Genomic DNA, 55560 nt, shown 5'->3' with positions numbered 1-55560 from the left:
CTCCACAACCCGGACGAGCCCGTTGTCCGATGCCGCCACTGCCACCGAAACCCCTGGAGAACCCATGCTCAACCTCGCCGCCATGCTCGAGGACAGTGCCCGTGCCGTGCCCGACCGCACCGCGGTCCTCCTGGGCGTCCAGCGGCTGACGTACGCGGAGCTGGACACCGCCGCCCGCCGGGTGGCCAACCTGCTGCGCTCGCGCGGAATCGAGCCGGGCGACAAGGTCGCCCTGTCCTGTCCCAACCTGCCGTGGTTCCCGATCGTCTACTACGGAATCCTCAAGGCCGGCGCGGTGGTCGTCCCGCTCAATGTCCTGCTCAAGGGCCGGGAGATCGCTTACCACCTGGCCGACTCGGAGGCCAAGGCGTACTTCTGCTTCGAAGGCAGCGCGGAGCTCCCGCTCGGCCAGGAGGGCTGGTCCGGCTTCGGCGAGACGCCGGGCTGCGAGAACTTCTTCCTGATGACCGCCGCCCCCACCGAGGACTCCCCGATTCCGGGCGCCACGACTCTGACGGCGGCTCTGGCCGGGCAGAGCGCGGACTTCGAGACGGTGACCACGGAGCCCGGTGACACGGCGGTGATCCTGTACACATCCGGCACCACCGGCCGGCCCAAGGGCGCTGAACTCACCCACTCCAATGTGATGCTCAACGTGCTGACCTGCCACAAGCTGTTCGGCGAGGTCGAGCACGACGTGCATCTGATCACCCTGCCCTTGTTCCACTCCTTCGGCCAGGTCGTTCAGATGAACGCCGGCATCGCCTCCCGGGCCACACTGGTGCTGCTGCCGCGCTTCGACGCCCGATCCGCCCTGGCCCTGATGCAGCGCCATGCCGTCACGTTCTTCGCGGGCGTGCCCACGATGTACTGGGCCCTGCTCGAAGAGGAAGCATCCGATGTCGACCTGACTCAGATCGCCAAGAACCTGCGGATGGCCGGCTCGGGAGGCTCGGCGCTCCCGGTCGAGATCCACCGCCGGTTCGAGGAGCGGTTCGGCGTCACGATTCTGGAGGGCTACGGACTCTCCGAGACCAGCCCGGCGGCCACCTTCTCGCCGCGAGGCGAGACGGTACGGCCGGGCTCCATCGGACGCCCGGTCTGGGGCGTGGAGGTGGCCCTCGTCGCCGAGGACTGGACCCCGGTCGAGGGCCCCGACGCCATAGGCGAGATCGTCATCCGCGGGCACAACATCATGAAGGGCTACTACAACCGGCCGGAAGCGACCGCCGAGGTCATGCGTGACGGTTGGTTCCGCACCGGGGATCTCGCCCGCCGGGATGCCGACGGATGGTTCTACATCGTCGACCGCGCAAAGGACCTGATCATTCGCGGCGGCTTCAACGTCTACCCGCGGGAGATCGAGGAGGTGCTGCTCACCCACCCCGCCGTGAGCATGGCCGCCGTCATCGGCATCCCGCACGAGCGCCACGGCGAGGAGATCAAGGCCTGTGTCGTCCTCGCCCCGGGAGCGACACTCTCCGAGGAGGAGCTCATCGACTGGTGCAAGGAGGAGATGGCGGGCTACAAGTACCCCCGCCAGGTGGAATTCCGCACTGTCCTGCCCACCAACGCCACCGGCAAGATCCTCAAGCGCGAGCTCCGGGACGCGGGACCTGCTGACGCCCACGCGATCGAAGCTGCCCGATGAGCCTGCCTGACATCGCCGACTACGTCGTCGTCGGAGCCGGCTCGGCCGGAGCGGCACTCGCGGGCCGGCTCACCGAGAAGAGCACGGCCTCGGTCGCGCTCCTGGAGGCGGGCGGCCCGGACAAGAAGGCGGCCGTCCACATCCCCGCCGCCTTCTCACAGCTGTTCAAGACCGAACTCGACTGGGACTACACCACGGTCCCCCAGGCCGAACTCTCCGGGCGTCCCGTCTACTGGCCCAGGGGCCGGATGCTCGGCGGCTGCTCCTCGATCAACGCCATGATGTGGGTGCGTGGATTCGCCGCCGACTACGACGAGTGGGGAGACCTCTGCGGCCCGGACTGGTCGTGGCAGAGCCTTCTCCCCTACTTCCGCCGCCTGGAAAGAATCACCGGGGCCACCGACCCGGGCCACGGACGCTCCGGCCCCATGCACATCGAGCCGCAGCGCAACCCGAACCCGCACACGGCCGCCTTCCTCGACGCCGTCAAGGAGCTCGGCCAAGCCGTCGAGGCTGCCAACACAGAGGCGCCCAAAGGGTTTTCCCAGACCATGGTGAGCCAACGGCGCGGGGCGCGGTTCAGCACAGCGGACGGCTACCTCAAGCCGGCCCGCAGCCGCTCGAACCTGCACGTCATCACGAACGCGCAGGCCACCCGCGTCCTCTTCGATGGCCGCCGGGCAGTGGGCGTCGAATACGTCATGGGCGGTGTGACACGCAAGGTGATGGCGCGCCGCGAGATCGTGCTCAGCGGAGGCGCGGTCAATACTCCGCAACTGCTGATGCTTTCGGGCATCGGCGAGGCCGGCCACCTCCGTGAGCGGGGGATCGACGTTCTCGTGGACGCTCCCGAGGTCGGCGCCAACCTCACGGACCACCTCATCAGCGGCCTCGCCGTCGATGTGCCGGACAGGACACTCTTCGCCGCCGAGCGACCCGGCGAGCTCCTGAACTACCTCGTTCGCCGCCGAGGGATGCTCACCTCGAATGTCGGTGAGGCGTACGGATTCGTCCGCAGCAGGCCTGATCTCGAACTCCCCGACATCGAAATCATCTTCGCCCCGGTGCCGTTCATCGGTGAAGGTCTCGTCAAGCCACAGGGACACGGCGTGACAGTGGGCGCGATCCTTCTCCGGCCCCGGAGCACCGGATCGATCACCCTTGCCTCGCCGGACCCGCTCGACAAGCCGGTCATCGACCCCCGCTACCTCACGGACGCGGGCGGCACCGACCGTGCGGCACTGCTGGCCGGACTCGACGTCTGCGAGCAGATCATCGACCGCCTCACTGCCCGCGGCTTGTCCTCGGGCCGATTCCTCATGCCCTCCGGGGCCGAGCACCTGCCCCGTGACCGGCGTGACGCGCTCGCGCTGGCCGATCATGCCCACACCCTCTATCACCCTGTGGGGACGGCGCGAATGGGCCAGGACGATGCCGCCGTCGTGGACCCGCAACTTCGGGTCCGGGGTGTGGAGGGACTGCGGGTGGCGGACGCGTCGATCATGCCGACGATCATCCGTGGCCATACCAACGCGCCGGCCATCGTCATCGGTGAAAGGGCCGCGGATCTGCTCGGAGCGAGCTGAAGCGGTAGACGGTCACCATCGCGGTGACTCCCCGAGCGTCGCGGCGGCTACGGCATGAGCCCCGCGGCGCCGCCATGCGCACAGCGGCAAGGGCGACGACAACTACCTGTCCCCGGCGCCGTGTTCACCGTGTGAGTCGCCTGACGAGCCAGGCTCCAGCGCACAACACTCCGATTCCAGCAGCGCCCCAACGGCAGACGGCGCCCGCCAATGAACCTGCGGAGAGGGCGACCTCCGCGACCACCTGACCGATGGCGACGAACACTGTGAGAATCGCAAGGAACCCGACCGCTGCGATCGTCAGGTCCACCTCGTCATATTGCCGGGATGTCCGTCGCTCCATGGGAGCCATCGTTCCTCGCAGGTCAGCGAAACGCCAAGGGTCCAATCGGCCGTACTGGCGCGAAATGGCTGACCACCGCGCACAGCTGTGAGCACGGCGGTGTCAGATGCTCACTCCACCGACCAGGTCCTGCCCAGCGAGCACGGCCCTCGAACTTCCGTGACGATCTCATCGGCCGCAGCGCCGACGCCGTGCTCGCCGGGACCGACCGGCGGACCGCCGTCCTTGCGGCATGCCCGATCGCAGCCGAGCCATCGGACGCACTGTCTCCACCGACTGATGGGTGACGAAACCGGTTTCCCCAACCCACAGACCCGCGGGAATACTCCCTTCATGGCCGTGACACAACAACTTGCCCGGGTGAGCGGGGAGTACATCGCTCGATGCAGCGCATTGGCGGCAGTCAATCCCGACGCTGATCCGGAGTGGGACCCAGCTGCCAACGACTGGATCGATCTCGACTGGGCCCCGCGTTTCCTCACCGACGCCTGTGAACTCGCCGGTGTGGACTCGTGCACGCTCGAAGCACTCAACCGTTCGCTGGAGGGTGCCCCGGATGTCGACGTCTCGGTGCGGCACCACCCAGAAGCGGTCGGTCTTTTCGGGCCCCCTCCCACAGCTCTGGCGCCGATCTCAGTAGCCCACGTCGCAGCGAGCCTCGCTGAGCTGGACTGGAACAACGTGCTGACCGCGATCCCCGCAGACCGCCTCGAAACCATCGCCGGTGACGGCTTCACGGGCGACCCACTGGCCTACCTGACGACCCACTTCACCGCCCTGAGGAACTTCTACGCGGAAGCGGCACAGCGAGGGCTGTTCGTCGTGATGTGGTGGGACTGAGCGGTACCGCCCAGCGGCCGCGACCGGTGGAGATCCGCGACCGCGTACAGGGTCCGCGTCCTGCCGTCTCAACGCAGTGGCCAGCTTGCTGAAGTGATGTCGGCTCAGTCAAGTGAGCGGGGCCGGCCGGCACGGCTCCGAAGCCGTGAGCCGCGGCCATCACCGTGCCCGGTCCGCCCAGGCGCGGGCGAAGCGCTCGTGTGCGGGGAGCGGGACCGCCGTGGGGGCGTCCGACGGGGCGGACGCGGACGCGGGGCGGGGGGCTTTGGCCGCGGTGAGTTCCTTGCGGACCGCGCGGTGGTGGTCGAGGGTCCAGGTGTTCCAGCGGCGGACGGTGCGGTCTGCCGGGCGGTCGAGGGCGTGCAGTTGGAGGTGGAGGGCGGCAGCGTCGCGGCCGACTCCGAGGGTCTCCGCGGCCTCGTCCACCAGGGCCGGGACGCTGAACAGCGGATTGGTCTCGTACTGGCCGGGCGGGACCGGGGTGGCGATGGACCGGTCGGCCAGTCGGCGTAGGCCGGCCAGCAGAGTCGCGGGGGCGTCGGTGAGCCGGCCGATGAGTGCCCGGGCGCCGGCAGTTGCCGGGTCGCCGACCGGGCGCTCGGTGAGCGCCCAGGCAGCGGCGGTTGCGGCGGCCCGGACCCCGTCGACGTCCAGGGGCTCCGAGAGCCGGCCGGTGAGCAGGGCCGTGGCCCAGGTCTCCGGCAGCCCGCGATCCGCAGCCAGCGCCGCGGCGTGGCTGCCGTCGTCGGTGTACGGCCCGGTGCCGAGGAGCCCGGCCCAGGCAGCGGCCATCCGGTCCGCGGCGGCGGTCAGGCCGCCGGGCGCCCAGAGTCCGGCCGGATCCGCAGGCACGGCGGCCGCGAGGACGGTGCGCCGGCCGGCCGGGCCGAGGCGCCGCCGGAACTCGTCGTACGCCTGGGCAGTGGCCCGGTCCGCCTTGTAGGGCTTGGCGCGGAGCAGCTTGCGGTGCGCGTCGTAGTCGGCGCTGCCGGCGAAACCGTCGAGGACCAGGGCCGCGATCGGACGCGGCACCCCGGTCCGCCAACGGAACAGGTCCACGGCCTCGTCGGGAACCGGCAACGGGCCGTGCTCGGCGAGCAGTGCCAGCAGGAGGGGCAGCCGGGTGGTGTCGTCGAAGGCGATGGTGTGCGTTTCGCATTCCTCGGCGTCGGCGGGCGACGGGTCAGCGGCGCGCTGGAGGAAGGGGGCGAGCCCGCTGCGGACATTCCCGGAGGCCACAGTGACGGCTGCACGGAGTTCGGCGATCGGCTGTTCGGGAGCGCGGCCGGTCCGCCAGGCGCTGCCGGCTTGGGCGAACGGCTGCCGGCTCCACACGTCGAGCAGGGCGGTCAGGGCCTGCCGTTGCCCGTCGGGGGTGGCGCCGACGGCTGCCCGCCAGGCCACGGCATCGATCCGGCCGACCAGCACCGCCCACTCGGGCGGGGTGGCGGGCAGCGCGAGCACCCGGACCTCGTCGTCGATCTCGCCGCGCAGGTACCGGCCGTCGGCGGCGACCGCCGTGAGCAGGGCGGGCTGCGGCTGCGAGGGCTGCTGCTCGTAGGCGCGCAGCTGGGGCAGCAGATCGTGCAGTGCGGGGGCGAGTCGGGTGTCGGGCACCGGGTCGGGGAGGTCGACCACCGGGCCCGACCGCATCACGGCGACCCGGTGGGACAGCTCCCGTCGGCGGCGCAGCACGTCTGCGGCGAGCCGGACGGCGCGGGCGACGCCGGCCCGGATCCGCGGGTCGGTCACGCCGGGCAGGGGATGGGACTCGTCGTCACAGCTGCTGGCGACCGGGTCCAGCAGTCGGCGCACCGCGGGGTCGGTGACGGCCCGCAGGGCTTCGGAGGAGGCCTCGTCGCGGGCGGTGAGGAAGTGCCAGTAGGCGGGCGGCGGCACGGGCCCGGCCTGCTCGCCGAGGGTTGCACGGACCGGGGAACGGTCCCGGCTGCCGGGGAAGCCACGCACCTGCCAGAGCAGCGAGTTGTCTTCGGCGGCGTGGCAGCGGACGATTGTCTCGCCGGCCAGGACGGCATCCTCCCCGCCGAGTGGCAGGGCGAGGATGCCCCAGGGGCGGCGGCCCCAACGGCCGCTGCGGTAGGAGGCGGTACGGCCGTCGATGGATTCCAGCACGAATTCGCGGGGCGACGGCCCGGCATACGGGGTGCGATGGTGGACCCGGCAGCCGGTGAGCCGCCCGTCCTGGCCGAGCGGGGAGTTCGTGACGTCTTGCGGCAGCCACGCGAGGATCCGGTGGTCGGCGAAGGGCTCGGTGCCGGGCGGTACTTCGGCGGGCGTGTGGAAAACGGGCAGGGTGCGTTCATCGGTGGGGGTGCCCGTGTCCGGGTCGAGACGGGCCCAGCCGTTGCGGCGTCCGCCGAACACCTCGGAGCTCCAGACGGCGCAGCCGTCGCTCATCTGGTAGTCACGGTGGCCGATTCCCTCGCGGCCGCCTGCCCGCAGCACGCGTTCGCCGTCGTACCGGCCCTCGCCGTCGGAGGTGGCGAACTGGTAGCCGAGGCCGCCCTGGATGCTGCCGCCGTAGGGACGCAGTCCGTACGCCTCGGCAGGTTCGAAGGTCTCGCCGGGCCGTTCGGACCAGTAGGCGGCTCGGGGCCAGTTGTCCTCGTGTTCCTTGTTCCAGGCGACGAGGAACTGGCCACCGACCCAGTACACGGTGTGGCCGCGGGCCGTATCGGGCAGCGCCAGGGTGTGGTCACCGCGGCGACCGGCGTGGTCGACGGCGATGGCACGCGCGTCCCCGTAGACGGTGAGCACCGGCCAGGTGCAGGTGACATGCACGGTCTCGTCGGGCCGGAACTCGGCAAGAGCCTCCTCCAGAGCGGGCCAGGCCAGTTCCTCGGGCAGTCCGGCGCGCAGGACGCGGGCAAGCGGCCCTGTGAGGTCAAGGGCGTCGAGGGCCTCGTCGATGCCGTCCAGGGCGATGGCAGTGGGGCGGTCGAGGAGGTCACGCAGTTCGTCGACGGCTTCGTCGGCCGCGGCGAGCCCGCCGCCGCGCAGGGCCCCGATCAGCTTCTCGATCCGGGCGTGCACCTCGGCGGCGATGCCCGGGTTGCGCGGGAGCCGGCTGATGGCCGTGCCGCCGCCGGGACGGAGCCCGGCGTGCACGGTGCCCTCCAGCCGGGGCCCGAACACCGGGTCGGCGGCGAGCGCCTTCAGGTCGCGTTGCGAGTGCTCGCCCCAGAACTCGAGGCCGATGGCCGGGCCGGGGTCCTCGACCGGTATTCCCTCGGCAAGGCAGATGTCGAGCAGGTCGGCGTCCAGGTGCGGCCACCGGTAGCGGTCCTCGTGCAGCCGGACCGGCGTGCCGGCCGCCCGCAGCAGCGGGGCGAACCGGCCCACCAGGTCGAAGAGTTCGGCCGGCATGGGCTGGCGGGTCACGCCGCCGCCGGCGACGGTGCGGTGCGAGTAGCCGGCCGAGTAGCGGCGCAGCCAGTCGCCGAGGCCTCCCTCTGGGGCGATCCGGCCGACTGCGGCGGCGTCGGCGGCGCCGCAGCCGATGAGCAGCCGCAGCCACGCGGCCGCGTCGTTCTTCGACTCGGGGAACAGGTCGAGGAGGGCGGTGGCCTGGCCGTCGGTCGGCGGGTGCGCGGAAAGCGGGCCGGCGGCCGCGTCGAGCAGCCGGTCGGGTACGGCCTTCCCGCCGGCTGCGGCCAGCAGCTCGCCCAGCACCCGGGCCTCCTCCTCGGTGCCGAGGCCGGCTCGGCGGGCCGAGTCACGGACCCGGCGGGCCAGGTCGGCGGGCAGAGCGCCAGGGGACGCCGCCCAGAGCGTCAGCATGCTGACGAACTCGCGGTGTGCGTCGCCCGGTTCGAGTACACCGGCCAACCACGCGGGGTGGCCGCTGAGTTCGGTGGCCGGCAAAGCGCCGAATCGGGCGAACAGCAACACGTTCGCCTGCCGCCAACCGGGGTCGACGTGCAGCTGGTGGGTGCGTTCGGCGGCGCGTGCCTGGCTGTACGCGCGGGCGGCGGAGCGGCCGTGCGTTTCCAGCAGCCAGTGGCCGATGGTGTCCCAGAACCAGGGCAGATGGGCAGCCGGCAGTCCACGGGCCACGCGCTCCATGCCGTCCACGAACCGACCGGGCTTCTCCCAGGCCCGGCCCCGGTGCCGGTCTGCCTCTTCGAGCACGGCACGGGCGGCGGTCTCCACGTGCGGATCCCGTACGCGCGCCCAGTCGGCGTAGGTCTCGGAAATCCGGTGGTTGGCCGGGAGCGGGACAGGAGTACCGGTGCTGGTCATGTCCCCGATCTTGCCAGGGGGCACCGACAGCGCGCTGCGCCCGCCCGCGCCGTCGGCTGGGGCACGGGAACGCGTCGCCATGGATGGTGGATTGAGCGTGGGTGCCCCGGACACCCGGCGGTGCACACGCACTTGGTCACGTGACGGCGGGGCACGGTGAAGAGGCATGGGCCCGAGAGGATCGCCGGGGCCCTGGTCACGTCCCGGCGATCTTTTGAGGATCAGCCCGCGGCGTCAGATGCATGGGGGCCTCCTCCGCCCCACCGGGGCCGAGGGACATCGCAAAGCGGTGGGGGCACCATCCGGCCGTCACGCTGGGGGAGATCGCCCGAGGGTCTGCCACCGAAGGCTCGAGTCCGGCCGGCCAGGCGGCGTTCGGCGCTCGCGGCGGAGCGGCGGGGATGCGCCCGGGACCGATCGCGCCGGACCTGCGCGAGGTGGAGTCCGACGGCCACGGCCGCCTGACGGCGAAACGGCTCGGGCCCGGCTCCCCATTCAGGGAGCCGGGCCCGAGCCGCGTACCGCGGAGGGGCGCTGCCGCACAGGGCGCACGCCGACCGTGGAGGTCGTCAGCGGCGACGGAACGGCTGTGCCACTGCCCGCGGTGTGAGCCTGCTCGGAGGTCCGAACCGACTCCGCGGGGAGACAACGCCTCCGCTGCCGGTCACGGTTCGGGGTCCAGCACGACCGGCAGTTCCGCGAGGCCGCGGAAGGCCGGGAAGGGGACCTCCATCCACTTCGGCTGAGCCGCGGGGTCGGCCGGAGCGAGTTTCGGGAACCGGCTGAACAGGCTGGTGAGGGCCAGCTGCATCTCCAGCCGCGCCAGCGGCGCGCCCAGGCAGTAGTGGCTGCCGTGGCCGAACCCCAGGTGGCCGCTCTGCGTGTTTCCCTGCCGGGTGACGTCGAACTCGTCCGGAGAGTCGAACTTCCGCGGATCGCGATTCGCGGAAAGGAGCGAGATCTGGACAAGGGCGCCCTTCGGGATCCGCGTACCGCCGATCTCCACGTCCTCGGTCGCGAACCGGAACGTCGCGCTCTCCACCGAGCCGTCGTAGCGCACCAGTTCTTCCACCGCGGTGCCGACCAGCTCAGGGTTTTCCTGCACGGCGCGCAGCTGTGCGGGGTTGGCCAGGAAGTGGTGCACGGCATTGCCGATGAGGTACGCGGTCGTCTTGTGACCCGCGAACATCAACAGGAACGCCGTCGAGACCAGCTCGTTCCCCGTGAGGCCGCCGTCCTTGTCCTGGACCTCGGTGAGCGCGCTGAGCAGGTCGTCGCCGGGGTGCTCGCGCTTTCGCGCGATGAGCTGCGTGAAGTAGGCGTGCAGGTCCTCCTCCGCCTTCTGCTGAGCCCGCTTGGACTCCTTGCTGAAGCCCGTCTGCGCCACCGTGGTGGACAGCCGCTGCATGTGGGACCGCTCCTCGGGCGGCACACCGAGCAGTTCGCAGATCACGGTGATCGGCAGCGGGAAGGCGAACGCGGGCAGCAGATCCACCGGCTCCCGGGTGGGGCACGCGTCGAGCAGCTCGTCGACGACATCCTGGATCTTCGACCGCAGCGCCTCCACCCGGCGGGGCGTGAACTCGGAGTTGACGAGCTTGCGCAGCCGGGTGTGCTTGGGGGCGTCGGCGTTGAGCATGTTGTCGTCGAGCGAGACCGAGGAGTCACCGAAGATCCTTCGGTAGGAGTCCATGGCGCCGTACATGTCCTTGCTCAGCCGAGGGTCGGACAGGGCGGCCCGGGCGTCCTCGTACCGCGTGATCAGGTACGTTTCGAGGCCGTGCGGCGGCGTCATCGGGCAGACGGGCGCCGTGTCCCGGAGCGCGGCGTAGACCGGGTGCGGATTTCTCCGGAATTCTGCGGTGCATTTCTCGGCTGCGGTGGCGGGGTCCTGCGTGGTGGTCACGGACGGCTCCTGAGGTCGAAGAGGGCCTCGGCGTTGCCGCCGAGGATGAGCTGCTGGGACGCCTTGTCCACGGGCAGCTTCTCGATCATGCGGATGAGGTCCTCCAGCGGCGCGGCCATCGGCGGCGAGTCGCTGCCGAACAGCATCCGTTCGGGTCCGAGGACCTCCGCGTTGAGGCCGAGGTGTGCCGGGCTGAACGGGCTGGTGTCGACGTACATGCGCCGCAGGGCCGCGGCCGGGTCGGCCGACGGTGCGACGGTGGGCGGCGCGCCGCCTGCCTCCTGCCGCCCCGGCGCCTGCCCGCCGGACACCGGCGCGGCGGAGGACGGTGCTGCGGAGGGCGGCGCTCCCCCGCCCCAGTGCCGGGGAGCTGCCGCCGTCTGCAGCCGCTCCGGCAGCAGCGCCATCGCGCCGCCGCCGGTCGCGCCGATCAGCCGAAGATCCGGGTACTTGTCCAGCCATCCCGCGAACGCGATCATGGCCATGCCCAGAGTGACGTCCCCGAACCGGCCGATCTGCTCGACGAAGCCGACGCTGTCCACGTGCTCCGTGCCGATCGGTTCGGCCGGTGCGTGCACCAGGACCGGGACTCCTGCCTCCGCGGCAAGCGCGAAGAAGGAGTCCGCCCGCGGCGAGCCGAGCAGCTCGCCGCGGACGCTGGAAGTGGTGATCAGGCCGACGAAGGCGGGGTCCGCCAGGGTCTCCCGCACCCCTTCCAGGTGATCGTCGTCGCCGAACGGGTTGGCGTAGACGTACCCGCGCAACTGGTCCGGGAACGAAGCGATCAGACCCGACATCCACGCGTGGAATCCACGCAGCCGGTCGCGTGGCTGCTTGTAGTTGTCGACGCCCGGAACCCGTGCCATCGCACCGGCCCCCACCGGGCTCCCGATGATGGTGAGGTCGATCCCGGCCTGATCGCGGGCCGCCAGCATTCCGTCGACGTCGGTCAGGCTCGGGGGCATGGGGAAGCGTCTGGCAGCTTCCGGCGGGGACAGATGCCCGTGGATGTCGATGATCATGTGTGGGTTCCTGATTCTGGTGCGACTGCTCGTGTGACCGCGGCACAGTCCTCGTCTCCGAGCCCTTGCTCGGTGGCGCGGGCGTGGGTCTCCGCGGCTGCGGCGGTGAGCGGAAGGCGCAGGCCTGCCGCAGTCGCCTGCTCCGTAGCGAGCATGAGGTCCTTGGCCATCAGGCGCAGCCGGAAGTCCGGCTCGTCGAATCGCCCGGTGGCCAGACGCCGCGACTTGAACGACATGACCGGCGAGGCGAAGCCGCTGCCCGCAATCGCCCGGAGGACGAGCTGCTTGTCGAGACCGGAGGCGGCCGCCAGTTCGGCGGCTTCGGCCATGGCCTGCACCTCTATCCCCATGAGGAGATTGAGCAGCAGCTTCATCCGCATGCCGGAACCGAGCGCGCCCAGATGGACGACCTCCTTGCCCAGCTTTTCCAGCAGCGGCCGGCCGGCGGTGAACACTCGCTCCTCACCGCCGACGAACAGCCGCAGTTCGCCGTCGCGGGCGTGGTCGCGGTTGCCGAGCATTCCGACGTCCAGGACGGACGGCACGTCCCCGGCGAGTCGGACGACGTCCTCGGGCGCGACGGTGCTGGCGCAGATCAGGGCCCCGGGGTAGGTGCCCCTGGCCAGAACGCCGTCCGGGCCTCGCAGGACGGAGGCGAGGGCCTCGCCGTCGGCGACGGTGCAGATGGCAGCACTCGTGCCTTCGACGGCTTCGGCGGGACGGCCGACGGCGATCGCGCCGGCCCGGGCGAGCGGCTCGGCCCGCTCCGGGGTCCGGTTCCAGACCCGCACTTGTATGCCTTGTGCGATCAGGCGTGAGGCCAGGCCGCTGCCCATCGTGCCGAGACCGAGGACCGCGACGGGGCCGGCGTTGTGCGTGGTGTGCGTCATGACTTCTCCTCCACGGTCTCCTTGACGACCCGGAACCGCAGCGACTGCGTCGAGTCGACCCAGGTACGGAGCGGGGCCACCAGTGCTTGATGGTCCTCACTCTGCTGCCAGGCGAAGAAATGCTCGGGCGTCTCCCACTCGCTGGTGATCACCCACTGACGGGAGTCGTCAACGGGTGCTCCCAGCCTTTCGACGATGTGCCCGGGCGTACGAGCGACGGATTTCCGCATCTGCTCGTACATCTCCAGGAATCCCTGCTCGCCGCCCTCGATCACGCGAACCGCGAAAACCACGGACAGCCTTTCGGCCGATTGGCCGTTCTTCACAGTGCCCATGTCTCCTCCTGATGGTGAGATCCGGCAGGACACGCTCTCCAAGGACTCATGGCCACCATGGCGACGCAACTCCGGGGGGTGCACGGCCCAGTCGGGACAAGGGCCCTCCCTCACCACCTAGACCGTTCGAGTGAGTCCGGAAGGGCCCCTCGCCCAGGCGGATCCGAGCCCCGCGCCGACCGCGCCTCGTGCCCCGAATGGCGCCGAAAGCCCCTACGAAAGAGGGACAGCGACGAACCGTTTCCCGCCCGATGCGGGTGGAGACCTGGAGCAACGGGCCGACGGCCCCGTCCGCCGGTACCCGGGGCACCGAGCGGGGTGCCCGGTAGGCGCCGCGATCGACGGTCTGTCACATCCCCGGCCGACACCCCCGAGCGCCTACGACCCGCAGCACGGCCGCCCGCGCGAGCACGGCGTCGGCCGACGCCGAGTTCCCCGTAGTGCTGTTCCGAGGCGGCCGGGCTGATGCGGACTTCCTTGCGAGCCTTGACGACGCCGGAACGCTTCCGGCGTCGGGAGTCGGTTCAGTGTCGGGACTGCGGCACCCGGCTCGATCGCGGCGTGCCCCGCGTATGCGGGGACCTCGGCGGAGAGTGGACCTGCAGCGTCCCGGCCGGTGGCGTCCCCGGCGCCTGTCTCATGGCGCGGACAGCCGCGCCGAGTTGACCTTGACGGTCCGGGCACAGGTGACGCCGGACCACCCGCTCCCCCGCTGCACAGAGGGAGCCTGGGGCACTCGGGTCCCGCTCCCATCGTCCCTCGGAACATGCACGCCACCGACAGGCGCCACAACGCCCTCGTGGCCAGGGCAAATGCCGCATGACCCGCACTACTCGGCCTGGCCGCGACGCAGGAAACACCGGATGTCGTCAAGGCCGTCGAGGGCCCGTCCGTCCACGTCGGACGGATCCGCCTCGGCACGCGCCGCCAGGGACTCCGCCAGGGCAACGGCCTCATCGCTGAGATGCCCGAAGCGTCGAGCGGTGTGGCCCAGGCAGAGGCCCGCCAGTCCGAGCAGTGGACTGCCCGACACGGCCCGCGTCCCGATCTCCATGCACCAGTGCTCCACGAACGCCCGGCTGTCGTCGTTCAACGCGATCCCGACCAGCTCGCTCGCCGCCTCGCCCTCCTGCGAGTGGTCGCGCAGGGCTCGCTCGAAGGTCTCGGCCACCACGTCATGAAGCGGTGCAGGAGGGTTCTCGGAGCTCAGGTGCGCGTGCATGCCGTGAGACTACGCGCACCACGGCAACGTCCTCGGCTCCCCCGGCCCGACCGGGGGACCGAGGCGGACGTTGCAAGAAGCGGCACTAGCGATGGCTGCGTCGGAACGTACGCGACAGTCGTGCCGCGCAGGGCGCGGTACGTGCGATCCGACACCCCCGGCCACTCCCTGGCCGGCTGTCAACTTCGGCGCAGTCGAGCACAGTCCGTCCACTCCGTGCGGGCTACGACTGCGGCGCGTCACCCCGTGCAGCCCCAGCATCAACTGACTTGGAACTCGCGCCGGGAGACTCCTTTGCCGGTCTTGGAACTCAGGCAGTGCACGGAGTCGCGGCGGGACGCCGCCCCGCGGTGAACGCGGCCGGCGGGACACCCATGAAGTGACGGAACTCGGCCGTCATGTGGGACTGGTCGTAGTAACCCGCCGTCGCGGCGATGTCCGACCACCGGCCGGCATCGGCCGCGAGCACGGTGCGAACGCGGTCGATGCGTGCGAAGTGCTTGGGGGACAGGCCGGTGCCGGCGGTGAACAGGGTGTGCAGGCGGCGCTCACTGATGTGCAACCGGGCCGCGGTCGTGGCGACAGTGGTGCCGACCAGTAGGTGTGCCGCCTCGTCGAGCCGCTCCGGAGGCTCCGGCCGATCAACCAATGCCACTTCGAGAGCGGCGATCGGATCGGCGGCGAGCTGGTCGACGTCCAGGCCCGGTAGTTCGCGGAGCGGCAGGGCGCGGTCGGCGAGATCACGCAGCGGACGGCCGAGCAGGGCTTGGGCACGACCCGGCCGCATGCGAACCCGCACGCACGAGTGGCTGGGCGCGCCGACGTGATAGGCGGCCCGGGTACGGGGGCCCATGACTATCAGCTCACGCTTGTCACTGCGCAGGAGAAGTGTGGTGGCGTGATCGGGCACGTCGACCGCCGCCGAATCGGCCCCCGTAGCGACATCGATCCCGGCCACCCAACGCACAAGGGCAGGCGGCATGTTGAGAGAGCTCACGCGGTCCACGATAGTGCCGAAACTTCCTATCACGCGGCGTGAGAGCGATGCGATCGTCGGGACATGATCCTCGTTACGGGTGCCACCGGCACCATCGGTAGTCACGTCGTGCGTCTGCTCACCGAACAGGGCGTGCCGTTTCGGGCGATGTCCCGCCGCGAGCGGCCCGGAGGGGTGCGGGCCGACTTCGACGACCCGGCGTCGCTGGCGCGCGCGGTGGCCGACGTCGACACGGTCTTGCTCGTAACCGTGCCCCCCGTGCCGACCGCGGACCACGACATCGCCCTGGTCACGGCCGCGCGGGCGGCGGGCGTCCGTAAGGTCGTCAAGCTGTCCGCCATCGGCAGCGGCGAGCGATTCGACGGGGCGACCGTTGGCGCGTGGCACCTTTCCGCCGAGGAGGCGATCGAGGCCAGCGGGCTCGTGTGGACGATGCTCCGCCCGCCGAGCTTCGCCTCGAACTTCTTGTGGTACCGGGCGCTGGTCCAGGCCGGAGAGCCGATCCCGAACCTGGTCGGCGACTCCCGGCAGGCCATCGTCGACCCTAGGGACGTGGCTGCCGTCGCCGTCGCCGCCATGACCAGCGAAGCGCACGACGGGCAGCGGTACGACCTGACCGGGCCGGAGCTGCTGACGTTCGCAGACCAGGCGGCGATCCTGGAGCGCGTGCTGGAACGGCCGGTCAAGATCACCGACACGGATGCGCTTGACCAGTTGCCAGCCGGGATGATCACTGGCATCGGCTGGGCGCGCGCCGGCGGTGCGGCCTATGTCACCGACCACGTGCCGCGGGTGCTCGGCCGGCCGGCGGGCACGTTCGAGCAGTGGGCACGCGACCACCGGGAGACATTCGCGGCGATGCCGTAACCCAACACCGGCGCCGACGCCGACGCCGACGCCGAGACCACCATGAGGAACAGCAAGGTCACTTACAACTTGGCCAGAACCGGTCTCGGCGGGATCTCCAACTCAGACGGCACCGTGTCTCTCACCGCCACCCGTGTGGCGAAGAACGTCCCCAGCAACTGCACGCCCGGTGCTCCGGCAGTGGTCGGCTGCACCAACTGACACACGACGCTCCAGGAGCCGGCACCACTACAGTGCGGGCCAGGCTGCTGCGGTGACCTGCTTCTCGAACCAGTGCTGCGCGTAGGGCTCGTCGTTGAAGGCGGGGACCTCCCGGAAACCGTAGGAGTGGTACAGACCGATCGCGGCGTCGAGTGCCCTGTTGGTGTCCAGGCGCAGCAAGCTGCAGCCCCGCCGGGCGGCCCGCGCCTCGAGCTCGGCAAGGAATCGGCGGCCGAGACCGAGGCTCCTGGCGTGGGGCGCGACCCACATGCGCTTGACCTCGGCCGGCGCGCCGGACGGCATCTTCAGACCGGCGCAGCCGACGGGCTCGCCGTGCAGCCGGGCAACGAGGAACACCCCGTTCGGTGGCCGGAGTTCACCCGCGTCGGGCAGCAGGCTCAGTGCGGGGTCGAAGCCGCTCTCGAAGCGCTCCTGCAACTCGCTGAAGTAGGACCGCAGACAGCGCTCGGACTCGGGCTGCTCCGGATCGACTTCCTCCAGTGTGACGGTCGCGGCGGTCAGCAACCTGTCGACCTCGGCCATGGCGGCGACCAACCGGGCACGCTGCGCGGTGTTGAGCGGCGCCAGGAGTGAGCCGGCCAGTTGGTCGCTGCGGCCGTCGAGCGCGGCGCGCTCCGCGCGGCCGGCATCGGTGAGCCGGACGGTGCGCACACGCTTGTCCCGGAGCTGGGGCTCCACCGTCACCAGTCCGTCGGTTTCCAGGGAGCGCAGCAGCCGACTCACATACCCGGAATCGAGCGCGAGGCGTTCGCGCAACTGCCGTACGTCCTGGCCCTGGTCCCCGATCTCCCAGAGCAGCCGCGCCGCGCCGATGGGCCGCTCGCCGCCCAGATAGCGATCGTTCAGCGCGCCCACGCTTTCGGTGACGGTGCGGTTGAACCGCCGCACCTGGTCGATCTGCACAGCATCCATTCTCTGACCTTAGTCAGAGAATCCCGCAACGGCCATGGGTGGCCGCACCTAACACACACCCGAGTGCGGCCGTTCCCCTCGCTGCCCCGGTTCGACCGCAGCGACTCGTGGTGCAGCGCGATCGATGTACAGGGTCCGTAGAGTCGGCCCATGGTTCCGGTTCCCCCGCGTGCGGCGACGGGCACGCAGACCGCACCCGGGCCCCGCAGGCAGCGGTGGGTACTGGCCGCCACCAGCCTCGCCCTCGGCATGACGTTCCTCGACGAAACGGTGGTCGGGGTCGCCCTCCCGACGATCAGGGACGACCTCGGAATGAGCGTCGCGCTCTCCCACTGGGTGCCCAACGTGTACATCCTCGCGTTCGCCTGCGTCGCTGCTGCGGGCGGCCGGTTCGGGGACCTGTTCGGGGCGCGGAGAATGTTCCTGCTCGGGACGGCCGGATTCGCCGCCGCCTCGTTGCTGTGCGGGCTGGCCGGCAACGGTGGTGCGCTGGTCGCGGCACGCGCCGTCCAAGGCGCTGCGGCAGCGGCCATGCTCCCCCAGACGATGACGATCATCACGAACACGTTCCCGCCGGAGCGGCTGGCCAAGGCGATCGGGACGTATGTCGGCGCCGCGTCGGTCGCTCTCGCCGCCGGTCCACTGCTGGGCGGCCTGCTCACGCAGAGCCTCGGATGGCGCTCGATCTTCTTCCTGAATCTTCTGCCCGCTGCGGCCATCGTCGTGATCACCCGCCGTGCGGTCGACCGGCGCCCACCGGGCGAGCTGTCGCACGCGGGCTTCGACGTGCGCGGCCTGGTCACCTCGGTGGCCGGCCTCGGCCTGGTCGTGACGTCAGTCATGCAGTCCGGGGGCCAGGACCGGCCGGCCGCCGCCGTCCTCGCGCCGCTCGGGGCGGGACTGGTGCTGCTGTGGCTGTTCGTTCGTGTCGAACTACAGCGACGTGCGCCCCTCGTGGACGTGGGCCTGCTGACGAACCGCCGGTTCCTCGGCTCGGCCGTGATGGTTCTCTGCGCGCAGTTCAGCTTCCTCGCGGCCGTGGTGTACGGGGCCGTCTACGTACAGGACTCGCTCGGACTCAGCCCGTCGGCCGCCGGTCTCGCGATGCTTCCGGCCATGGTCCCGACGGTGGCGCTCGCGCCCGCCACCGGAGCGCTGGTACGGCGTTTCGGTGCCCGGCCGCTGACCGTGGCGGGCGCGGCGGGCGGCGCGCTGGGCTTCGCTCTGATGGGCGTGGCCGTGGGGAGTGACAGCTACTGGCCGTTCGGCGCCGCGCTGCTCGTGTGGGGCGTGTCGATCCCCTGCGTCTACAACCCGGCGATGTCGGTCGCCATGACCGCACCGCCGGTCAGCCGTCGTGGTGGGGCGTCCGGACTGCTGGAGATGTGCCTGCAGGTCGGCGGAACACTCGGCACGGCACTCGTGGGAGCGACGTTGCTCCACGGCCACGGAGGGGAGACGCCGCTGCCGGGCGCCGCGTTCGGCACCGGCTTCTTCCTCACCGCGGGCGTGCTCGCGGCCGCGGCGCTGACGCAGCTTCTGCTGATGACCACGGATCGTGCGGCGCGACGCGACGAACGATCCGGTGCCGGGTGAGGCCGGTGCACCCGCAGCGGGAGTGACGGCTGGCTGCCGCCGAACGGAGGACAACCGGTGGACCGCCGCGACACGCGTCCTGGCAGCCCGCACCAACCCCGAACCTCCGCTTCCCGTACTGTCCGCCGCTTCGCACGCGCCGTCCGGACGCCGTCGCCTTTCACAGGGCCCGGCGATTGCCGCCTCCGCCGACGTTCCGCTCAGCAAAAACGGGTATACGGATCGCGAACGGACAAACAAACCGTTGGTAGAGCGAGCGAGAGAGGGGAAGGCGATGAGTTCGAGCATGTGGATCGTGACCGCGGTGATTGTTGCGCTGGTCGTGGCAACCTTCGCGGTGGCCGTCATTCTGCTCGTGAAACTCGCAGCCGCTCGTCGCCACCTCCGGGCCGCCGGAGTTCCGCTCGAGAACAAGGCCGCATTCTGGGGTGCGGTGATTTATACGGTGTGGCCCATGGATCTCCTGCCGGATCCGATCCTGATCGATGACATCGGGATTCTGCTGCTCGCCCTGCGAACGTTGACGTCGGCCGCGGCGAAGGCCGGCGAGCAGTCGGGGACGGCACCACAGCGGTCTTGAGGTCGGGGAAGTCTGCAGGAATCATCGGCCGTCGACCTGGCGGCACACCGTCGGTCGAGCCATTTCGCACTGACCGTCCTCGCCGACCCGAAGCACCTCTCCGGCCGCACATCCGAGCACCAGGACCGGACTGCCCGCCACTGTGAACCGGTCAGGCTCCACCAGCCATGCAGGCAGCACCTCGACACCGGGCGCCCGGACGTGGCGTGGCCGGCCAGAAGTCGTATGTGAATGCCGGCAGGCGGCTGAGGACCGAGCGGCATGCGCGTGGTCGCCCCACGGACAGACGACCGCGCTCCCCGAGGCCGCCCAAGATCCGAAAGGGAAGTCCTGGTTCTGCCACGGTGTTTGCCGTGACTGTTCCAACGGAGCGATCACCCCCGCGCATACCCAAGTGGCGACTTGCTCGGCTCCGTCCTGACAACCCGTGAAATGGACCGCTCCCGCCCGGTCGGCGGGGTCGCTCACCCGAACGCGAGTGACTGGTCGCGCGTGGACATGGCCTGGCTTACGGTCCGAAATGGATCAGGCCGGGCCGCTTCCGGCGCCATCCGGCGTCCGGTCCGCCGCCCTGACACATCCGCCAGGACGGCGGCAACCGGCCCGGAGGCCCCACATGACTCGTCACCGCATCACCGACCCGCCGTCTGCGATCCGTGAACGACGGTCGGTCCGCCGCCGAGCCGTGCCCATGCTGGCCGCGGCCGCACTGCTCACCCTTGCGCTCCCGGCCGCCGCAGCCCACGCAGCCCCGCCCACCTGCTTCGGTGCCCCCGCCACGATCACCGGCTCCGGCACCCTTGACGGAACCCCCGGCAACGACGTCATCGTGGGGTCCCCCGGGGTGGACACGATCGACGGCTTCGGCGGTAACGACCTCATCTGCGGACTCGATGGAGGCGATTCCATCAACGGCGGCCTGGGCAACGACCGGATCGACGCGGGCCCCGGCGACGACCTGGTGCGGGGTGACGTCTTCCGCACGACCGGGGACGCGGTCGGCAACGGTGGCAACGACCTGCTGCTTCTGGGCGACGGGAACGACCGCGCCTCCGGAGACAACGTCGCCTTCAACGGCAACGCCTCGGGCGCCGGAAACGACAGGATCGAGGGCGAAGCGGGCAACGACAGCCTGGCCGGGGACAACAACTCGTTCACCGGCAGTACAACGGGCGCGGGCAACGACGTCATCAACGGCGGCCCAGGCGTCGACGACATGCGCGGCGACAGCAACGCGGCGACCGTCGCCACCGGGGCAGGCAACGACGCCCTGGACCTGGGAGCGGACGGCGGGTTCTTCGCCATCGGGGACAACAACCTGGTCACTGTGGACGGCACGTCGACCAGTGCGGGCAACGACTCGATCAGAGGCGGCACCGCGGACGATCTCCTGATCGGCGACAGCTCCGCGAACAACTCCCTTCGAGCCGGCAACGACCGGATCGCGGGACGCGGCGGAGCCGACACGCTGTTCGGCGACAACGTCGACTTCACCGGCACCACCACCGTAGGCACCGCTGGTGGGCGGGACGTCCTTTCGGGCGACGCCGGCAATGACACCCTTCGGGCCGGCCCGGCGAACGACTTCCTCAACGGAGGACCGGACACCGACACGTGCGACGGCGAAGCCGGAACCAGCGACTCCGCCGTGGCGTGCGAGACGGTCACGGACATTCCGTAACGTTGTGCGTTGCCGTGTCGGATGTCCTGTTCGCCGACTGATCAACGGGTGACGCCCCCAACCGCCGCGAGCTGCGAATGCGTCCTCGGACCCGGCCGTGATCTCCCGCAAGGGCGCCCCGATGTTCAAGAACCTCGGCACGTTCCGCTGCGTCGTGGAGGGGAACAGACGCCTCGCCGCGCAGGACGGTCCCGACGGACCCCCCGACTCGGTTCAGTCCAGCAGCACACCCGGGTTGAGGATTCCGTGGGGGTCGAGCGCGCCTTTCGCGGCACGAAGGGCGAGGGCGAAGGGTTCGGGGCGTTGGCGGTCGTAGCCGGGGCGGTGGTCGCGGCCGACGGCATGGTGGTGCGTGATGGTGGCGCGGTGACGGTGGAGGACGTCGTTCGCGACGGCCTTGAGATCGTCCCAGAGACCGACTTCGTCGCCCGGGCGGCCTGCGGCGAGCACGGTGAAGTAGGGGGCCGCGCCGTCGGGATAGACGTGGGTGAGACGGCAGTTGATGGTGGCGGGGTAACCGGTGGCCTTGTGTGCGGCGATGCCGACCTCGGTGCGGACAGCGTCGATCAGAGCGGGAAGCCGGTCCCAGGTGGTGGCCGTCTCGAACGTCTCGGCCACGGCTCCCATCCGGGCCAGGCCGTCGCGCAGGTAGGGCATGCGCAGGAACGCGGAGCGCCATGCGCCGACGGCCGTGCCGTCCGCGTCGCCGGTGGCGGCGGATGAGGCTCCGGCTCGTCCGCCGTGGGAGCGGGCCAGGTCGAGGGCCTGGGCGAGGCGGGCGTCGACGGGCGCGGTGGCCGACTCGAAGCCGAGGACGAGTACGGCGGAGCCGTCGGCGGCGGCGCCGGAGAGCGCGGCCTCGCCTGGGTCCAGCAGGCGGCAGTTGGCAGGGGCGAGGTCGGACTGGGCGATGGCGCGCACCGCGCGCAGCGCGGCGTGGAAGTCGGTGAACGTGAGTGACGCGGACGCTTTGTGGTGGGGGCGTTCCTGCAGACGCATCCACGCCTCGGTGATGATGCCGAGCGCGCCCTCCGACCCGATGAAGAACCGGTCGGGAGACGGTCCGGCACCGGATGCGGGCAGACGCCAGGAACTGCTGGTACCGACGGGAGTGACCACGCGAAGGGACTCGGCGAAGTCGTCGATGTGGGTGTGGACGGTGGCGTAGTGGCCCCCCGCACGGGTGGCGAGCCAGCCGCCGAGGGTGGAGAACTCGAAGCTCTGCGGGAAGTGGCGCAAGGTGAGGCCGTGGGGCCGCAGTTGGTCCTCGAGTGCGGGGCCGAGGGCGCCGGCCTGTATACGGGCGGCGCGGCTGTCGGTGTCGATCTCCAGGACCCTGTCCATCGCGGTCAGGTCCAGGGACATCACGGCACGGTGGGCATCGCCGCGGTACTCCACGCCTCCGGTGACGGAGGAGCCGCCGCCGTACGGGATCACGGCGACGTCGTGGTCGCAGGCCCACTCCAGCAGTTCGGTCACGTCCTGTTCGCGGGCAGGGTGGGCGACCAGGTCGGGGATCCGGCCCGGCGTGCCCCTCAGGGCGCGGATGACGTCGCGGTATGCCTTGCCCATGGCGTGGGCGGCCCGTGGTCCGGGGTCGGCGGTGATCAGGTGCGCGAGGCTGTGCGGGGGTTCGACGGCGGGGCGGCCGATGTCCAGGTCGGCGATACGGGGAACGGGCAGCGGGTGCGCGAGGGTGCCGGGGAGCAGGGCGCCCATCGCGGCGCATTCGGCGTCGTCGGGGTGGGCGTCGGCCCACCCCCATCCCCACCAGGAGCGGGCGCGGGTGGTACGGGGCGTGGTCGTGGCATCGGCCATGGGCTGCTACTCCAGCGGTAGAGCTAATTTACCCAACGGTAAATTACCGTATGGTAATATTCATGGCATGACAACCCCTCGCTCCCGGGCCGGCACCAAAGGCGTACCGCGGGCCCGCCGCGAACAGCAGATCGTGGCCGCCGCCACCGAGGAGTTCGGCCGCGGTGGCTACGAGGCCACCTCCCTGGCGGCCATCGCCGCACGCGTCGGCGTCACCAAGACGCTGCTGCACCAGTACTTCGGCGGCAAGCAGGACCTCTACCTCGCCTGCCTCACCCCGGTCGGCGACCGACTGCTGGACGTCATACGCGCCGCGATGGCACCCGGCGGCGGTGCCGCACCACACTCACCCCTGCTGGTGTTGCAGAGCGTCTTCACCGCCCTGGAGGGCCGACGCGAAGCGTGGTTCGTGCTGTACGACGCCTCGCTGCCCCCCGACAGCGAACCCGCCCGCCGCGCCGCGCACTACCGGGCCGCCATCGACCAGCTCGCCGCGACCGGCACCGCCGACCTGCTGCGCACGGCCGGGTCCACCGACCCCCTCGACGCGGACGCCCTCAAGTACGCCTGGCGGGGCCTGTTCACCGCCCTGGTCCGCTGGTGGATCAACCACCCCGACCAGTCCCCGGACGCCATGGCGCAACGCTGCGCCCGCCTCTTCGCCGCAGCGCACAGCGCGCTGGCGCCGGGCACCGAGAAGTAGCGGGCCACGAGCGCCATTTGCGTGGCCGTCTCACCTCTGCCACAGACGTGGCGGTTCAAGGCTGTGCCGAGCTCGACCCGCCTGCGACATGACCTCCGGCGTGCGGCAGGATGACTGCTCGCGCCGAGTGGACTTGCACGTCCCGGAGGTGACCGCACAACCGCACTCCCAGAATGCACAGGTGGCAAGGTGACGACAGATCACAACCGGCTCGCAGCGGCAACCACCGCTCGCTCGCTTCCCGTTGCGACGGGAGGGAACCGGTGAATCGTGATCTCACCTTGCACGACGTGATCCTCGCCGGAATCGCGGTGGCCGCGGGCATCGCAGCAGCCCTGTTGCTGCGCGTGATCCTGAAATGGCTCGGCGAACGGGCCGACAGAACCCGTTGGAGCGGCGACGACATCATCGTCGCCGGCCTGCGGGCGCTGGTCCCCTGGGCCGCTGTCACCGGCGGCGCGGCGATCGCCGCGTCGGTGCTGCCGCTCACCGCCGGGGTGGGGCGCAACGTCTCCATGACGCTCACTGCCGTGCTCATCATGGCCGCGACGCTCACGGTCGCGAGAATCGTCGCCGGCATGGTGCAGGCGCTGGCCCAGTCCAGGTCGGGTGTCGCCGGGTCGGCCACCATATTCGTGAACATCACACGCGTCGTGGTGTTGGCCATGGGAGTCCTTGTCGTACTGGAGACCATGGGCGTCTCCATCGCTCCGCTGCTCACGGCGCTGGGCGTGGGAGGTCTGGCAGTCGCTCTGGCTCTGCAGGACACCCTGGCCAACCTCTTCGCAGGTGTGCACATCCTCGCTTCCAGAACGGTGCAGCCCGGAGACTACATCCGGCTCAGCAGCGGCGAGGAGGGCTATGTCGTCGACATCAACTGGCGCAACACCGTGGTACGCCACATCTCCAACAACCTGGTGATCATCCCCAACACGAAGCTGTCCGGCACCAACATGACCAACTACCACCGGCCGGAGCAGCAGATGACGCTCAACGTCCAGGTGGGCGTGGGCTACGACAGCGACCTGGAGCACGTCGAGCGGGTCACCACCGAGGTCGTCGAGAGCGTGATGACGGACATCGCCGGTGGCGTCCCCGATCACGAACCCGCCGTTCGTTTCCACACGTTCGGCGACTCCAGGATCAGCTTGACGGTGATCCTGGGCGTCGGCGAGTTCAGCGACCAGTACCGGATCAAGCACGAGTTCATCAAGCGTCTGCACCGGCGCTACCGCGCCGAGGGCATCAGCATTCCCGCTCCGACACGGACGATCGCCGTGCGGCAGGGTGAGTCGCCGATCCCCCACCAGCGCTCCGCCCAGGACCCGCTGAGTGCGGTCCTCAACGACTCCGCCGTTTGACGGCCGGAGTGGGGAAGGGGCCAGGGGGCCACCTCGGTCCCCCGCCTCCTTGCAGCCACGGCGATCAAGAAATATCCGCCGGCGTGTAGTGGGAGCCGACCGCAGGCTGGCCCGTGTAGTTCGGGCCGGCGCCCAGGTAGCGGAACGGCAGCGTCATCCTGCGCGGGCCCTGGAGGGTGAGCCGGTGGTGGCGGGCGCTGTAGCGGTACCCGGCTGCGCGCAACGCTGTCACGGCAGCCCGCCCGGCCGGCGAACCGTCGGCCCATCGGATCGAGCCGGGGTCGAAATGCGCGAGCAGCAGGCCGTCGGGGGCGAGCCATGAGGCGGCCCGGCCGAGCAGCCCGAGCTGGTCGCCGACATAGTGCAGGCCGTGCACGCAAGTGATCAGGTCGTAGGTCCGTGCCGGTGTCCAGCGCGTGACGGAGGCGGTGACCTGTTCCCACACCGGCGGCGCCGGCAGGGGGACGAGGGGCCCCACCAGGTCGACGCCGGTGAGTACCGAGTCGGCAGGCAGAGCGGACGCGGCCTCGTGCAGCGCGCGACCCTCGCCACTGCACAGATCGAGCCACGACGGTGCGGCGAGGCCGTCTGTCAGGTAGGCCAGGGGGTCGAAACCGAGCTCGTTCGCGATCGTGCGGTGTCGCCGACAGGGAACGGACTCCACCCCGCCGTCCCGGTCCGTACCCGGCGAATGCGTATGCATCGGCAACCGTGCAGGTCAGCCCACCGGACCTCGGCACAGTGGGCGCATCGGCCCGCGGCCGCCGGCGACCTTCAGCCCACGTTCTTCTCGCCCCATGTCACATTCGTCCGGTGCTGCCTCGTCTCTGGTTCGAGAGCCAATTCCGGAATCGAGAGGGTGATGGTTGTGAGGGTGTTCGTGGCAGGCGGGACCGGGGTCCTGGGGCGGCGACTGGTGCCGCAGCTCGTGGCCAAGGGTCACCAGGTGACGGCGACCACGACGAGCGCGGCCAAGGTGGGCTTGTTGGAGCAGCTGGGCGCAGATGCTGTCGTGATGGACGGGCTGGATGCGCTGTCGGTCGGTGAGGCGGTGGCGGCCGCCCGGCCGGACGCGATCGTGCACCAGATGACCGCGATCGCCGGCAAACCCGATATCAAGCACATGGACCGGTGGTTCGCCACCACCAACCGGCTGCGCACGGAGGGGACGGATCATCTGTTGGCCGCCGCCGAGGCGACCGGCGTTCCCCACTTCGTCGCGCAGAGCTACGCGAACTGGAACGGCATCCGCGAGGGCGGATGGGTGAAGACCGAGGAAGATCCGCTGGATCTGATGACGGGGACCTCGGCGCGCCCGGGGATGGAGGCGATCCACCACGTCGAGGACGTGGTCGTGAAGGCCGGCGGCGCGGCTCTGCGATACGGCGGGCTCTACGGGCCCGGTGCCACCGACGACCAGGTCGAGCTCGTGCGCAAGCGGCAGTTCCCGCTCGTCGGGGGCGGCACCGGCTACAGCTCGTGGGTGCATCTCGACGACGCGGCGAGCGCCACTGTCCTGGCCGTGGCGCAAAAGGCGACCGGCGTGTTCAACATCGTCGACGACGAGCCGGCCCCGGCAGGCGAGTGGCTGCCCTATCTGGCAGCGTGCGCGGGCGCGAAGCCACCGATGCGGGTCCCCAAGTGGCTGGCCCGGCTGCTGGCCGGGGAAGTGGCGGTGACGATGATGACCGAGGGGCGCGGCTTCTCCAATGCCAAGGCCAAGCGGGAGCTCGGCTGGGTGCTGCGCTATCCCTCGTGGCGGCAGGGCTTCCGGGAGAGCCTCGGGTGATGCCCGGACCGTGGAGTTCGACCGGCTGCGACCTCTGCTGTTCGTGATCGCCTGCCGGATCCTCGGCAGCGTGGGCGAGGCAGAGGTCGCGGTCCGGGAGCGCTGACTGCGAGGCGGTCCAGGACAAGGTCCTGGCCCGGTCATCGGCTCGCCGGCCCACGGCGTGCCTCGTTCCGATGCACAGACCCCGTCTGTGCATCGGATCAAGGCGGCATACGCTCTGGGACATGCACAGCACGCTGACGGAGCACGCCCGGTGTCTCTACGGAGACGAGTACCGGCCAACGCCCGAGTGCGACCGTGAGCACAGGGAGCACTACTTCGTCGAAGAGCTGACCTTCGCTGACGCGGATGCGATTCTCGCCATGATGCATGAGTTGTGTCCTCAGAGGGTGGACGGCCTCCTGCCGGTCTGGGTGCGCAACTTGGCCTACAGGCTGGTGCTGTTGCAGCGTCCGGACGACCCGGCGCTCATGCGGGAGGCGGCCGAGAGCCTCTGGTTTCATGGTCCTGACTGGGACGGCATTGCGGATGACCTGAAACGGCGGGCCGACGCTCTCGAATCGGGCTGAGCCGAGTCGGCACGGCTGCTTGCGTTGGGGGCCGGAGAGACGGATCCCAGCAGGCGGGCTCCGGGTCAGGGCCGCGCGGCGGGATCCGAGCCACCCATGTCCAGTCGGAACGGAGGGTATTCGTCCGTCATGAGGCCGGCGTAGGCGGCAACACGTAGCACCCGGCGGTCGAGTCCGATGATCAGGTCGAACAGGTCTCTCGGGTACTTCTCGGTGAAGGCCAGGATGACTGCGGCAATGACGGCCAACAGGGTGATCAGTCCCCCGCCCCACCACACGGCCCTGACGCCTCCGGTGAAGAACACGATCACGAGGTATTGCGGAATCGCCAGCAGCCACCACTTCACCAGCACGAGCCCACGTGAGAGCCGTTCCGGATAGGCGATGTCCAGGCGGGCCGGATAGCCGGTTTCCGCCCTGAGACTGAACGGCGGGTAGCGATCCGTGCCCAGTCCCCCGTAGCCGTAGTACGAGACTCTCCAAGTCCACCGCAGGACACCGAGATTGAAGTCGAACAGCGGGCGTGGGTAGCGTTCGGTGAACAGAATCGCGAAGAACGCCACGATGGCGACCAGTGAGAATCCGACCCACAGGAAGAACAGCACGACATAGTGCGGGATCAGGATCAGCCACTTCACCAGCCACAGCCAGCGTGAAAGCGGTGATTCCAGTACCGCCTCCACCCTGACGGGCGCGTACGGGGCAGGGGCCGTGGTCATGACTCTCCACTCCCTCGGGCCGGGAACGGCGGTTGCGGGTGGGGATGTGACTACCCACTCGTGTTGCGCTCGCAGGCGAGAACGCGCCGTCCGTGCCGTGGTCGGCCACCGGCCGGGGGCCCCGTCGGCACGCGACGGGGGCGCCCGTTCCGACAGAGCAATCGCCTGCACTCGCGGCTGTCAAGCACCCCACGTCCAGTCTGTTCCCGCCGCTCAGCAGCCGCATGAGCAGCAGACCCCATCGTGTTTCGCACGGGCAGCAGGCCTCGCCGCCGGCCCTCACGCCGATTCCGCCTGTGTCGCGTTGCCTGTTTCACGAAAGAGTCAAGGACCACTAAAGCGGGCATATCGCCCAGACAGGGTTCCGCTCGGAGGAGGTCGGCGCCATGGTCGAGACACTGTTGACGACGTTGGCCGTCGCCGGCTCCGCAGCGGTACTGTACGTAGCCGCCGCGGCACGCGTGGTGAAGCAGTACGAGCGCGGTGTCGTTCTCCGCTTCGGCAGGCTGCGAGGCGGGATCCGGGGCCCGGGATTCGCCATGATCGTCCCCGTAGTGGACCACCTGCACAAGGTGAACATGCAGATCGTGACGATGGCGGTGCCCGCCCAGGACGGCATTACCAGGGACAACGTCACGGTCCGGGTGGATGCGGTGATCTACTTCAAGGTGGTCGACCCGGCCGACGCCATCATCCGGGTCGAGGACTACCGCTTCGCCGTCTCGCAGATGGCGCAGACGTCACTGCGCTCGATCCTGGGAAAGAGCGAACTCGACGACCTGCTCTCCAACCGGGAGAAGCTCAATCAGGGGCTGGAGCTGATGATGGACTCCCCCGCCGTCGAGTGGGGTGTGAGCATCGACCGCGTGGAGATCAAGGACGTCTCGCTCCCGGAGACCATGAAGCGGTCGATGGCCCGTCAAGCGGAGGCAGACCGCGAACGGCGTGCCCGCATCATCAACGCGGATGCCGAGCTGCAGGCGTCCAGGAAGCTCGCGGAAGCCGCCGGTGTGATGGCCGATCAACCCGCCGCCCTGCAACTGCGTCTGCTGCAAACCGTGGTGGCGGTGGCCGCGGAGAAGAACTCCACCCTCGTGCTGCCCTTCCCCGTCGAACTGCTGCGGTTCCTGGAACGGGCAACTCCGCAACAACCCGTTCAGACGCCGGAATCACTGCCCACGTCCGATGCGAAGCCTCCCCCTCCGGAGGCGGCGGATGTCGGGATTCGGCTGGAGGAATCCCTCACCGGCTCGCCGGTCCTCCCCGTCGGCCACCGGAACGGTCAGCAGCCGTAACGCGCGGCAGGGTGCGGCAGGTCGTGTCGGCGTGTTCAGTCGTGTCGGCGTGTTCATGGGGACACGCCGACACGACTCGGGCTGACGCCACACGAACTCGACGCGCCTCCCGACCGTTCGCCGCCGGACCACTGCCGCATCGCGTACGAAGCAGCAACGGCTCGCCAGGGACGGCGGCGGCTACTGGCGGCCTTGTTCTTCGATCGCATGGCACGTGCGGTTCTCCGAAGATGCCCGGTTGACGTGCACATCATCAAGACGCGCTGCACCGGTGGGACAGGTGTCCGAGGACAGGCGCCACAGGTCGTCGCCGAGCGCCGGCGTCTCGTCGTCCCGGGGAAACCTGTGCGAGAGGGCACCGCACCCGCGGCTCGCTCCGAGGCCCGACCCGGCGGACCGGGGCGTTGAGCCCACCGTGATCGGCGAGTTCTCCCCGACGCATCCCGTCGGTGAATCTAGGCTCTGCATCAGATCGTGGAACTGGGGGCAGCCGGAAAGCGGGTGGCATGCTTGCCGTCGCGGTGATCGCGGGGATCCTTTTCGTCTGGGCGCTTCTCGCACGCCGACTGGCACGATGGAGCATTACCGCCCCCCTCGCCATGATGGGCGCCGGCATCGCCCTGACCGCCGGCTCCGATCCGCCGCTCTGGTTCGAACTCGACACGGGCGTCTTCGAGCACTCGGTGGAGGTCGTCCTCGCCCTCCTCCTGTTCGTCGACGCCACCGAAGTCCCGCAGGGCATTCTCAGGAAGGAGAAGGGGCTTGTCGTGCGCCTGCTGGGAGGCGGGCTGCCGCTCACCCTGGCCGCCGCGTTCCTTGCCGGCTACGCGCTCTTCCCCGACCAACCCGGCTGGATCCTCGCGGTGCTCGCCACTGTCGTCGTTCCCCTGGATCTCGCGCCCACGGCCGCCGTCATCCGGGACAGCCGCATTCCCTCGCGCCTGCGCGAAGTGCTCAATGTCGAGGGCGGTCTCAACGACGGCATCATCTCTCCCCTCTTCCTCCTCTGCGTCGCCGCCAGCGCCGAGGGGCACCGCGCGGGAGCCGACTATGCGGAGGCGCTCCTCGACGCCCTCGCCGCCTCCGCATGGGCCGTCGCCACGGGCCTCGTCATCGGCGCCGCGGCAGGACGGCTCCTCAGCTGGTCGTGGTCGCACGGCTGGACCGAGCCGACCGCCACGCGCCTCGGTGTGCTCGCCGTACCCATCGCTGCATACGCCCTGTCCGGGGCGCTCGGCGGCAACGGGTTCGTCGCCGCTTTCGTGGCCGGCGTCTGCCTCGCCCCGGCGATGCGCCGGCTTCCCGCCGGATCGGTGGAGATGACCGACGACCTGGTTGCGCTGTTCACCATCGCGCTCTGGTTCCTCTTCGGCGAGATCGTCAACAACGCCTTCTGGGACGGGCTGCAGGTGTCCGTCGTCCTGTACGCGCTGCTCGCCGTAACCCTGGTGCGCATGCTCCCCGTCATGCTCGCTCTCATCGGCACGGGGCTGAGTCTGACGGACAAACTGTTCCTGGGGTGGCTCGGCCCCAGAGGCGTGACATCCATCGTGTTCGGATCACTCGCGGTGATCGAACTCCCGGTCTCCAGCGGCGATTTCATCGCCCAGGTGATGGTCATGACCGTCATGTTCAGCATCGTGCTGCACGGCCTGAGCGCAGAGCCGATCGGCCGCTTCTACGGCCGGGCTTCAGCCAGGGCAACCGTTCCGAAGGAGTGAGCGCAACCGTCGGCGCCGGGACCTGGCAGGTACCTGTTCCTGAGCCCGAGCTCTGTCCGAAGGCGCGGCCGCCACGTCGGCCGATCGGTCCGGCGCGACGACCGAGGTCGCGGGCGTCGTGGCGCGCCGATCTTCCGAAAGCCGCGTTCGGCGGTGGGCGGCCGGGAGAATCTGCTGGACGAAGGGTCGTACAGCCTGGGCAGGAAGGTCGGCGAATGGGTGACCTTCGGCAAGGACGGCAACGAGACCAGGCGAAGGAAGCACCGCTGACGGCGTGCACCGGACGCTGCTCCGGCGCGGGGCGGGCGCTGACCGGCGCGGGGCGGGCGTCGCTGACCGATCCATCGGCCATCAGGCTCGCTGCTCGGTCGTGGGGGGCTGTGATCCGGGGGCACCGGCGGTCCGACCCACGGCCTCCGGCCACCTATCCGCGGTGGTCCCGGGCCCGGGTGTTCGGACACCTCACAGCGAGGGCCGCGATGTCGTCGTCGAGCCTTCCCCCGCTGTAGTGGAGCAGGTCCCGGTGAAGCCGGTCGAGCAGCTCGCGGGGTGACGCCGGGCCGTGCAGCCGCATCCATTCCGGCAGAGGGAAGAACTCGCCGATGCGGTCCCGTGTCTCCGTTACGCCGTCGGTGTAAAGCAGCAGCTGGTCACCGTCATCGAAGGCAACGGTGTCGACGCAGTAGCGACCCCCGATGAGCGTCGCGAGGTTGAGGGGCGGCGAGGGGGCGGTGGGGTCCAGGACGCGGACCTCCCCACGGTGCACGAGCAGCGGCGGTGGGTGCCCGCAGTTGAGCAGTCTGACCCGCCCGCCGCCGGGCGCAATCTCGATGATGAGCGCGGTGGCAAAACGCTCCGGCAGATCCGGCCCGGGGAACCCTGCGCTGTGGCGGGCGATGCTGGTCTCCAGGCGATGGATGATGCCCCTCAGGTCTCTCTCGTCGTACGCGGCTTCCCTGAAACAGCTGATCACCGCCGCGGCGGCCCCTACCGCGGGCAGGCCCTTGCCGCGTACGTCGCCGATGAGCAGCCGGACGCCGTACGGAGTGTCGGCCGCCTCGTAGAAGTCGCCGCCGATCCGGGCCTGCTCCTGGGCCGCCAGATACAGCGACTCGATCTCGACGCCGGCCATGCGGCGTGGCAGAGGGCGCAGCAGCACCTTCTGGGCCGCGTCGGCGACGAGCCGGACATGGGCGAGTGTCTCCTCCCGCTGGATTCGGACATGGCTCGCGTATGCGGCCGCCAAGGTGACGGCGACGATCGCAGCCGCCGTGTACGGAGTGCCCAGGTCGGTGTAGAAGAAGCTGAGGCTGATCATGGCCAGCAGGCAGAAGATCCCCAGCAGGATCGTGGGGAGCACAGGCCACATCGCGGCGGCGAGGGCGGGTGCGGCGGGCAGGAGGCGACTGAAGGCGATCTCCCTCGGTGTGGAGAACGCCAGAGCGGCGATGAGGACGGTAAGGATCACCGGCGACAGCCGGGCGGCTTCCCACCGGCCGCCGCCGTAACGAGGACGACGGCGACGTAGCCGCCCGGACGCGATCACAAAATGCATCATATCTGTGCGAAGCGGACCTTCATGTTCTCCGAGGTCCGAGCGGCCTGCCCTCGAGGCCGGCGCTGCACTTCCCGACGGGGGCGACCCACAGGAAGCCGTCCGACTGCTCGTCCGCGACCCCGGCGGGCCAAGAGCTCGCGCACGGCCACCCTCGGCCGGCGGCGCGATGCGCGCCGACCCGCTCCACAGCACACCCTGCCGCAGGGGCGGCGCCCCCTTGGCGCAACAGGAAGGATGAATCGGATCTACCGCATATTTGCGGCATTGTGCCCCATGCTGGTTCATGTCGCGCCGGGCCCCGCCCGACGCGACGCCCCTCCCCCGGGGCGAGAACGAGCACAGGTGCGACCGACCGGAGGACCATGTACAGGCAGGATCACACCCTCCCCACCCCTCCCACCCGGCGTGCCGTACTCGGCGCCGGGATCGCCGCAGCGGGATCCACACTGGTCACCGCCTGCTCGGGCAACGGGTCCGACTCCACGGTCAGCGCAAAAGAGGAGGCCGCCGGTGCCGGAGGCTCCGTCTCCGCGGACGGCAAGAAGGTCCAGCCCACATGGACACCCAGCCCCGAGGGGAAGGTCCGCGGGCTCACCCTCACGGCCACACGGGGCACCGTCGAGATCGGCGGCGGACGCACCGTCAGGACCTCGACGTACAACGGCGAACTGCCCGGCAAAGCGGTGCGGATCACCGCCGGCGACACACTCCAGATGACGCTCGCCAACCACCTGACCGAACCCACAACGGTGCATTGGCACGGCATCGCCCTGCACAACAACATGGACGGTGTGCCGCACGTGACACAACCGCCCGTCAAACCGGGCGGATCGTTCACCTACCGCTTCCAGGCGCCGCACCCCGGCACGTACTGGTTCCATCCGCACCTGGGCCTGCAGGTCGACCGCGGAATGTACGCGCCACTGATCGTGGACGACCCCAACGAGCCCCTCGCCTACGACGCGGAATGGATCGTCCTGCTGGACGACTGGATCGACGGCGCCAACGGCGCGAGCCCCGAAAAAGTCTTCGACCAGCTCCGCAAGGGCAAGCCGGCCATGAACCACGGCTCCCCGCACCACGGAGGGCACGACCGCGGCACCCGGCCCGTGCCGTCGAAGCCCTCCGGAGGAATCGCGGCCGGATACGGGCCGCCAGGCGCCCACGCGCCGGAGCACGACGACGCGTCGCCGTCACCGCAGGGGAAGAAGGAACCCGACCTGCTGATGAAGGGCGCTCGTAGCGCACTGCTCGGCGGGCACGCCGGCGACGTCGCCTACCCGCACTACCTGATCAATGGACGCACCCCCGACGACCCCACCCAGTTCAGAGCCAGCCCCGGCGACCGCATTCGGCTGCGCATCATCAACGCGGGAGCCGAAACACCGTTCCGTGTGGCACTCGGCGGCCACCAGATGACGATCACCCACAGCGACGGCTTCCCGGTACGCCCCCACCGGACCGACGCCCTGCTCATCGGCATGGGCGAACGCTACGACGTGCTGATCACCGCGAAGGACGGCGTCTTCCCGCTCACCGCGCTCGCCGAAGGCAAGGGCGGCGCCGCCATGGCCGTCCTTCGCACTGCGAGCGGCGCAATCCCCGGTCCCACAACCCGCCCCGCAGAGTTGCAGCGCGACATCCTCACCTCGGCCCGCCGTCTCAGGCCCCACGAGTTCGTCGAGCTCGACCGGCGCAGACCCGACCGGATCGTCAAGGTGACCTTCACCGGCGGCGTGCAGGAATACGACTGGGCCACCGACCATGTCCCGTACACGCCCGACCGCGTCCACCGCATCGAATACGGCGAACGCGTACGACTCGTCATCATCAACGCCACCGACATGTGGCACCCCGTCCACCTCCACGGCCACACCTATGCCCTCACGGGCATCAGAGACCGCGGCGCCCGCAAGGACACCGCCACCGTGCTCCCCCACAACAAACTCGTCGTCGACTTTGACGCCGACAACCCCGGGGACTGGATGCTCCACTGCCACAACCTCTACCACTCGGAATCCGGCATGATGACCACGATCGCCTATCGCCCGTAGCCCCACGTGGGAAACCGCAGCCGCCCCCACCAGGTCCGTCCGAAGGACGGTGAGGTGGGGGCTGTGCATGAGAGTTCAATACGGCCTGTCTCGTGAAGAATTCGCGGCTGCGCCGATCTGTTCCTCGGCTGCTTCGTCGAGCCGGTCGACGAGGATCATCGCCACATCGTCCGCCAAGTGCCCCTCGGTGTGGCGGATCAATGCCTCGTGCAACTCTTCCAGGAACTGGGACGGGGAAGTGTCCGACCGTATCCGCTCCATTGTCTCGGGCAGGGCGAAGAAGTCGTTGTCGCGATTGCGCGCTTCGATCACGCCGTCGGTGTAGAGCAGCAGACGGTCGCCGGGTACGAAGGGATAGCTCTCGGACTCGGCGGGAGGCCCGTCGAAGAGGTCCTCCAGGCCGAGAGGCGGCAACGGCGAGGCGGGCATCAGGGCATGGGCTCTCCCCCGGTGCAGCACCAGCGGAGGCGGATGGCCACGGTTGACGAGTTGCACCACGGGTTCGTCCGGCACCTGGGACATGAGCGCGGTGATGAATCCTTCGATCAGCGCTTCCTGATCGAAGGCACCCGGGACGGCGACCTCCCGTCGCAGTGCGGCGGAGCAGCGGTTCATGACGTCCACCAGCTCGTCCTCGTAGTGCGCGGCCTCGCGGAACGCGCCCAGCGTCACCGCGACGGCGCGCATGGCAGCCAGCCCCTTGCCCCGGACATCCCCCACGATCAGCCGGACCCCGTAGCGCGTCTCCACAGCCTCGTACAGATCACCACCTATCTGCGCGCCGGTGCCGGCTGCGAGGCAAAGGCTGGCCGCCCGCACCGGGCCCAGCCGCGCCGGTACAGGCCGCAGTACGACCTCCTGCGCTGCCACGGCGATCCGGCGAACCTGGTCGAGTTCGCTCTGCCGGCGCGTCTGCACGGCACTGCTCATGATGAATCCGGCCACGGACACCAGGGCCAACGCAAGGAAGTTGGTATAGACCTGCAGAGTGCCCCAGGCCTGGTTGTAGGTGGCAGTGGCCACACTGATTGCCAGAGCGAGAGCCGTCGCCGCGGCGGTGCCCCTGGGGCCCATCGTCACCGCGGCCAGTGCAGGAATCGCAGTGAGAAGGGGGCCGGTATAGATGAAGTGCGCGGGCGAGAACTCGATGACCAGCACGGCGAGCCCTATCGCGAACGGCACACACTTCCCCAGGGTGAAGAGGACCCGACTGTCACCGTGTGCTCCTGGTCGAGGTTGTGCGCGCAAGAGCGGCCGCATACGTACAGCGTGCCTCGCCGAAGTGAGGTACTCCACCCAAAACTGTCGCGCTTCTTCGCAGCTCCGACAGCCGCCGCCGACCCCGCGCTGCTCGCGGCCTCAAGCACGCGGCGACACGCGCCGATTCATCCGCCGACTGGAGCGCTCGGTCACCTTGAGGAGGTGACACGGTGCAGCCCTCCTCTCACCAGGCGTATCCGATCCGGTGGCCGGGGGGGTCAGAGGTATCGACCGCGGTAGGGGCTCTCGGAGCCGGCGGAGGACTTCGCGCCCGCCGCATGGCACCTCGCGAGGAGTGTGCTGGTGGGCCGTATCCGGGCGGGTACGGCACATGTCTCAGCGCCTGCGGCCGGGGCTCCATTCGTAGACGTTCGGCGCCGTCTCGACGACCTCGCCGGGCCAGGTCCGCCTCACGTGTTCCAGACGCTCTTGATGCTCATCGACCCAGTTCTCACCGGGGCGGATTCCGAGAAGAGCGGTGAGGCGGTCCGGATCCTCGACCGTCAGCGACAGCCGGCCGTCTTCGTGCATGTGAAGGACGAGGCTCAGACCACGCTCTCCTCCGATGCCGGCTTGCCGGCCCGGGGCGAGGTCCGACAGGGCTCGCTGCCAGACGTCGAGGTCCCGCCGGCAGAGTGCGACGTCCAGCCGGGCATCGAGGAAGCTCGCTGATACGAGTACGTCGGCGCTCAGGATGTCGTGGCCGGTCAGCACGCCGGGCTGCAAGCGTCCGGTGACGCGCACGATGCAGCGGTTCCCGTCCGTGTCCTCCAGGTGGATCAAATCCGCCAGGGCAGGCTCCGTCATCAAACTCACTCGCTTTCTTGCGATGGCGTGAGCCGAATCCTATGAAGTCCTATGAAGCACGCTGCCGAGCTCGCCCTCCAGGCGAAGCCCGGCTCCAGGGTGGACGTAACGGTTCTTGGCCGTAACGGCTCTCCGCCTGGCCCAGCGTGCCGAAGAAGGCCTGCGGGTGATCGGTCATGCTCTCGCGGTCGAGTGGGCGGAGTCGGGCGGACGGGCAGTGGAGGGTGTCCTGGTGGCCGATGCCCGCCGGCAACTGGACCGCAGGCGTTCACGGTTGGGGTCTCAGGAGAAGCTCTCCGGCCAGGTTGATGGCTTCGCGTCTGGTGCGTCCGGGGTGGTCCGCGGCGATGAAGTGGCGGCCGATCGCGAGCGCGAAGATCAGCGTGCTCCGTGCCTCGACTTCGTCGGGATCCGCGATGAAGCTCCCGAACATGGCGCGCAGGAACTCCATCCGGGCGTTGTCGATCCGCCGCAGTCGCATCGCGACCGACGGGTCGTGGCGCGCCCATTCACGGACCGCGAGATCAATGCGGTGCAGGTCGTCCGAGAAGGTCAACTGGCCGGCGCGCCGGACCCGTTCGGCAGGGTCACCGCCTTCGGACTCGACCTGCTCGAGGATCGCGTCGGTGCAACGGTGTTCCCACTCGTCGAGCATCTCGGCGAGCAACGCGGGACGACCGTCGAAGTACCCGTAGAAGCCGCCCTTCGTCACTCCGATCTCAGCGGCCAGAGCCTCCACCCGGACAGCGTCCGGACCGCCGCGGGCGAGGGCTTCGAGTCCCGCTTCGATCCAGCGACTTCGTGGGGTACGAGCGATGGGAGGCACCTGCTCACCTGTTCTCGGGGGGTGTGGTGTCGTCGTTGTGTACGGTAGCGTACAGATCAAAGTATACGGCTGCGTACAGAACGAGAGGTCGAAGCGTGACACGACTCCCGAAGTCCGCCTACACCGAGCATCCGTGGCGCATCCACGAATTCACCTCCGACTTCGAGGTCGAGGACGTGTGGGCGTTCCGCACCCCTGGAGCCGGGCCTGACGACTTCCCGACGATGCTGGCCGCGATGCGGACGTCCGGCGGGCTCGCGAGACAGACCGGGCCGGTGCGGTTCTTGTTCGCCGTGCGGTGGAAGCTCGGCGCACTTCTCGGCTGGGACAACCCGACGGCGGGTGTCGGTTCGCGAGTTGCCTCGCTCCGCAGGCGTCTGCCCAGCGACCTCCGCGATGCCGACCGGGGCGAGGACAACGACAGCATGCCCCTGAAGGCGATCTACGAGACGGCCACGGAGTCCGCTCGCGAACTGGCGAACAAAACCGTGCACACGGTGATGCACCTCGGCTGGGTGCAGGGCGCGAACGGTGACCACGAGCTGCGGATGGCCGTCCTCGTCAAGCCCAACGGATCGTTCGGGCGGCTCTACATGGCCGCCATCGCTCCCTTCCGATACGCCATCGTCTACCCCGCCCTGACCCGGCAGTGGGAACGAGCCTGGCGCGACCGCGACACTCTCGCCGCGCAGCACGGCGAACGGGGCTGACGATGAACGCGCACAAGCAACTGCTGCGCTAGGCGAGCGGCATCATGGTCGTGCTGGGGACAGGCCATCTGCTGCTGCTCGGTCTCTTCGCCCGGGCAGACATCGCCGGTTGGGTGGACCGGGGGATCTGGGCAGCCGTCCCGCTCGCGCCGACGGACAGCGGAGCAGACCGGACGGTGGAGTCCCTTCAGAATCAGGTCACCTTCTGGGCCGGTCCGGGAAGCTTCGCCGTGCCCCTGATTCTTCTGGGCTGCCTGACATGGCACCTCGCCGGCCGCGGGGTGGCCGTGCCCGCCGGGATCGGGTGGGGCCTCGCGGCGTGGTGTTTCGTCGGCGGCGTCCTGCTGGTGCCGTCTCCGTACTTCGCGGGCGTCATCTCCGGCGCACTCATCATCCTGGCGACACGCAAGGACTCCCGGTCGCGGGCAGCCCGCGACCGGGAGAACAACCTGGCGGCGGAGAAGTAGGGCCTCTCGTTCAGATCATCGGATCGTTGGGCCGGGTGTGCCGTTGACCGACGGATTCGTCTGGGCTCCCGCTTGGGCACCGCCCCGGACGCCGGGCAAGAGCCGTGCGCTGGGCCGGAGTCAGCCTGCCGTGCTGGGCTGTGACCAGGTGTGCGCCGGAGGGGGTGCGCTGAAGTGTCAGTGGTCCGCAGACCTCCGGTTGGTTCTCGGCGGCTTGCACAGCAGTGGCGGCGCGCACCTGTGGCCAGCCGAGGGCTGCGGCGAGTTCACTGGTGGTCAGAGGTCGGGCCGCGTGGAGGAGAGCGGCAAGTACGGTGATCGCGTCGTCGAGCGGCGCGGTGACCGACGGGCCGGTCATGTCCCGGTGGATTCCGGCGAAGAATTGCCGCATTGCCTCAAGCCGTGCTCCTGCCGGGGTGCTGGGGCCGAACAGGTCAGCACCCACCTTGGCGGTCTCGGCCCACACCCCGTTCTTCTGGGCGCTGGTCAGCCAGGCGCGGAGCCAGACGTCGTCGTCGATGACGTAGCGTGCGCGGCGACGGCCGGGCTCGTGCTCGCGTGTGAGGACGTCGAGCCCTTCGAGGTACCCCACGGCCTTGGACACCGAGGCCGGGCTGACCCGCAGCCGTTGGGCGAGTTCCGCAGCAGTCCGCGCACCAGAGGGGGAAGTGACCAAACAGGCCAGTACCCTGGCGGCCGTGCGGGGCAGTCCGGTCCCGATCATCATCGTCGCGAATCTGTCCACGAAGGCGCGAACGGCGGCGGGGTCCCGCCCGTGCGTGGCCTCGGCGTCGGCCGCCGGTGGCGGCGTGGGCCGAGGCGGCCGGTTGCGTCGCTGCCAGGCGCTGGCCCGGTCGGCGTGTTCCGCGCGGTATCCGCCGGGCCCGCCGTGGCGGGCAACCTCCCTGCTGACGGTCGAAGTCGGCCGTCCCAGCCGTCGGGCGATCGCGGCGTACGGCAAGTTCTCGGCCAGTCCCGCCTCAACGTCCCTGCGGTCCTCCGCGGTGAGTCTCCTGCCGCCCATATCCGCCCTCCCACCGTGGGCACCGCGAGCCGGCCGCACGCGACCGACTCCGCACGCCCCCGTGCGTTGCGTTAGCCGTCACCGGCAACGCTACAAGATCCGGGAAACTCCCCGGTTCCCGGAGATTCCAACGCTTGCACCGCTTGTGTGGATACCTGTGCAACGTAGCTTTCAGGTGTCGCGAAAGATGAAACCAAGGGGTTCAGATGGAAGACGGCACGCCCGCAGCGCACGTCACCCGCAGGGACCACGACGCCGCCCAGCGTGTGCTCGACCAAGCGGTGCGGGAAGGGGAAGTACCAGGAATTCTTGCTCAAGTCCGTTACGGCGGCGGGCACTGGTTCGGCACGGCGGGGGTCGCCGACACACGGACACGTCGGGCGCGCGGGCACGAGGACCGGTTCCGGATCGGCAGCATCACCAAGACCTTCACCGCCACAGTGGTCCTGCAACTCGTGGCCGAGGGCCAACTGGCCCTGGAGGACACGGTGGAGCGATGGCTGCCGGGCGTGCTCACCGGGAACGGGCACGACGGCAACACGATCACTGTCCGGCAGCTTCTCAACCACACCAGCGGAGTCTTCAGCCACACCCACGACCAGCCTGCACTGAGCAGGCAGGAGAGCTACACGCCCGAAGAACTCATGGAGATCGCCATGTCGCATCCGGCCGACTTCCCGGCGGGGACGGGCTGGGCGTACTCCAATACCAACTACATTCTCGCCGGGTTGATCGTTGAGCACGTGACCGGCCGAATGCTTTTTGATGAGATCACTGACCGTCTCGTCCGCCCGCTCGACCTGACGGGAACCTCCCTGCCGCTCGGCGCCGACCCGGTGCTCTCCGGACCACATTCGAGCCACTACACCAAACTGTTCTCCCCCGACCCGGACGCCACGGTCTACAACGTCACGGAACTGGAGACGAGTCCTTACTGGGCGGCGGGCGGCATGATCTCCACCGTCGCCGACCTCAACCGGTTCCTCGCAGCACTGCTCGGAGGGCACCTCCTCCGGCCGGAACAACAACGCGAGATGTTCACCATGGTCCCGACGGAAAGCTGGCTTCCGGGTGCCACCTACGGTCTCGGCGTTTCCTGCCTGACCCTGCCCTCCGGCACGGCGGTCTGGGGCATGGGCGGCGCACTCTTCGGCTCCTGGTCGTACGCCTACGGCACACGCGAGGGCACACACATACTCGCAGTGAACATCAACGCCGACTGGGCGGCAGGACGTTGGGAGGACCCCATCGGCATCTTCACCGACCTCCTGGAGGCCGAGTTCAGCCGCAGTGCCGACTCGGGCACCGCACGAGACAATCGGGCAATCTGTTTTGGATCATCATCCTCCGAGTCGAACTGATCCAAACGAAACTGCCTGGCCGGACCGACCGCCGCCGGGGATCGCTCGGCAGCCCGGGGCGGTCCCAACGGTCCGCCCCGGCACGCCGGTTACGGAGACGGCACCACCAGCGGCTGCACCCGTGGCGCGCCCGCCGCACCTGCTGCTCGGCGGTGTGACGGTCACGCTTCCGTGGAGGTGGGCCACACCTTTTGATCAAGGATTGCCTTCGGCACCGGCCCCGGCCGACGAGCTCACATCCCGCTCATCGAGTGCCGACCGGCGAACTCGTCGGCGAGCATGCCCATCATGACGAGATCGTGGTGCCGTCCGGCGAAGAACACGTGATCGCGGAGGCGACCCTCCTCAAGGAAACCGAGCCGACGTTGAAGTGCCAGCGACGCCTCGTTGTGCGCGAAGATCCGCGCTCCGCACTTGTGGAAGCGCCGTTCGGCGAACATGTACCGCAGCAGCATCACTGCGGCTTCTGCCGCGTATCCCTTGCGTCGGTGATCGGCGCCGATCGTCACGCCGTACTCGAACCAGCCCGCACCCGGATCGGCTTGGTGCGAGCCGACGGCACCGACTATGTGCCCCGTGTCGACGGCTTCGATCGCCAGTTGGAAGCAGTCGCCGTCGGGCTTGGCAGCGGCCTGCTCCTTCGCCCACGCTCGGTAGCCCTCCGCGGAACGGGGTGGGTGCAGCAGGTCCCCCAACCGCTCCTCGTCCGCGGCGAAGCCCATGAACGCGGTCCAGTCGTCGGGCTCGATACCGCGTAGTCGTACCCGGGTTCCGGTCCAGAAGGAAGTCATCCCCTATTCGATCACGTTGCCCCACGTGCGTCCAGGTCCTCGCCCCTCCTGAGAGGGCCTGTGACCTGGTACTTCATCGCCCAACATGCCACGTCGGGGGCCGGGTTCGGCACCGGCCGTCGTACGGCCTCGGAACGCGCGCGGCCGGCGAACCCGTGGTCCGGCTCAGACCGGGATCAGACGGACCAGCGCGGTCGCCGCCACACCGACCACAACGGCGGCGAGCATGGGAGCACGGCGGAGTCGGGCTCCCACCGCGGCGGCGAGACCGACGACCAGGGTCCAGTCGAAGGACTCCCACCGGGGTCCGACAACCGCCACGGCCACCAGACCTGCGAGCAGCGCCGGCGCCAGCAGAGCGATCACCGCACGCGCGGGGCCGGGCAGTGGCCGGTCTCCCAGGGCTGCGGGGCCGACCGCCTTGAAGGAGAAGCTCACCACCGCCGTGGCGAGAACGGCCCACCAAAGGGTGCTCACTGTGTCCTCCTCGGAATTCGGGTTCGCCACCGGGCCCAGCGGTCGCAGGCCGCCGGAATCACCGTCGCCGGGGGCTTTCTCGTGATCGGGGCCTTCCTGGCCGCCTGTTGGGGCGTGCGGAGGGCCTCAGGCCGAGCAGTGCGCCTGCCGTCGAAGCGATCAGCGCGACGCCCGCCGGCACGAGGAGCACCAGCCCGGCAGACAGCGCTCCACCCACTGCGGCGGCGGCTCGCGCCCGCCTCGAGGAGCGCAGCTCCTCCACGAGCAGGAGCAGGAAGAAGGCGGGGAAAACGACGTCGAGGCCGAAGGCATCGACCAGGCCGGGGGACGGCGACAGGGCTACGCCCAGTGCCGTGCCTGCCACCCACGCGGGAGCCTGCACGGCCGTCGCCCCGAAGAGTTTCGCCCGGTCGAAGTCGCCGCCGCCGAGGTGCGCGGCAACCCAGGATCCGTCCACCACCGCCTGCCCCTCCAGCGCCCTGCGCACCCTGCCGCCTCGCAGGTCGGAGGCGATCGCGATTCCCATAGGGATGAATCGCGCGTTGATGAGTGCGGCCGCGGCCACGGCAGTGGCCACGCCGGCGCCACCCGACAACGCCGTGAGCAGCGCGAACTGCGCCGAGCCCGAGAAGACGAGCACCGAGCAGAGGATCGGAGCGAGCGTTCCCCAACCGTGGGAGACAGCTTCGGTCCCGAAGGTGGCACCGAGAACGAAGGTTGCCGCCCCCAGGCCCGCGCCCACACGCAAGCCTGGCGCGAAGCTCCGGCGGTCCTCCGCCGTCCGGCGTCGACCGGATACGGCGGCCGCGGAACCAGTCGGTTCGAAGTGTCCTCCCTGGTTCTGCTCCATGCACGCCATCCTAACAGTCATAATTCATTTTGACCGTTACAATCGAGGTGAGCGCGGTAGTCCGAAGGGGCGCCGCGACAGGAGCCGACCGAGGGAGGCATCGTGGCGGGCCGTGACGAGCGAGGAGAGCCCCTGGTGGGCGGCGATCCCGTCGTCGACTTCGTGAACACGGTCTCGTGGCGGCTCGATCCGCAGCGGACTGTCGACCGCTTGCGCGACGCACCGACACTGATGACCTGGGCCGAGGCGGTCCAATTCATCGACCCACCGGTCGCCGAGACACTGCGCGCGGACATCGAGTCCGACCCGCGCGGCGCCGCCTCGGCGCTTCGGGAGGCCCGCCGCCTGCGAGAATCCGTGCACGGTCTCCTGGCTGCTGCGGCCGCCGGCCGCGAACCTGCGTCCGCCGACCTGGCGGCCCTGCACACGCTGTCACTCGATGCCCGGCACCACAGCACGTACGCACCCGCGCTGCCGCTTCGCCGGAAGCTGGTTCCGCGGACGGCGGCCGACCTCACCCGTTCTCTCACGCTGCGCGCAGAGGAACTGCTCGCCGGGGACGCGGTCCACCAGGTCAAGCTGTGCGACGGGCCCGGCTGCGGCTGGTTCTTCATCGACCGCAGCCGCAGCCACACCCGCCGCTGGTGCAGTTCGGCCGACTGCGGCAATCGCGACCGTGCCCGTCGGCACTACGCACGGGCCAAGCGCCCGTAAGGGCGGGCCGAACGAGGCCGGGCTCGTGTCGTCCAGGAGCCTGTCCGGTGGGTCGTCGGCGCCTCGCCCGTCGCCTCCGGATCGGTCACCGGATCCGGCAAGGGGGCGGGCGGAGAATCGTGGTGTGATGGCGCAGTGAGCCGGGCCGCAGAAGAGACCAACCGCCGCATGCTTCGTGCGAGGGATGCGATGGACCGCGCCTACGCGCATCCGCTGGATGTCCCGGCCCTGGCCCGGATCGCCCATGTGTCGCCGGCGCACTTCACGCGCACCTTCCGGGCCACGTTCGGCGAGACGCCGCACCGATACCTGCAGCGACGCCGCGTCGAGCGTGCGATGTTCCTCCTGCGGGAGACCGACCACAGCGTGACCGACGTCTGCTTCGAAGTGGGTTTCGGCAGTCCGGGCACCTTCAGCCGCACATTCCGCGACATCGTGGGTCGCTCGCCGAGGACGTACCGCAAGGAAGCAGCAGCCACGCCGGTACCGACGTGCTTCACGATGGCGTGGACGCGGCCGAGCGCCTGACCGTCCGCGCCGCCCGCATTCCCCGCATCGTCGCGGCATCGCCCGCATCGCCCGTCGACCGAGCAGTTTTGGATAAGTTTTCGTTCGGCCTGCTCGGTAGCGTGATGCGCATGTTCAACGCCATCACGCACTCACAGATCTACGTCCTCGACCAGGACGAGGCCCTCGACTTCTACGTCGGCAAGCTCGGCCTGGAGGTCAACGCCGACGTCGACCTCGGCTTCATGCGCTGGCTGACCGTCAGCATCCCCGGTCACCCCGAGCGCCAGATCCTGCTGGAGAGGCCGGGTCCTCCGGCGATGTCCGAGGAGACGGCGCAGCAGGTCCGCGAGCTGGTGACCAAGGGAGCCATGGGTGGCCACCTGATCCTCAGCACGGACGACTGCCGCAAGACGTACGAGACACTGCTCGGCCGGGGCGTCGAGTTCACCGAGGAGCCCACGGAACGCCCGTACGGAATCGACTGCGGCCTCCGGGACCCGTTCGGCAACAGCATCCGCTTCACTCAGCCGAAGGCCTGAGTCCCCTCCGACGGGTGCGGGCGGAGCCGGCCCGTCACCCGTCTGCGCCCGCCCCCTGCCGTCCCGGCCGCGCCTCCTTGCCCTCAACCCGACGTCGGGTTCTACGGTGAGGGACCCGCGATCGTTCGGGGCGCGACGCCGTGACGACAGTGGGCGGGTACATGATCAGTGAGGGCCGCTTCAGCCATCGCCGGGCCGAGTTGGTCTACGACGATGCCGGTCAGGGCCCTCTCGCCGTGTACGCCCACGGCGGTTTCGTGAGTCAGGACGCCGAGGACCGGATGGGCCTGTTCGCATGGGCGCCGGTCGTGAGCGGGGGCGGGCGTCTGGTCCGCTACGACGCACGGGGGCACGGTCGGTCGACCGGTGAGCCCGTGGACACCGACTACACCTATCAGTCGCTCGCCGGCGACCTGCTCGCCCTGCTCGACCACCTGGGCGCCTCGCAACCTGTCGCGGCGATGGGGGCGTCGATGGGCTGCGGCACGGTGCTGCACGCCGCTGTGCACGCGCCCGACCGGTTCTCCCGGCTGGTCCTGCTCATCCCGCCGACGGCGTGGACGACGCGCGAGGCTCACGCGCGGGCCAACCGGGCATCCGCCGACACCGTCGAACGGGAGGGCGTGGCCGCCTGGCTCGCCGCCAAGGCGCAGCACCCTCGCCCGGCCGTCGTGGCCGACGTTCCGGAGATCCCGCCCACGCCCCATGAGCGGGTACTGCCCGCCGTCCTGCGCGGCCTGGCAGAGTCTGACCTGCCTTCGCCCACTGCGATCGCCGCGCTGCGTCAGCCGAGCCTGATCCTCGCCTGGTCGGGCGACCCGGGGCACCCCGTGTCGACTGCGGAAAGTCTGGCGCGGCTGCTGCCGCACGCCGACCTTCACGTGTCCGGGACACGCACCGACATCCGCACATGGGGCGACCGGATCGCCGAGCACCTGGCCCGGCCTCTGCGTTGACCGGCCGGAGGTGGGGGCTGCAGCGGCCCCCGGCCCTGCCGTCCGACACCACCGGCACGAACACCGATTTCCGGTGGGTCCCCTGCCTCCGGCAGGATGGCTGACCATGACCGAGATCCGTACTCCCCGCCTCATCCTCCGTCGCTGGCACGACGACGACCTCGTACCGATGGCGGACATCAACGCAGACCCGCGGGTCATGCAGTGGGTGGACGACGGCTCGGTGCACGGGCTCGACCGTACGGCCGATGAGATCGAGCAGTGGGAGGAGGAGTGGGACGAGGAGGGTTTCGGCCTCTTCGCCGTCGAACTGCTGGCCTCCGGCGAGCTGGCAGGTTTCACAGGCCTGTCCGTGCCCGAGTTCCTGCCGGAAGTGCTGCCGGCCGTGGCGATCAGCTGGCGACTCGGCTCACCGTTCTGGGGCCAGGGGTACGCGTCCGAAGCCGCCCACGCCACGCTGGAGTTCGCGCTCCAGGATCGAGGACTCGACCGAGTCATCAGCATCAACCGTGTGGGGGACAGCGCATCCGAGAACGTCGCCCGTAAGCTCGGCATGGCGCCGGAGCGCGAGACGGCACACCCGGTGTACGGCTTTCCGCTGAACGTCCACAGCATCGATCTCACCGAGTTCGATGCGTGAAACGGCCGAGTGCCGGACGGCGCCCCCCGGGGTCAGCGCGAGCAGATCACGGTGAACAGGGTGAACGAAGCGAGGAACGGCCCTTCGGAGAGCGAAGCGAACCAGCGCCGGCCGCGCGATTCGTCGGTCGCCGCCTCGCCGCCTCGCCGCCTCGACCCATGCGGCCATGACAACTGCCCCCTGAGCCGCAGTTCCCCGCGCAGCGCCTCCGCACGGCCTGCGGGACGTGTCCCGCAGTCGACTGCTCGGTACCTGACATGACCGACGGGTGACCAGTCCATCCGTGCAGCCCGGCGGGGCAAGGTAGGTCCTGTTCGATGTCGACGGCACGTTGATCGACGCAGTGAGCAACCGCGCCGGGTGCGGCGAGTGTGGGCGGAGAGGCACGGGCTCGACCCGGACGAGGTCTACCGGGTCGCCCTGCGGACCAGGCCGACGGGCGCTCCCGCGCCATGGTTCAGGCCGGCAGCGCGGCGGCTTGCCGGCGCGCTTCGTCCAGCCACGCCGCGCGTGATTCGTCGGACGAGTCGGTGACCGTGCGGAAGACGACCCGGCGCACGTCGACAACTCCTGCAAACGGCAGGACGCATGCCGACCAGATCCTTTGCAATGGGTCGCCGAACTCGCTCTGTTCACGGTCGGCGGGTGTGTCGGACGTATTCAGGACAAGCGCCCTGCGAGCCTTCAGGAGCCCTGTGGGCTCCCCCTGAGCGGTCCCCAGTTTGTAGGCGACGCCGGGCGCAAGTACGCGCTGCACCCAGCCCGCAAGGACTGCGGGTGGCATACCCCACCAGTTCGGGTGGACGAAGACCATGGCGTCAAGTGTCGCCACCTCTGTCCGATGCATCGCCACCTGCGGATCGTGGGTGCAGGGCGCCGATCGGACCGTGTCGGTCTCCTCGGCAGACAGCAGCGGCACGAAGCCTTCGGCACAGAGGTCATGCGCCATTACCTCGCACCCTTGTCTGCGCAGCTCCTCCACCACGACATCGAACACCGCATGGTTGAAGCTCCCGGGCCGCGGATGTGCAAGGTACACGCCTACACGCATTCTTCGTCCCCCAGTCGACACGAGCCCTCTTCGGCTACCGGCCCGTGTGGCCTTGTGCATTTGGTCAGCCGCGCGGGCGGCTGATCGTCATTATCCGTGAGGGGCCACCTGCAGGAGGCAATTTCAAGATCACCACAGACCAACTGCCTGACCCGCAGGCCGATTGGGGCCAGCCATCGGACAACAGACCGTATCCGGCGACGAGTTCAACGGTCACGCAGGGAGCCTAAGACGCCGATCGGATACAGCGGGGCCCCGCTGGAACCCATTCCCGAACCTCCCTCAGCTGCACTGCCAGGTGAACATCGCCCGGTCGAAGTGCCTCTCGGCCAGGTCCTGTGGGCGGATCAGCCAATACAAGGCGCCGCCATCGCCCCACATCATGTCCGCGGTGTCCTCGCTGTCGAACTGTGCGAGGAGCACCCAGCCACCGACCTCGTCGGACAAACGTGGGTCGCCCCAGCGAACTTCTCCGTCCAGGACTGCTTCCGCAATCTCGACTTCCACAGGGTCCTGCACCGAGTGGGCATGACCGCCGATCTGATGACCCACCACGTCGTCGAACTTCCGCAGCGCGTCCAGGAACTCCTGTGAGCAGACCGGGTGGTCGTAGCGCTGAGAAAGAGGAGCGTCAGGGGCGAATACGTTGCGGATGTCCGGATGCCAGGGCTCCGCCGCTGTCATCTCCACCCGCGCGGTCAGCGGCACCACCGGGTACGGCTTGAGGCCCTCAGGTGTCTCGCGGTCGAGCGCCTCCTCTCCGGCTGCTGCGTAGAGCACGCGGGCGGCCGCCCAGCTTTCGCGGTCCTCGGCCAGAACGATGGCTTCGCCGTCGTCGAGCTGACCGTCGAAGTAGAAGAACAGCAGTTCCCCCGCCTTCGGCAGGTCGTCGATGCCCCCGGAACCGGTGGGCAGCGCCGCGCAGTCGATCGAGGCGATGAAGGAGAGCGCCCCGTGTCCCTCCCACACCGGCCAGTCCGTTTCTGCAGGCAGCTTCGGCAGCCCGCCCAACTGGCCGACCACGTTCTCCGGACCGGCCGTTGCCTCGAGGCGCAGACCAGGACGCAGCAGACCGAGCCATTGCTCGGCGACGTCGGGCGACAGGTGTTGGAGAGCAAGCGTGCGCAGAGCATCGCGGGATCCGTGTGTCATGGGCGCGATCATCCCCGGTGCCACTGACAGACCACCCGTCGGGCTCCCCGCCGGCTGGGCGACCATCACCGTATGCAAGGTCAGGGCGGGCTGTCGGCTCCCCGGCGTGGGCGGCAGGTATTGCGCGACCTGGGAGGTGAGGTCGAGCTCCAGATCGGCGGTGCGCAGACGTGGACAGGCCCGCCGCGTACTGCGGCGGGCCCGTACCTTCGTGGCCGAGGCGGGATTCGAACCCGCGACCTCTGGGTTATGAGCCCAGCGAGCTGCCGACCTGCTCCACCCGGCGATCTCCACCGTACGACGCACCGGAAATGCGGCGCGAGCGATTTTCCGTGGCCTGCCGAGAAACCGCCTGACCGAGGTGCTCAGCCCGGTTCGGCCGTCATGGCCCCCAGGGGCACACTGGATACACGGGCCGGATCGGAAGCGACCCGCGCACCGTGAGGAGGCGTTCGGCGGTACGGAGGACGCCGAGGTGGCCGCGACGAAACGGCTCGTGCGGACGGATCCCGAGCAGACCGAGGAGTTGGTGGAACGGGAGCGGTGATCCGGGCAGTGGATGCACCGCAAGGCGCCGAATGGCGATCGACCCCTATCCCGCGAGGCAGGACCGGACCCATGCCCGTGCTCGTCGGAACCTCGGGGTGGCAGTACAAGGACTGGCGCGGCGTCTTCTATCCGCCCGGTCGACCGCAGCGGCTTTGGCTGGAGGAGTACGCCCGGCACTTCGCCACTGTGGAGAACAACAACGCCTTCTACAGGCTCCCCACCACGGAGATCTTCGCTTCCTGGCGGGAGCGGACACCGTCGGGGTTCGTCATGGCGGTCAAGGCCAGCCGTTACCTGACCCATCTGAAGCGGCTGCACGACCCCGAGGAGCCGGTGCGCCGGCTGCTGGATCGCACAGAGGGACTCGGCGACCGACTGGGGCCCTTACTGCTGCAACTGCCGCCCAACTTCCGTCAGGACGTCGCGGCTCTCGACGCCTGCCTGAACTGCTTTCCCCGGTCGGTCCGGGTGGCCGTCGAACTCCGCCACACATCGTGGTGGCAGGCGGAACGGGACGTCCGGGCAGTGCTGGAGCGGCACGGCAGTGCCCTGTGCTGGGCGGATCGGGGTTCCCGCCCGGTGACGCCACTGTGGCGCACCGCGTCATGGGGGTACCTGCGGTTCCACGGCGGCATCGCCGAACCCCCGCCTCGCTACGGCCGCCAGGCGTTGACGTCCTGGGCCCGGCGCATCGCAGACGCCTGGCCGGACGAGGACGATGTGTACGTGTACTTCAACAACGACGTGGGAGGTGCGGCCGTGGTGGACGCCGCCAAGTTCGCGGTGGCGGCAACGGCATCGGGCCGGACGGTGAGCCGGACGCCACCGGCCCCGGCGGCACGGTCCACGCAGTGAGGGCCACGCACCGCTGTCGCCATGGAGTGCGGGCCTCGCTCACCCGGTGCCGCCCCCGACGCTCACCCGGTGCCGTCCCCGACGAGACGTACGACGGCACGAGTTGACGCGCCGCGATCGAAGGGGCGACCCGGTGGTCCGTGGGGTGGGGGCATCGCGCGGTCGAGCTGGCTGTCAGGACTTCTCGTGCGACGGCTTGCTGAAGTACGTGACCGGACGCTGTTGCCGCTCTCCGTCGACGACGATGTCCACGGACTCGTTGTAGAAGGCCACCCGGTCCTTGATCATCCGCACGGGGGGCAGCGGATCGGGGTAGCTCCAGGCGATGTCGGGCCTTACGTCTCCCCCGCCCGCCCACGACCAGTAGTCGGTCGCCACACCCTTGTACGGGCAACGGGTTCTCCCACCGGTCGGGGTGAAGAGATCGAGGCGCACGTCCTCCCGCGGAAAGTAGTAGCGGACCGGCAGGCGAGTCTCGAACAGCAGAACCGGAGTTTCCGTGTCCGCGACGACGGTGCCCTCGATCTCGACCTGGACGTGCCGGGTGCTGGGCACGGCGTCCACCCGGCTGTACGGGTCACGGGGGTGCACGAAGATCTCCTCGTCCTCTTCGTACCAGTGATCGAGAACCTCGCGCCCGAACCATTCGAAGCTGATGTGGTCGGCCAGTTCCTCGCCGGGATAGGTCCATGCCGCCGCCGGGACGGTCTCGTCCGCGAGCTCAAGATCGTAGAAGACCGTCGCTCCCGCATGACGCCGCGGGTTGGCGGGCCGCTCGGTCCTGCGCAGCAGATCCGTCCGGACGTCCTCGGCCGGGATGGCGTACAGCGGTACGGGACGACGGGGCTCCCACACGAGAAGCGGGCGACGGCTGTCCACGACCGTGACCTCCCCCTTCGTCGCGCGCACCCAGCGCTCACTGGGCTCCCAGAGCACGCTGTCGTTCGCCTCCCGCCGACGACGTACCACCGGCACGTCTTCCCGACCCCCAGTGGGTGCGGTCATCGGCCTCTCCTCCTCGCTCCGCCTGCCGCCTCGGACGCCGGTACGCCGTGGCGCCGCGGGTCCGCGGGTCCGCGGCGGTCTCCATGTCCACGCTGCTCCGCATCACAGTTCCCCGCAAACGCCGTCCTCGGGCTGCGCCGGGGTCCCGGTGGGAACCGGCCTCGCGTGCCGCCGCCGAGGTTCCGCTGCGGGGCTGCACTGTTGCCCCCGAGGCAACGGACCGGCTGACCGGCCTGCCCACGCGCACAATGGTGGTGTGGGACGCGTCTGCCGTCGCGGAGAGGCGGGACACTTCGATGCGGTACGCCACAGTGACTGCCCTGAGCCATCCCGGGCTGATGCGCGACCACAACGAGGACAGCCTCGTGGTCGGTCCCTGGACGCTGTGCGGCACCGTGACCGAGAACCCGCAGACGTTGGTGTTCCCGCTCGGCAGTCCGCTCGTCGTCGCGGTCGCCGACGGCATCGGCGGGCACCCGGCCGGCGAGGTGGCCAGCTCGCTCACGGTCCGGCAACTGGCGTCCTTCGGCCCTTCGCTGGACACCGAGGAAGCGATTCGTGACGCTCTGCACGTCACCAATCACGCGGTGTACGCGGCAGCGGACCGTGATCCGGCCCTGATCACCATGGGCACCACGGTCGCCGGTGCCGTCGTGATGGCTGAGGAGCTGCTCGTGTTCAACGTCGGCGACAGCAGAGTGCTCGCCGCGCCCCGGGACGGACTTCGGCAGGTGAGCACGGACGACAGCCCGCCGCTGAGGCCCGGGCAGCGCACCACGTCACTCGTCACGCAGGCACTCGGCGGCGCTCCGCGGTTCACTGCCATCACGCCGCACATCACGGCGTCGCCGCACTCCGCGGGCGATCGCTACCTGGTGTGCACCGACGGTCTGACCGACCCCGTGCCGGAGGATGTACTCGACGATCTCCTGAGGGCTCACGACGGCGGCAGGGCCGCGTTCGAGCTGTGGAAGTCCGCCATCGAGGCGGGAGGTCCCGACAACATCACCCTCGCGCTGATCGGCATCGGACCATAGGCAGAGCACGCCACCAGGTACCCACCGGGCACGGCGGCCCTGTGGGCGGCTCGCGCGGCGAACGGCGTCACTGTTCAGCCCGTCAGCAGGCGCTCGAAACACCAGGAGCGCACCACACCGACGCAGGAGCCGAAAGTTCGGAATCCGCTCGTAGCCACAGCACCACCGCCGGGCGCGGATCCCCCGCGCCGGACGCGCGGGAACGGCCCGTTGCCGTACGACCGTGTCCTGGTGGCGGGTACGGGAGTTGGACCGGGCGTCCGTGGTCAGCGCTTTTCGCAGGGGGATCCGCGTGAGCAGCGACGCAGCGTTCTTCACCGCCGACTTCACCTCACCCGCCCAATGGGTCGCGGGCCGCTCCTGGGCATATCCGGACGGCGGCCCGCGCAACCGCTCGGACAACAAGCTGGACCATCTTGTCGACGATCCCACCTACTGCCGCGAGGGAGAGTTCCGTGCCACCCGCAGGGACGACGGCTACTGGAATGCCGGGCTGCTGACGACGGAAGGGAGCACGGAGGGGTTCTCCGTGCGCGCCGGTGACGTCCTGGAGACGCGGGTGCGGCTGCCCGTCGAGACCGGCGCGTGGCCGGCGGTGTGGACATGGCGCGACGGCGGCAACGAGGTCGACGTGTTCGAGTACCACCCGGACAACCCCGATCTGCTGGAGCTCACCAATCATGTCCGAGGGGGTCAGCGGTACTTCGCCGATCCCCGGATCCGGCCTGGCGCACAGGTGGACCTGCGGGTGGAGTTCGGGCAGGACTCGGTCGTCTGGTGGGTGAACGGAGACCGGGTGTTCGCCGACGGCCGCGGGGTCGGCCGCCGCTGGCACGCGTACCTGATCGTGAATCTGTCGGTGTGCGCCGGCAGGTACCACCCGGCTCCGGGCCCGGACGTCACGGCGATGTCGTACACCGTGGAGCACCTGCGGGTGCACCGGCAGTCGTAGGGACGCGGCCCCCGGCGGCCGAGGCTCGCGGCTCGGGTCACGGCTCCCCATCACTGCGGTAGCTGAGCAGGTCACCGGGCTGACAGTTCAGTTCGCGGCAGATCGCGCTCAGCGTACTGAAGCGAATCGCCTTGGCCCGATCATTCTTCAGCACGGACAGGTTGACGACCGTGACCCCGACCCTGGCCGCCAACTCGGCCAGGGTCATTCCCCGTTCCGCCAGCAACCGGTCCAGGTGCGCCTGGATCCGGTGGTCCTCCCCTGCGGCCATCAGACGAGCCCTTCGGTGTCGGCCCGGAGCCCGGCACCCCGCCGGAACACCTCGGCCAGGCCGGCGATGAGCAAGGTGAGCAGGAGGTAGGAGGGGGAGAAGGTGTACGAGAAGGGCACGACGTCGGCGACGGGCGTGCCGCGCACCAGCATGGCGGTGGTGATCGCCTCCACCAGCGGCCCACACACGCCGATCACCAGGACCGTAAACGCGATGACGACCAGCCGCCGGGCGTTCTCCGGCACGAAGACATCGCCGTCGCGCAGCCTTCGGGCCATGGGAAGCAGCAGGGCGAGGATCAGTACGAGCAGGAGGCTGCCGACGATCTCCGGCAGGGCCAGCAGGAGACGTTGCTGAAGGTCGGGGTCCGTGATGGTGACCTCGGCCTGCCGACTGCCGACGAGCCCGACCGCCTCGCCCGTGCCGGTTCCGGGTACGCGTGTTGTGCTCTCGATCGCGACCTCCCGGCTGTTCATCGGGCCGAGGGGCCCGGTCACTCCGAGGGCGGGAATGAGAACCCCGAACACTCCTACAAGTACCAACGCCAGCCCCAGGCCCAGTTCGAGCAGCCGACCGTCGGTCCGGCTCCACCATGTTTTCGTACCCACAACCATCCCCCTTATCGTTTTTCGATAGCATCGAATATCGATAGGGTCCTGTCAAGTCCCGCCTCTCCGGCAGGACTCGGGCCGTACTGCGGGCGCGGATCCGGGAGACGAACGGACTGATCCCGTCAGGCCGCCAGAGACGTGAGCCAGTCGGTCAGGAGTCGGTTCGTCTCGGTGGGGCGCTCCTGCTGGATCCAGTGGCCGCACCCGTCGAGGATGTGGGAGGAGGTCAGGCCGGGAAGGGTGACGGAGTGCGCCTGGATCGCGTCGGCCAGCCAGGTCGTGGAGGCGTCCAGGCCGCCGCCGATGAACAGGGACGGCTGGGTGAGAGGCGCACCGTCGAAGCCGGCGAGGTCCTCCCAGTCCCGGTCCATGTTCCGGTAACGGGCCAGTGCCCCGCCCATACCGGTTCGCTCGAACTCCCCGGCGTAGACGTCGAGATCGCCCTCGCTCAGCCAGGCGGGCAGCCGGCCCACGGGGAACCGGTCACGCAGCGTCCCGCCGCGGCTGACGAAGTGCGGGCCGGGGACGCCGGGGGCGGGCATCGTGTCGGCGGACAGGGCGGCGTAGAAACCGGCGAGCCAGCCGCGCACGTCGGGCTCGATCTCGGCCTCGGCCCGGCCGGGCTCCTGGAAGTAGGAGACGTAGAACTCCTCCTCCCCACCGCCGATCCGCGCGAAGACCTCGCTGGGCCTCGGTCCGCCGGGCGGGGCGTAGGGAACGCCGAGGAGTCCCACTGCGCGGAAGACGTCCGGCCTGACCAGGGCGGAGTTCGCGGCGATGGTCGCCCCCCAGTCATGGCCGATGATCACCGCGGACCGCTCGCCCAGGGCGTGCACCACCGCGGCGTTGTCCTCGACGAGCTCCAGCATTCGGTACGCGTCCGTGCAGCCGGGTTTCGAGGAGCGGCCGTAGCCGCGGACATCGACGGCGACCGCGCGGTACCCGGCTGCGGCCAGCACCGGCAGCTGGTGGCGCCAGGAGTACCAGGACTCGGGAAAGCCGTGCACGACCAGCACCAGCGGCCCGCTGCCCTGTTCCACCAGGTGAATCCGCCCTGCGGGCGAGGAGACCAACCGGTGGGTGACGTCCACGGCTTGCTGCTGCATGAATCCTCCAGGCACTCGGTCTGCCGGGCGCCCGACCTGGGCCGGCCCGCCGTTCGGCGCTTCCCCATCGATCATGTGGCGAGCGGCGGGGCCGCAGCGAGTCTTCTTGCGGTTTCGGCAAACAGCTCCTGACGCTCCAACGCCGTGGTCAGGTTCACGGTCCTGGCCGGCCGGCCCGCCCGTGGCGTACCTGACCCGGTGGCGGCCGACCCGCGCCGCCGGACTGCTGCGACGCTTGCGTCCCCGCTCGCCGTCCCATCGCGCCTTGACTTCGAGTTCTCTTCAAGTCGTAGGGTCTGGCGACATGTCAGCTCCCGATGCGATCGACGGGGCCGGGTGACCGCCCCGTGCCGTCCGCGCGTCACGGGGGGAACTGCCACTGCCGACGACCAGCACAGGGAGCACAACCATGCGGTACCGCACACTCGGCCGGACCGGCATCGAGGTCAGCGTCCACTGCCTCGGAACCATGATGTTCGGCGCGGTCGGCAACTCCGATCACGACGAGAGCATTCGCATAATCCATGCGGCCCTCG

Annotated in this window: 52 protein-coding genes, 1 tRNA gene and 1 pseudogene (1 of these 54 cut by a window edge); 28 read left to right on the top strand and 26 right to left on the bottom strand. The window is 69.7% G+C overall.

What is annotated here, in order from left to right:
- The first annotated feature begins 64 nt into the window (after nucleotides 1-64).
- The 3 genes from AC067Z_RS13445 (at nucleotide 65) to AC067Z_RS13435 (ending at nucleotide 4420) form a co-directional block, all read left to right on the top strand.
- On the top strand, nucleotides 65-1651 hold the full coding sequence (locus AC067Z_RS13445) for a long-chain-fatty-acid--CoA ligase (RefSeq protein ID WP_478789626.1): 1587 nt from the start codon (nucleotides 65-67) through the stop codon (nucleotides 1649-1651).
- A complete protein-coding gene (locus AC067Z_RS13440; protein ID WP_478789625.1) occupies nucleotides 1648-3237 on the top strand; it encodes a GMC family oxidoreductase in 1590 nt (529 codons plus the stop codon). Before AC067Z_RS13445 ends, AC067Z_RS13440 begins: the two co-directional genes overlap by 4 nt.
- A gap of 676 nt (nucleotides 3238-3913) precedes the next feature.
- Nucleotides 3914-4420 (top strand): DUF1877 family protein, encoded by a 507-nt coding sequence (locus AC067Z_RS13435; RefSeq protein ID WP_478789624.1) that lies wholly within the window; start codon nucleotides 3914-3916, stop codon nucleotides 4418-4420.
- Nucleotides 4421-4579: 159 nt separating this feature from the next.
- Here AC067Z_RS13435 and AC067Z_RS13430 read toward each other — a convergent pair whose 3' ends face one another.
- From AC067Z_RS13430 to AC067Z_RS13400, 7 genes are all read right to left on the bottom strand, one after another.
- Nucleotides 4580-8683: a hypothetical protein gene (locus AC067Z_RS13430; RefSeq protein WP_478789623.1), complete on the bottom strand. Its 4104-nt coding sequence runs from the start codon at nucleotides 8681-8683 to the stop codon at nucleotides 4580-4582.
- Nucleotides 8684-9347: 664 nt separating this feature from the next.
- Entirely contained in the window at nucleotides 9348-10589 is a 1242-nt protein-coding gene (locus tag AC067Z_RS13425) for a cytochrome P450 family protein (RefSeq protein ID WP_478789622.1), read from the bottom strand.
- Nucleotides 10586-11611 (bottom strand): amidohydrolase family protein, encoded by a 1026-nt coding sequence (locus AC067Z_RS13420; RefSeq protein WP_478789621.1) that lies wholly within the window; start codon nucleotides 11609-11611, stop codon nucleotides 10586-10588. The genes AC067Z_RS13425 and AC067Z_RS13420 overlap by 4 nt, the downstream gene beginning before the upstream one ends.
- Nucleotides 11608-12501 (bottom strand): NAD(P)-dependent oxidoreductase, encoded by an 894-nt coding sequence (locus AC067Z_RS13415; protein WP_478789620.1) that lies wholly within the window; start codon nucleotides 12499-12501, stop codon nucleotides 11608-11610. The genes AC067Z_RS13420 and AC067Z_RS13415 overlap by 4 nt, the downstream gene beginning before the upstream one ends.
- Nucleotides 12498-12836, bottom strand: coding sequence for an antibiotic biosynthesis monooxygenase family protein (locus AC067Z_RS13410; RefSeq protein ID WP_478789619.1), 339 nt, complete (start codon nucleotides 12834-12836; stop codon nucleotides 12498-12500). The genes AC067Z_RS13415 and AC067Z_RS13410 overlap by 4 nt, the downstream gene beginning before the upstream one ends.
- 829 nt (nucleotides 12837-13665) lie before the next feature.
- Nucleotides 13666-14058 carry a hypothetical protein gene (locus AC067Z_RS13405; RefSeq protein WP_478789618.1) on the bottom strand — a complete coding sequence of 131 codons (393 nt, stop codon included), beginning with the start codon at nucleotides 14056-14058 and terminating at the stop codon, nucleotides 13666-13668.
- A 310-nt stretch (nucleotides 14059-14368) separates the two neighbouring features.
- Nucleotides 14369-15055, bottom strand: coding sequence for a helix-turn-helix domain-containing protein (locus AC067Z_RS13400; protein WP_478789617.1), 687 nt, complete (start codon nucleotides 15053-15055; stop codon nucleotides 14369-14371).
- Between the two features lie 108 nt (nucleotides 15056-15163).
- Between AC067Z_RS13400 and AC067Z_RS13395 the strand changes: the two genes are divergently transcribed.
- Both AC067Z_RS13395 and AC067Z_RS13390 read left to right on the top strand, forming a co-directional pair.
- Nucleotides 15164-15922: an NAD(P)H-binding protein gene (locus AC067Z_RS13395; protein WP_478789616.1), complete on the top strand. Its 759-nt coding sequence runs from the start codon at nucleotides 15164-15166 to the stop codon at nucleotides 15920-15922.
- A 69-nt stretch (nucleotides 15923-15991) separates the two neighbouring features.
- A complete protein-coding gene (locus AC067Z_RS13390) occupies nucleotides 15992-16123 on the top strand; it encodes a hypothetical protein (protein ID WP_478789615.1) in 132 nt (43 codons plus the stop codon).
- A 27-nt stretch (nucleotides 16124-16150) separates the two neighbouring features.
- Here the strand turns inward: AC067Z_RS13390 and AC067Z_RS13385 are convergent, their stop codons facing one another.
- Nucleotides 16151-17056 carry a GNAT family N-acetyltransferase gene (locus AC067Z_RS13385; RefSeq protein WP_478789614.1) on the bottom strand — a complete coding sequence of 302 codons (906 nt, stop codon included), beginning with the start codon at nucleotides 17054-17056 and terminating at the stop codon, nucleotides 16151-16153.
- A 150-nt stretch (nucleotides 17057-17206) separates the two neighbouring features.
- Here AC067Z_RS13385 and AC067Z_RS13380 point away from each other — a divergent pair, with 150 nt between their 5' ends.
- From AC067Z_RS13380 to AC067Z_RS13370, 3 genes are all read left to right on the top strand, one after another.
- Entirely contained in the window at nucleotides 17207-18652 is a 1446-nt protein-coding gene (locus tag AC067Z_RS13380; protein ID WP_478789613.1) for an MFS transporter, read from the top strand.
- A 286-nt stretch (nucleotides 18653-18938) separates the two neighbouring features.
- Nucleotides 18939-19232: a YkvA family protein gene (locus AC067Z_RS13375; protein WP_478789612.1), complete on the top strand. Its 294-nt coding sequence runs from the start codon at nucleotides 18939-18941 to the stop codon at nucleotides 19230-19232.
- A gap of 616 nt (nucleotides 19233-19848) precedes the next feature.
- Nucleotides 19849-20913, top strand: coding sequence for a calcium-binding protein (locus tag AC067Z_RS13370; RefSeq protein ID WP_478789611.1), 1065 nt, complete (start codon nucleotides 19849-19851; stop codon nucleotides 20911-20913).
- Nucleotides 20914-21126: 213 nt separating this feature from the next.
- Here the strand turns inward: AC067Z_RS13370 and AC067Z_RS13365 are convergent, their stop codons facing one another.
- Nucleotides 21127-22731: an FAD-binding oxidoreductase gene (locus tag AC067Z_RS13365; protein ID WP_478789610.1), complete on the bottom strand. Its 1605-nt coding sequence runs from the start codon at nucleotides 22729-22731 to the stop codon at nucleotides 21127-21129.
- Between the two features lie 67 nt (nucleotides 22732-22798).
- Here AC067Z_RS13365 and AC067Z_RS13360 point away from each other — a divergent pair, with 67 nt between their 5' ends.
- Both AC067Z_RS13360 and AC067Z_RS13355 read left to right on the top strand, forming a co-directional pair.
- Nucleotides 22799-23434, top strand: coding sequence for a TetR/AcrR family transcriptional regulator (locus AC067Z_RS13360; RefSeq protein ID WP_478789609.1), 636 nt, complete (start codon nucleotides 22799-22801; stop codon nucleotides 23432-23434).
- Nucleotides 23435-23697: 263 nt separating this feature from the next.
- Nucleotides 23698-24795: a mechanosensitive ion channel family protein gene (locus AC067Z_RS13355; protein WP_478789608.1), complete on the top strand. Its 1098-nt coding sequence runs from the start codon at nucleotides 23698-23700 to the stop codon at nucleotides 24793-24795.
- Between the two features lie 64 nt (nucleotides 24796-24859).
- Here the strand turns inward: AC067Z_RS13355 and AC067Z_RS13350 are convergent, their stop codons facing one another.
- Complete coding sequence (locus tag AC067Z_RS13350) at nucleotides 24860-25498, bottom strand: class I SAM-dependent methyltransferase (protein ID WP_478789607.1); 639 nt, start codon at nucleotides 25496-25498, stop codon at nucleotides 24860-24862.
- 159 nt (nucleotides 25499-25657) lie between these two features.
- Here AC067Z_RS13350 and AC067Z_RS13345 point away from each other — a divergent pair, with 159 nt between their 5' ends.
- Together AC067Z_RS13345 and AC067Z_RS13340 are read left to right on the top strand one after the other, a co-directional pair.
- Nucleotides 25658-26584 (top strand): NAD-dependent epimerase/dehydratase family protein, encoded by a 927-nt coding sequence (locus AC067Z_RS13345; protein ID WP_478789606.1) that lies wholly within the window; start codon nucleotides 25658-25660, stop codon nucleotides 26582-26584.
- A 227-nt stretch (nucleotides 26585-26811) separates the two neighbouring features.
- A complete protein-coding gene (locus AC067Z_RS13340; RefSeq protein WP_478789605.1) occupies nucleotides 26812-27156 on the top strand; it encodes a hypothetical protein in 345 nt (114 codons plus the stop codon).
- 65 nt (nucleotides 27157-27221) lie between these two features.
- Here AC067Z_RS13340 and AC067Z_RS13335 read toward each other — a convergent pair whose 3' ends face one another.
- Nucleotides 27222-27875 (bottom strand): DUF4389 domain-containing protein, encoded by a 654-nt coding sequence (locus AC067Z_RS13335; RefSeq protein WP_478789604.1) that lies wholly within the window; start codon nucleotides 27873-27875, stop codon nucleotides 27222-27224.
- A 386-nt stretch (nucleotides 27876-28261) separates the two neighbouring features.
- On the opposite strand from AC067Z_RS13335, the gene AC067Z_RS13330 reads away from it, so the two are divergent.
- Together AC067Z_RS13330 and AC067Z_RS13325 are read left to right on the top strand one after the other, a co-directional pair.
- Nucleotides 28262-29170, top strand: coding sequence for a slipin family protein (locus AC067Z_RS13330; RefSeq protein WP_478789603.1), 909 nt, complete (start codon nucleotides 28262-28264; stop codon nucleotides 29168-29170).
- A gap of 506 nt (nucleotides 29171-29676) precedes the next feature.
- Nucleotides 29677-30891: a cation:proton antiporter gene (locus tag AC067Z_RS13325; RefSeq protein ID WP_478789602.1), complete on the top strand. Its 1215-nt coding sequence runs from the start codon at nucleotides 29677-29679 to the stop codon at nucleotides 30889-30891.
- A gap of 424 nt (nucleotides 30892-31315) precedes the next feature.
- Here AC067Z_RS13325 and AC067Z_RS13320 read toward each other — a convergent pair whose 3' ends face one another.
- Nucleotides 31316-32437, bottom strand: coding sequence for a PP2C family protein-serine/threonine phosphatase (locus AC067Z_RS13320; protein ID WP_478789601.1), 1122 nt, complete (start codon nucleotides 32435-32437; stop codon nucleotides 31316-31318).
- Nucleotides 32438-32811: 374 nt separating this feature from the next.
- Here AC067Z_RS13320 and AC067Z_RS13315 point away from each other — a divergent pair, with 374 nt between their 5' ends.
- Nucleotides 32812-34503, top strand: a complete 1692-nt coding sequence (locus AC067Z_RS13315) for a multicopper oxidase family protein (protein ID WP_478789600.1) — start codon at nucleotides 32812-32814, stop codon at nucleotides 34501-34503.
- 75 nt (nucleotides 34504-34578) lie between these two features.
- Here AC067Z_RS13315 and AC067Z_RS13310 read toward each other — a convergent pair whose 3' ends face one another.
- From AC067Z_RS13310 to AC067Z_RS13300, 3 genes are all read right to left on the bottom strand, one after another.
- Complete coding sequence (locus tag AC067Z_RS13310) at nucleotides 34579-35685, bottom strand: PP2C family protein-serine/threonine phosphatase (RefSeq protein WP_478789599.1); 1107 nt, start codon at nucleotides 35683-35685, stop codon at nucleotides 34579-34581.
- Between the two features lie 414 nt (nucleotides 35686-36099).
- Entirely contained in the window at nucleotides 36100-36570 is a 471-nt protein-coding gene (locus AC067Z_RS13305; RefSeq protein ID WP_478789598.1) for a DUF5959 family protein, read from the bottom strand.
- A gap of 268 nt (nucleotides 36571-36838) precedes the next feature.
- Nucleotides 36839-37396, bottom strand: a complete 558-nt coding sequence (locus AC067Z_RS13300) for a TetR/AcrR family transcriptional regulator (RefSeq protein WP_478789597.1) — start codon at nucleotides 37394-37396, stop codon at nucleotides 36839-36841.
- A gap of 95 nt (nucleotides 37397-37491) precedes the next feature.
- Here AC067Z_RS13300 and AC067Z_RS13295 point away from each other — a divergent pair, with 95 nt between their 5' ends.
- A complete protein-coding gene (locus AC067Z_RS13295; protein WP_478789596.1) occupies nucleotides 37492-38106 on the top strand; it encodes a DUF2867 domain-containing protein in 615 nt (204 codons plus the stop codon).
- Nucleotides 38107-38150: 44 nt separating this feature from the next.
- Nucleotides 38151-38573: a DUF6463 family protein gene (locus AC067Z_RS13290; RefSeq protein ID WP_478789595.1), complete on the top strand. Its 423-nt coding sequence runs from the start codon at nucleotides 38151-38153 to the stop codon at nucleotides 38571-38573.
- 10 nt (nucleotides 38574-38583) lie between these two features.
- Here AC067Z_RS13290 and AC067Z_RS13285 read toward each other — a convergent pair whose 3' ends face one another.
- Nucleotides 38584-39597, bottom strand: coding sequence for a GbsR/MarR family transcriptional regulator (locus tag AC067Z_RS13285; protein WP_478789594.1), 1014 nt, complete (start codon nucleotides 39595-39597; stop codon nucleotides 38584-38586).
- 206 nt (nucleotides 39598-39803) lie between these two features.
- On the opposite strand from AC067Z_RS13285, the gene AC067Z_RS13280 reads away from it, so the two are divergent.
- Nucleotides 39804-40958, top strand: a complete 1155-nt coding sequence (locus AC067Z_RS13280; RefSeq protein WP_478789593.1) for a serine hydrolase domain-containing protein — start codon at nucleotides 39804-39806, stop codon at nucleotides 40956-40958.
- A gap of 233 nt (nucleotides 40959-41191) precedes the next feature.
- Here AC067Z_RS13280 and AC067Z_RS13275 read toward each other — a convergent pair whose 3' ends face one another.
- From AC067Z_RS13275 to AC067Z_RS13265, 3 genes are all read right to left on the bottom strand, one after another.
- Nucleotides 41192-41749, bottom strand: a complete 558-nt coding sequence (locus tag AC067Z_RS13275; RefSeq protein WP_478789592.1) for a GNAT family N-acetyltransferase — start codon at nucleotides 41747-41749, stop codon at nucleotides 41192-41194.
- Between the two features lie 165 nt (nucleotides 41750-41914).
- Nucleotides 41915-42226 (bottom strand): AzlD domain-containing protein, encoded by a 312-nt coding sequence (locus AC067Z_RS13270; protein WP_478789591.1) that lies wholly within the window; start codon nucleotides 42224-42226, stop codon nucleotides 41915-41917.
- Nucleotides 42227-42284: 58 nt separating this feature from the next.
- Nucleotides 42285-43076, bottom strand: coding sequence for an AzlC family ABC transporter permease (locus AC067Z_RS13265; RefSeq protein WP_478789590.1), 792 nt, complete (start codon nucleotides 43074-43076; stop codon nucleotides 42285-42287).
- A 102-nt stretch (nucleotides 43077-43178) separates the two neighbouring features.
- On the opposite strand from AC067Z_RS13265, the gene AC067Z_RS13260 reads away from it, so the two are divergent.
- The 6 genes and pseudogenes from AC067Z_RS13260 to AC067Z_RS13235 form a co-directional block, all read left to right on the top strand.
- A complete protein-coding gene (locus tag AC067Z_RS13260) occupies nucleotides 43179-43790 on the top strand; it encodes a CGNR zinc finger domain-containing protein (protein WP_478789589.1) in 612 nt (203 codons plus the stop codon).
- Between the two features lie 135 nt (nucleotides 43791-43925).
- A complete protein-coding gene (locus AC067Z_RS13255) occupies nucleotides 43926-44318 on the top strand; it encodes a helix-turn-helix domain-containing protein (RefSeq protein ID WP_478789588.1) in 393 nt (130 codons plus the stop codon).
- 110 nt (nucleotides 44319-44428) lie between these two features.
- Nucleotides 44429-44839, top strand: coding sequence for a VOC family protein (locus AC067Z_RS13250; protein WP_478789587.1), 411 nt, complete (start codon nucleotides 44429-44431; stop codon nucleotides 44837-44839).
- A gap of 161 nt (nucleotides 44840-45000) precedes the next feature.
- Complete coding sequence (locus AC067Z_RS13245; RefSeq protein WP_478789586.1) at nucleotides 45001-45795, top strand: alpha/beta fold hydrolase; 795 nt, start codon at nucleotides 45001-45003, stop codon at nucleotides 45793-45795.
- Between the two features lie 106 nt (nucleotides 45796-45901).
- Complete coding sequence (locus tag AC067Z_RS13240; protein ID WP_478789585.1) at nucleotides 45902-46435, top strand: GNAT family N-acetyltransferase; 534 nt, start codon at nucleotides 45902-45904, stop codon at nucleotides 46433-46435.
- Between the two features lie 310 nt (nucleotides 46436-46745).
- Nucleotides 46746-46870 (top strand): annotated as a pseudogene (locus AC067Z_RS13235) (phosphatase); the annotation flags it as partial.
- A 22-nt stretch (nucleotides 46871-46892) separates the two neighbouring features.
- On the opposite strand, the gene AC067Z_RS13230 reads toward AC067Z_RS13235, so the two are convergent.
- The 3 genes from AC067Z_RS13230 to AC067Z_RS13220 all read right to left on the bottom strand — a co-directional run bounded on the left by AC067Z_RS13230 (nucleotide 46893) and on the right by AC067Z_RS13220 (nucleotide 48924).
- Nucleotides 46893-47486 carry an NAD(P)H-dependent oxidoreductase gene (locus AC067Z_RS13230; RefSeq protein WP_478789584.1) on the bottom strand — a complete coding sequence of 198 codons (594 nt, stop codon included), beginning with the start codon at nucleotides 47484-47486 and terminating at the stop codon, nucleotides 46893-46895.
- A gap of 282 nt (nucleotides 47487-47768) precedes the next feature.
- Nucleotides 47769-48638, bottom strand: coding sequence for a YwqG family protein (locus AC067Z_RS13225; protein WP_478789583.1), 870 nt, complete (start codon nucleotides 48636-48638; stop codon nucleotides 47769-47771).
- A gap of 212 nt (nucleotides 48639-48850) precedes the next feature.
- Nucleotides 48851-48924: transfer RNA gene (locus AC067Z_RS13220), tRNA-Met, on the bottom strand.
- 332 nt (nucleotides 48925-49256) lie between these two features.
- On the opposite strand from AC067Z_RS13220, the gene AC067Z_RS13215 reads away from it, so the two are divergent.
- Nucleotides 49257-50042, top strand: a complete 786-nt coding sequence (locus AC067Z_RS13215) for a DUF72 domain-containing protein (protein WP_478789582.1) — start codon at nucleotides 49257-49259, stop codon at nucleotides 50040-50042.
- Between the two features lie 174 nt (nucleotides 50043-50216).
- On the opposite strand, the gene AC067Z_RS13210 is transcribed toward AC067Z_RS13215, so the two are convergent.
- Nucleotides 50217-51047, bottom strand: a complete 831-nt coding sequence (locus AC067Z_RS13210) for a DUF427 domain-containing protein (protein WP_478789581.1) — start codon at nucleotides 51045-51047, stop codon at nucleotides 50217-50219.
- 296 nt (nucleotides 51048-51343) lie between these two features.
- Between AC067Z_RS13210 and AC067Z_RS13205 the strand changes: the two genes are divergently transcribed.
- Both AC067Z_RS13205 and AC067Z_RS13200 read left to right on the top strand, forming a co-directional pair.
- Nucleotides 51344-52084, top strand: coding sequence for a PP2C family protein-serine/threonine phosphatase (locus AC067Z_RS13205; protein WP_478789580.1), 741 nt, complete (start codon nucleotides 51344-51346; stop codon nucleotides 52082-52084).
- Nucleotides 52085-52376: 292 nt separating this feature from the next.
- The gene (locus AC067Z_RS13200) at nucleotides 52377-53036 is read left to right on the top strand and encodes a beta-glucanase (RefSeq protein WP_478789579.1); all 660 of its coding nucleotides are present in this window, start codon (nucleotides 52377-52379) and stop codon (nucleotides 53034-53036) included.
- Nucleotides 53037-53073: 37 nt separating this feature from the next.
- Here the strand turns inward: AC067Z_RS13200 and AC067Z_RS13195 are convergent, their stop codons facing one another.
- The 3 genes from AC067Z_RS13195 to AC067Z_RS13185 all read right to left on the bottom strand — a co-directional run bounded on the left by AC067Z_RS13195 (nucleotide 53074) and on the right by AC067Z_RS13185 (nucleotide 55024).
- Nucleotides 53074-53307, bottom strand: a complete 234-nt coding sequence (locus tag AC067Z_RS13195; RefSeq protein WP_478789578.1) for a helix-turn-helix domain-containing protein — start codon at nucleotides 53305-53307, stop codon at nucleotides 53074-53076.
- Nucleotides 53307-53921, bottom strand: a complete 615-nt coding sequence (locus AC067Z_RS13190; RefSeq protein WP_478789577.1) for a DUF2975 domain-containing protein — start codon at nucleotides 53919-53921, stop codon at nucleotides 53307-53309. Before AC067Z_RS13190 ends, AC067Z_RS13195 begins: the two co-directional genes overlap by 1 nt.
- A 119-nt stretch (nucleotides 53922-54040) precedes the next feature.
- Nucleotides 54041-55024, bottom strand: a complete 984-nt coding sequence (locus AC067Z_RS13185; protein ID WP_478789576.1) for an alpha/beta fold hydrolase — start codon at nucleotides 55022-55024, stop codon at nucleotides 54041-54043.
- A gap of 409 nt (nucleotides 55025-55433) precedes the next feature.
- Between AC067Z_RS13185 and AC067Z_RS13180 the strand changes: the two genes are divergently transcribed.
- Nucleotides 55434-55560, top strand: partial view of an aldo/keto reductase gene (locus AC067Z_RS13180; protein ID WP_478789575.1) — the 5' portion only. It continues 923 nt past the right edge of the window; 127 of the gene's 1050 nt are visible here — the first part of the coding sequence; it begins with the start codon at nucleotides 55434-55436; its stop codon lies beyond the right edge, outside the window.

Source organism: Streptomyces sp. NPDC043812 (genome assembly GCF_056436245.1).
Note: the sequence above shows the minus strand (reverse complement) of the source record. Positions and strands in the feature narration are given on the sequence as shown.

Bases quoted from the DNA above. Each gene is read 5' to 3' on its own strand.
- AC067Z_RS13445 (WP_478789626.1), top strand. From the start codon at position 65: ATGCTCAACCTCGCCGCCATGCTCGAGGACAGTGCCCGTGCCGTGCCC.
- AC067Z_RS13440 (WP_478789625.1), top strand. From the start codon at position 1,648: ATGAGCCTGCCTGACATCGCCGACTACGTCGTCGTCGGAGCCGGCTCG.
- AC067Z_RS13435 (WP_478789624.1), top strand. From the start codon at position 3,914: ATGGCCGTGACACAACAACTTGCCCGGGTGAGCGGGGAGTACATCGCT.
- AC067Z_RS13430 (WP_478789623.1), bottom strand. From the start codon at position 8,683: ATGACCAGCACCGGTACTCCTGTCCCGCTCCCGGCCAACCACCGGATT.
- AC067Z_RS13420 (WP_478789621.1), bottom strand. From the start codon at position 11,611: ATGATCATCGACATCCACGGGCATCTGTCCCCGCCGGAAGCTGCCAGA.
- AC067Z_RS13415 (WP_478789620.1), bottom strand. From the start codon at position 12,501: ATGACGCACACCACGCACAACGCCGGCCCCGTCGCGGTCCTCGGTCTC.
- AC067Z_RS13410 (WP_478789619.1), bottom strand. From the start codon at position 12,836: ATGGGCACTGTGAAGAACGGCCAATCGGCCGAAAGGCTGTCCGTGGTT.
- AC067Z_RS13405 (WP_478789618.1), bottom strand. From the start codon at position 14,058: ATGCACGCGCACCTGAGCTCCGAGAACCCTCCTGCACCGCTTCATGAC.
- AC067Z_RS13385 (WP_478789614.1), bottom strand. From the start codon at position 17,056: ATGGATGCTGTGCAGATCGACCAGGTGCGGCGGTTCAACCGCACCGTC.
- AC067Z_RS13380 (WP_478789613.1), top strand. From the start codon at position 17,207: ATGGTTCCGGTTCCCCCGCGTGCGGCGACGGGCACGCAGACCGCACCC.
- AC067Z_RS13375 (WP_478789612.1), top strand. From the start codon at position 18,939: ATGTGGATCGTGACCGCGGTGATTGTTGCGCTGGTCGTGGCAACCTTC.
- AC067Z_RS13370 (WP_478789611.1), top strand. From the start codon at position 19,849: ATGACTCGTCACCGCATCACCGACCCGCCGTCTGCGATCCGTGAACGA.
- AC067Z_RS13365 (WP_478789610.1), bottom strand. From the start codon at position 22,731: ATGGCCGATGCCACGACCACGCCCCGTACCACCCGCGCCCGCTCCTGG.
- AC067Z_RS13360 (WP_478789609.1), top strand. From the start codon at position 22,799: ATGACAACCCCTCGCTCCCGGGCCGGCACCAAAGGCGTACCGCGGGCC.
- AC067Z_RS13350 (WP_478789607.1), bottom strand. From the start codon at position 25,498: ATGCATACGCATTCGCCGGGTACGGACCGGGACGGCGGGGTGGAGTCC.
- AC067Z_RS13345 (WP_478789606.1), top strand. From the start codon at position 25,658: ATGGTTGTGAGGGTGTTCGTGGCAGGCGGGACCGGGGTCCTGGGGCGG.
- AC067Z_RS13340 (WP_478789605.1), top strand. From the start codon at position 26,812: ATGCACAGCACGCTGACGGAGCACGCCCGGTGTCTCTACGGAGACGAG.
- AC067Z_RS13335 (WP_478789604.1), bottom strand. From the start codon at position 27,875: ATGACCACGGCCCCTGCCCCGTACGCGCCCGTCAGGGTGGAGGCGGTA.
- AC067Z_RS13330 (WP_478789603.1), top strand. From the start codon at position 28,262: ATGGTCGAGACACTGTTGACGACGTTGGCCGTCGCCGGCTCCGCAGCG.
- AC067Z_RS13325 (WP_478789602.1), top strand. From the start codon at position 29,677: ATGCTTGCCGTCGCGGTGATCGCGGGGATCCTTTTCGTCTGGGCGCTT.
- AC067Z_RS13315 (WP_478789600.1), top strand. From the start codon at position 32,812: ATGTACAGGCAGGATCACACCCTCCCCACCCCTCCCACCCGGCGTGCC.
- AC067Z_RS13305 (WP_478789598.1), bottom strand. From the start codon at position 36,570: ATGACGGAGCCTGCCCTGGCGGATTTGATCCACCTGGAGGACACGGAC.
- AC067Z_RS13290 (WP_478789595.1), top strand. From the start codon at position 38,151: ATGGTCGTGCTGGGGACAGGCCATCTGCTGCTGCTCGGTCTCTTCGCC.
- AC067Z_RS13285 (WP_478789594.1), bottom strand. From the start codon at position 39,597: ATGGGCGGCAGGAGACTCACCGCGGAGGACCGCAGGGACGTTGAGGCG.
- AC067Z_RS13280 (WP_478789593.1), top strand. From the start codon at position 39,804: ATGGAAGACGGCACGCCCGCAGCGCACGTCACCCGCAGGGACCACGAC.
- AC067Z_RS13275 (WP_478789592.1), bottom strand. From the start codon at position 41,749: ATGACTTCCTTCTGGACCGGAACCCGGGTACGACTACGCGGTATCGAG.
- AC067Z_RS13265 (WP_478789590.1), bottom strand. From the start codon at position 43,076: ATGGAGCAGAACCAGGGAGGACACTTCGAACCGACTGGTTCCGCGGCC.
- AC067Z_RS13250 (WP_478789587.1), top strand. From the start codon at position 44,429: ATGTTCAACGCCATCACGCACTCACAGATCTACGTCCTCGACCAGGAC.
- AC067Z_RS13245 (WP_478789586.1), top strand. From the start codon at position 45,001: ATGATCAGTGAGGGCCGCTTCAGCCATCGCCGGGCCGAGTTGGTCTAC.
- AC067Z_RS13240 (WP_478789585.1), top strand. From the start codon at position 45,902: ATGACCGAGATCCGTACTCCCCGCCTCATCCTCCGTCGCTGGCACGAC.
- AC067Z_RS13230 (WP_478789584.1), bottom strand. From the start codon at position 47,486: ATGCGTGTAGGCGTGTACCTTGCACATCCGCGGCCCGGGAGCTTCAAC.
- AC067Z_RS13225 (WP_478789583.1), bottom strand. From the start codon at position 48,638: ATGACACACGGATCCCGCGATGCTCTGCGCACGCTTGCTCTCCAACAC.
- AC067Z_RS13215 (WP_478789582.1), top strand. From the start codon at position 49,257: ATGCCCGTGCTCGTCGGAACCTCGGGGTGGCAGTACAAGGACTGGCGC.
- AC067Z_RS13210 (WP_478789581.1), bottom strand. From the start codon at position 51,047: ATGACCGCACCCACTGGGGGTCGGGAAGACGTGCCGGTGGTACGTCGT.
- AC067Z_RS13205 (WP_478789580.1), top strand. From the start codon at position 51,344: ATGCGGTACGCCACAGTGACTGCCCTGAGCCATCCCGGGCTGATGCGC.
- AC067Z_RS13195 (WP_478789578.1), bottom strand. From the start codon at position 53,307: ATGGCCGCAGGGGAGGACCACCGGATCCAGGCGCACCTGGACCGGTTG.
- AC067Z_RS13190 (WP_478789577.1), bottom strand. From the start codon at position 53,921: ATGGTTGTGGGTACGAAAACATGGTGGAGCCGGACCGACGGTCGGCTG.
- AC067Z_RS13185 (WP_478789576.1), bottom strand. From the start codon at position 55,024: ATGCAGCAGCAAGCCGTGGACGTCACCCACCGGTTGGTCTCCTCGCCC.